The sequence below is a fragment of the Sphingomonas faeni genome (assembly GCF_024273235.1).
Taxonomy (GTDB): Bacteria; Pseudomonadota; Alphaproteobacteria; order Sphingomonadales; family Sphingomonadaceae; genus Sphingomonas; species Sphingomonas faeni_A.
This window is the reverse complement of sequence record NZ_JANBVH010000036.1, coordinates 1-46,553: the sequence shown is the minus strand read 5'-3', so window position 1 is coordinate 46,553 and position 46,553 is coordinate 1. Positions and strand designations below refer to the sequence as shown.

At 66.7% G+C, this 46,553-nt stretch carries 44 protein-coding genes, 1 pseudogene and 2 riboswitches; of the genes and pseudogenes, 11 read left to right on the top strand and 34 right to left on the bottom strand.

Annotation, left to right across the window (positions count from 1 at the left end; genetic code table 11):
• Window positions 1-359, top strand: a 359-nt coding sequence (locus NLI89_RS17095; RefSeq protein ID WP_254688135.1) for a hypothetical protein, incomplete at its 5' end; no start/stop codon positions are given.
• A gap of 266 nt (window positions 360-625) precedes the next feature.
• Here NLI89_RS17095 and NLI89_RS17090 read toward each other — a convergent pair.
• Genes NLI89_RS17090 through nadC form a run of 3 tightly spaced genes read right to left on the bottom strand, consistent with a single transcriptional unit; the run spans window position 626 to window position 2,739 of the window.
• Window positions 626-1,339 carry a ribonuclease T2 family protein gene (locus NLI89_RS17090; RefSeq protein WP_254688134.1) on the bottom strand — a complete coding sequence of 238 codons (714 nt, stop codon included), beginning with the start codon at window positions 1,337-1,339 and terminating at the stop codon, window positions 626-628.
• Window positions 1,336-1,836 (bottom strand): hypothetical protein, encoded by a 501-nt coding sequence (locus tag NLI89_RS17085; protein WP_254688133.1) that lies wholly within the window; start codon window positions 1,834-1,836, stop codon window positions 1,336-1,338. Before NLI89_RS17085 ends, NLI89_RS17090 begins: the two co-directional genes overlap by 4 nt.
• Before the next feature lie 51 nt (window positions 1,837-1,887).
• The gene (gene nadC / locus NLI89_RS17080; protein ID WP_254688132.1) at window positions 1,888-2,739 is read right to left on the bottom strand and encodes a carboxylating nicotinate-nucleotide diphosphorylase; all 852 of its coding nucleotides are present in this window, start codon (window positions 2,737-2,739) and stop codon (window positions 1,888-1,890) included.
• 165 nt (window positions 2,740-2,904) lie between these two features.
• Between nadC and NLI89_RS17075 the strand changes: the two genes are divergently transcribed.
• Window positions 2,905-3,054, top strand: coding sequence for a hypothetical protein (locus NLI89_RS17075; protein ID WP_254688131.1), 150 nt, complete (start codon window positions 2,905-2,907; stop codon window positions 3,052-3,054).
• Here the strand turns inward: NLI89_RS17075 and nadA are convergent.
• The 6 genes from nadA to NLI89_RS17045 form a co-directional block, all read right to left on the bottom strand.
• Window positions 3,041-4,039: a quinolinate synthase NadA gene (gene nadA / locus NLI89_RS17070; RefSeq protein WP_439144532.1), complete on the bottom strand. Its 999-nt coding sequence runs from the start codon at window positions 4,037-4,039 to the stop codon at window positions 3,041-3,043. The two genes, NLI89_RS17075 and nadA, sit on opposite strands and share 14 nt — an antisense overlap.
• A gap of 15 nt (window positions 4,040-4,054) precedes the next feature.
• Entirely contained in the window at window positions 4,055-4,789 is a 735-nt protein-coding gene (locus NLI89_RS17065; protein ID WP_254688129.1) for a DUF4230 domain-containing protein, read from the bottom strand.
• Window positions 4,771-5,628 (bottom strand): MBL fold metallo-hydrolase, encoded by an 858-nt coding sequence (locus NLI89_RS17060; protein WP_254688128.1) that lies wholly within the window; start codon window positions 5,626-5,628, stop codon window positions 4,771-4,773. The genes NLI89_RS17065 and NLI89_RS17060 overlap by 19 nt, the downstream gene beginning before the upstream one ends.
• Window positions 5,629-6,227: 599 nt before the next feature.
• Entirely contained in the window at window positions 6,228-6,551 is a 324-nt protein-coding gene (grxD, locus tag NLI89_RS17055; protein ID WP_254688127.1) for a Grx4 family monothiol glutaredoxin, read from the bottom strand.
• 11 nt (window positions 6,552-6,562) lie between these two features.
• Window positions 6,563-6,793 carry a BolA/IbaG family iron-sulfur metabolism protein gene (locus NLI89_RS17050; protein WP_187505125.1) on the bottom strand — a complete coding sequence of 77 codons (231 nt, stop codon included), beginning with the start codon at window positions 6,791-6,793 and terminating at the stop codon, window positions 6,563-6,565.
• Between the two features lies 1 nt (window position 6,794).
• A complete protein-coding gene (locus tag NLI89_RS17045; RefSeq protein ID WP_187505126.1) occupies window positions 6,795-7,118 on the bottom strand; it encodes a DUF1476 domain-containing protein in 324 nt (107 codons plus the stop codon).
• A gap of 163 nt (window positions 7,119-7,281) precedes the next feature.
• Here NLI89_RS17045 and NLI89_RS17040 point away from each other — a divergent pair, with 163 nt between their 5' ends.
• Window positions 7,282-7,419 carry a hypothetical protein gene (locus NLI89_RS17040; RefSeq protein WP_254688126.1) on the top strand — a complete coding sequence of 46 codons (138 nt, stop codon included), beginning with the start codon at window positions 7,282-7,284 and terminating at the stop codon, window positions 7,417-7,419.
• 57 nt (window positions 7,420-7,476) lie between these two features.
• Here the strand turns inward: NLI89_RS17040 and NLI89_RS17035 are convergent, their stop codons facing one another.
• The 9 genes from NLI89_RS17035 to NLI89_RS16995 form a co-directional block, all read right to left on the bottom strand.
• Window positions 7,477-8,475 carry an NADPH:quinone oxidoreductase family protein gene (locus tag NLI89_RS17035; RefSeq protein WP_254688125.1) on the bottom strand — a complete coding sequence of 333 codons (999 nt, stop codon included), beginning with the start codon at window positions 8,473-8,475 and terminating at the stop codon, window positions 7,477-7,479.
• On the bottom strand, window positions 8,438-9,067 hold the full coding sequence (gene leuD, locus NLI89_RS17030; RefSeq protein ID WP_254688124.1) for a 3-isopropylmalate dehydratase small subunit: 630 nt from the start codon (window positions 9,065-9,067) through the stop codon (window positions 8,438-8,440). Before leuD ends, NLI89_RS17035 begins: the two co-directional genes overlap by 38 nt.
• 97 nt (window positions 9,068-9,164) lie before the next feature.
• Window positions 9,165-10,601, bottom strand: a complete 1,437-nt coding sequence (gene leuC / locus NLI89_RS17025; RefSeq protein ID WP_302675841.1) for a 3-isopropylmalate dehydratase large subunit — start codon at window positions 10,599-10,601, stop codon at window positions 9,165-9,167.
• A 351-nt stretch (window positions 10,602-10,952) separates the two neighbouring features.
• Window positions 10,953-11,834, bottom strand: coding sequence for an alpha/beta hydrolase (locus NLI89_RS17020; RefSeq protein ID WP_254688123.1), 882 nt, complete (start codon window positions 11,832-11,834; stop codon window positions 10,953-10,955).
• Complete coding sequence (locus tag NLI89_RS17015) at window positions 11,834-12,469, bottom strand: 3-oxoacid CoA-transferase subunit B (RefSeq protein ID WP_254688122.1); 636 nt, start codon at window positions 12,467-12,469, stop codon at window positions 11,834-11,836. The genes NLI89_RS17020 and NLI89_RS17015 overlap by 1 nt, the downstream gene beginning before the upstream one ends.
• Complete coding sequence (locus tag NLI89_RS17010) at window positions 12,469-12,780, bottom strand: DUF5076 domain-containing protein (protein ID WP_254688121.1); 312 nt, start codon at window positions 12,778-12,780, stop codon at window positions 12,469-12,471. Before NLI89_RS17010 ends, NLI89_RS17015 begins: the two co-directional genes overlap by 1 nt.
• Entirely contained in the window at window positions 12,777-13,616 is an 840-nt protein-coding gene (locus NLI89_RS17005) for an HAD family acid phosphatase (protein WP_439144531.1), read from the bottom strand. Before NLI89_RS17005 ends, NLI89_RS17010 begins: the two co-directional genes overlap by 4 nt.
• A gap of 292 nt (window positions 13,617-13,908) precedes the next feature.
• A complete protein-coding gene (locus NLI89_RS17000) occupies window positions 13,909-14,619 on the bottom strand; it encodes a CoA transferase subunit A (protein WP_254688120.1) in 711 nt (236 codons plus the stop codon).
• Window positions 14,620-14,828: 209 nt separating this feature from the next.
• Window positions 14,829-15,728, bottom strand: coding sequence for an SMP-30/gluconolactonase/LRE family protein (locus tag NLI89_RS16995; protein WP_254688119.1), 900 nt, complete (start codon window positions 15,726-15,728; stop codon window positions 14,829-14,831).
• Window positions 15,729-15,819: 91 nt separating this feature from the next.
• On the opposite strand from NLI89_RS16995, the gene NLI89_RS16990 reads away from it, so the two are divergent.
• A complete protein-coding gene (locus NLI89_RS16990) occupies window positions 15,820-17,463 on the top strand; it encodes a thiamine pyrophosphate-binding protein (protein ID WP_254688118.1) in 1,644 nt (547 codons plus the stop codon).
• Window positions 17,464-17,763: 300 nt separating this feature from the next.
• On the opposite strand, the gene alaS is transcribed toward NLI89_RS16990, so the two are convergent.
• On the bottom strand, window positions 17,764-20,418 hold the full coding sequence (alaS, locus tag NLI89_RS16985) for an alanine--tRNA ligase (protein WP_254688117.1): 2,655 nt from the start codon (window positions 20,416-20,418) through the stop codon (window positions 17,764-17,766).
• Between the two features lie 317 nt (window positions 20,419-20,735).
• A complete protein-coding gene (locus tag NLI89_RS16980; RefSeq protein WP_254688116.1) occupies window positions 20,736-22,016 on the bottom strand; it encodes a M24 family metallopeptidase in 1,281 nt (426 codons plus the stop codon).
• A gap of 71 nt (window positions 22,017-22,087) precedes the next feature.
• Between NLI89_RS16980 and NLI89_RS16975 the strand changes: the two genes are divergently transcribed.
• The gene (locus NLI89_RS16975) at window positions 22,088-23,425 is read left to right on the top strand and encodes a dicarboxylate/amino acid:cation symporter (RefSeq protein ID WP_254688115.1); all 1,338 of its coding nucleotides are present in this window, start codon (window positions 22,088-22,090) and stop codon (window positions 23,423-23,425) included.
• 227 nt (window positions 23,426-23,652) lie between these two features.
• Here the strand turns inward: NLI89_RS16975 and NLI89_RS16970 are convergent, their stop codons facing one another.
• The 6 genes from NLI89_RS16970 to NLI89_RS16945 form a co-directional block, all read right to left on the bottom strand.
• Window positions 23,653-24,288, bottom strand: coding sequence for a glutathione S-transferase family protein (locus tag NLI89_RS16970; protein ID WP_254688114.1), 636 nt, complete (start codon window positions 24,286-24,288; stop codon window positions 23,653-23,655).
• Window positions 24,289-24,304: 16 nt separating this feature from the next.
• Complete coding sequence (locus tag NLI89_RS16965) at window positions 24,305-25,141, bottom strand: class I SAM-dependent methyltransferase (RefSeq protein WP_254688113.1); 837 nt, start codon at window positions 25,139-25,141, stop codon at window positions 24,305-24,307.
• A gap of 559 nt (window positions 25,142-25,700) precedes the next feature.
• Entirely contained in the window at window positions 25,701-26,774 is a 1,074-nt protein-coding gene (gene recA, locus NLI89_RS16960) for a recombinase RecA (RefSeq protein ID WP_132739051.1), read from the bottom strand.
• Between the two features lie 455 nt (window positions 26,775-27,229).
• Complete coding sequence (locus tag NLI89_RS16955) at window positions 27,230-28,192, bottom strand: 4-(cytidine 5'-diphospho)-2-C-methyl-D-erythritol kinase (protein ID WP_254688112.1); 963 nt, start codon at window positions 28,190-28,192, stop codon at window positions 27,230-27,232.
• Window positions 28,193-28,385: 193 nt separating this feature from the next.
• Complete coding sequence (locus NLI89_RS16950; RefSeq protein ID WP_254688111.1) at window positions 28,386-29,771, bottom strand: tetratricopeptide repeat protein; 1,386 nt, start codon at window positions 29,769-29,771, stop codon at window positions 28,386-28,388.
• Between the two features lie 28 nt (window positions 29,772-29,799).
• Complete coding sequence (locus NLI89_RS16945) at window positions 29,800-31,461, bottom strand: electron transfer flavoprotein-ubiquinone oxidoreductase (RefSeq protein WP_254688110.1); 1,662 nt, start codon at window positions 31,459-31,461, stop codon at window positions 29,800-29,802.
• Window positions 31,462-31,615: 154 nt separating this feature from the next.
• Here NLI89_RS16945 and NLI89_RS16940 point away from each other — a divergent pair, with 154 nt between their 5' ends.
• From NLI89_RS16940 to NLI89_RS16925, 4 genes are all read left to right on the top strand, one after another.
• Window positions 31,616-32,386, top strand: a complete 771-nt coding sequence (locus tag NLI89_RS16940) for a uracil-DNA glycosylase (RefSeq protein ID WP_254688109.1) — start codon at window positions 31,616-31,618, stop codon at window positions 32,384-32,386.
• A 65-nt stretch (window positions 32,387-32,451) separates the two neighbouring features.
• Complete coding sequence (locus NLI89_RS16935) at window positions 32,452-34,251, top strand: lytic transglycosylase domain-containing protein (protein WP_254688108.1); 1,800 nt, start codon at window positions 32,452-32,454, stop codon at window positions 34,249-34,251.
• Window positions 34,252-34,256: 5 nt separating this feature from the next.
• On the top strand, window positions 34,257-34,784 hold the full coding sequence (moaB, locus tag NLI89_RS16930; RefSeq protein WP_254688107.1) for a molybdenum cofactor biosynthesis protein B: 528 nt from the start codon (window positions 34,257-34,259) through the stop codon (window positions 34,782-34,784).
• Window positions 34,785-35,130: 346 nt separating this feature from the next.
• Window positions 35,131-35,379 carry a hypothetical protein gene (locus NLI89_RS16925; RefSeq protein ID WP_254688106.1) on the top strand — a complete coding sequence of 83 codons (249 nt, stop codon included), beginning with the start codon at window positions 35,131-35,133 and terminating at the stop codon, window positions 35,377-35,379.
• A gap of 80 nt (window positions 35,380-35,459) precedes the next feature.
• Here the strand turns inward: NLI89_RS16925 and NLI89_RS16920 are convergent, their stop codons facing one another.
• Window positions 35,460-35,657 carry a hypothetical protein gene (locus NLI89_RS16920; protein ID WP_082445022.1) on the bottom strand — a complete coding sequence of 66 codons (198 nt, stop codon included), beginning with the start codon at window positions 35,655-35,657 and terminating at the stop codon, window positions 35,460-35,462.
• Between the two features lie 174 nt (window positions 35,658-35,831).
• On the opposite strand from NLI89_RS16920, the gene NLI89_RS16915 reads away from it, so the two are divergent.
• A complete protein-coding gene (locus NLI89_RS16915; RefSeq protein ID WP_254688105.1) occupies window positions 35,832-36,902 on the top strand; it encodes a PA0069 family radical SAM protein in 1,071 nt (356 codons plus the stop codon).
• A gap of 391 nt (window positions 36,903-37,293) precedes the next feature.
• Here NLI89_RS16915 and NLI89_RS16910 read toward each other — a convergent pair whose 3' ends face one another.
• Window positions 37,294-38,829: an aminoacyl--tRNA ligase-related protein gene (locus tag NLI89_RS16910; RefSeq protein ID WP_254688104.1), complete on the bottom strand. Its 1,536-nt coding sequence runs from the start codon at window positions 38,827-38,829 to the stop codon at window positions 37,294-37,296.
• Window positions 38,830-39,118: 289 nt separating this feature from the next.
• Between NLI89_RS16910 and NLI89_RS16905 the strand changes: the two genes are divergently transcribed.
• Window positions 39,119-40,015, top strand: coding sequence for a DMT family transporter (locus NLI89_RS16905; protein ID WP_254688103.1), 897 nt, complete (start codon window positions 39,119-39,121; stop codon window positions 40,013-40,015).
• Window positions 40,016-40,170: 155 nt separating this feature from the next.
• Here the strand turns inward: NLI89_RS16905 and NLI89_RS16900 are convergent, their stop codons facing one another.
• The 6 genes and pseudogenes from NLI89_RS16900 to NLI89_RS16875 form a co-directional block, all read right to left on the bottom strand.
• Window positions 40,171-40,683: a CcdC protein domain-containing protein gene (locus NLI89_RS16900; RefSeq protein WP_254688102.1), complete on the bottom strand. Its 513-nt coding sequence runs from the start codon at window positions 40,681-40,683 to the stop codon at window positions 40,171-40,173.
• A gap of 225 nt (window positions 40,684-40,908) precedes the next feature.
• Window positions 40,909-42,588: an aminomethyl-transferring glycine dehydrogenase subunit GcvPB gene (gcvPB, locus tag NLI89_RS16895; protein WP_254688101.1), complete on the bottom strand. Its 1,680-nt coding sequence runs from the start codon at window positions 42,586-42,588 to the stop codon at window positions 40,909-40,911.
• Window positions 42,585-43,943 carry an aminomethyl-transferring glycine dehydrogenase subunit GcvPA gene (gene gcvPA / locus NLI89_RS16890; RefSeq protein ID WP_254688100.1) on the bottom strand — a complete coding sequence of 453 codons (1,359 nt, stop codon included), beginning with the start codon at window positions 43,941-43,943 and terminating at the stop codon, window positions 42,585-42,587. The genes gcvPB and gcvPA overlap by 4 nt, the downstream gene beginning before the upstream one ends.
• Window positions 43,944-44,079: 136 nt before the next feature.
• A complete protein-coding gene (gcvH, locus tag NLI89_RS16885; RefSeq protein WP_254688099.1) occupies window positions 44,080-44,451 on the bottom strand; it encodes a glycine cleavage system protein GcvH in 372 nt (123 codons plus the stop codon).
• Window position 44,452: 1 nt separating this feature from the next.
• Window positions 44,453-45,685, bottom strand: coding sequence for a glycine cleavage system aminomethyltransferase GcvT (gcvT, locus tag NLI89_RS16880; RefSeq protein ID WP_254688098.1), 1,233 nt, complete (start codon window positions 45,683-45,685; stop codon window positions 44,453-44,455).
• A 47-nt stretch (window positions 45,686-45,732) separates the two neighbouring features.
• Window positions 45,733-45,841: riboswitch (glycine riboswitch) on the bottom strand.
• Window positions 45,842-45,959, bottom strand: a riboswitch (glycine riboswitch).
• 145 nt (window positions 45,960-46,104) lie between these two features.
• Window positions 46,105-46,553, bottom strand: a pseudogene (locus NLI89_RS16875) (TonB-dependent receptor); the annotation flags it as partial.

The following is a 46,553-nucleotide window of genomic DNA, read 5'->3' as shown; positions in this document are numbered from 1 at the left end:
GGCCCGGCTCGCCCGACGCGGAACACCATGTCCGGCTCCTAGCCGGGCTTGTCGTTCCGGAACAGTATGTAACGCCGTATTTCCGCCACGTTTCGTCCGGGCGACGAATCGCTGGCGGCGCGCGGCTGGTATCCCGCCGCTCCGCGTGGCAGGACACGCCGATGGCCGACCCGACTTCCCGCGACACCCTCCCCCCCCACAAGGACCCAAGCGCCGCGGGCGGCTTCCTCGTCGCGCTCGGGATGCTGGGCGGCGCCGGCGTGGGCTTCGCGATCGGGCAGGCGACGCCGGGATTCCTGGTCGGAACCGGAGTCGGTGTGGCGGCGGCAGTGCTGGTCTGGCTGAAGGACCGCCGCTAGGCGCTCCCGCCGGGCGTTTTCCGCGGTTCGAGCGCGGCATCAAAACCAAACGGTCCTCACGATCCTCCCCCGCCAGGGGGAGGTGGCAGGCGCTTGCCTGACGGAGGGGGAGGGCACGAAACCGACGTTATCGCCCCCTCCCCCTCCGTCGCTGCGCGCCACCTCCCCCTGGCGGGGGAGGATCAGAGGGATCGTCGAACCTGAGTATCCGAGCACCGGCACCGGTCACATGTACCCACGCGTCCGGTCACGAAAGCCCCGCCTCCCTACCGGCCACCCCGCCAGATCTGCAACGGCGCCGTCGCAGCCAGTCCACCCTGGTGCACGGGGCAGCGACGATAGCGAAAACGGCGGTCCAGACAGATCCAGACCTCGTCGAGCCAGCCCTGCCTCGTCGCCGTCACGCGCATCATGTCCGGCTTCAAGCCCGGATTCGCAGCCGCCATCGCCGCCGCGAACCGGCCTGCGGTCATCGGCGTCCGCGACAATGCGTTCATATCCGGATAGCGGAGCTTGCTGTACAGTCCCGCCGACTGGTTGAAATACTTCGCCGGACGATAGCCGGGCATGCAGGTGCCGTGCTTCGCCCATTCGTGCTGGAGTAGCTGCGCGGACGGCGTCGTGCAGAGATGCGCGCGGATCACCGGGGGCGGGACGAGGCCGGCAGCGTGGCAATATTGCGGCCAGTCCTTGCCGACGCCGTCAGGCCAGAGCCCGTGCAGCGTGAAGCCGAACCGGTTGCCCGCGCCGCACTGGAACGTCGATCCCGCACGATCGCCATTGTCCCGGCAATATTGCGGCGCCCAGGTGATCGCGAGCGTGTAGCTGCCGATCGGGATGTCGCGCTTCGGCTGGCTCGCCGAGGGCAGATCGGGGCGGACGCGCTCGACCGACGCCGGCGCCGAGCATTGATAGGCCTGTGCCTGCACGACGCCCGGCAGGATCGTCGCCGTGGCGGCCAGGATCAGTCTGGAGATCATCGGACGTTTTCCTTGTCGATCACGGGATGGGTATCGGTGGGGGTATCGGTATGAGCCACGAAAGTTTCGTCGGCTTCGGCTGCGGCATCTTGGCCAAACCACGCCTTGCTGGTGGGCTTGAGCAGGTACACCGCGGCCGCGACGTACAGCGCGTTCGCGATCAGCGAGAGGATCGACGCGGTGCCGAGCGTCGCGCTGCCCGTCGCGAGCGAACCCAGCGCCTGGACCGCACCCAGCACCGCTAGCGCCGCCAAGATGACGACCACCCATTTCGCGACGACGCTCGGGGCCCGGGCGGTGAAATACCAGAGCAGCACCGTCACCGAGATGCCGATCGCCTGGAAGGTCGGCAATATCCAAGTCGCCTTGGCGAGGACCGGATACGCCGTGACGATCGCCTCGCGCTGCGTCCAGGTCATCGCGGTGACGATCGAATCCAGCGCGAACGCGGCCCAATACAGCCGCTCGTAGCGAACGATGGTATCCGGCCTGACCATGATCCTGCTCCCTGACCTGCCGGCCCGCAGCCCGCGCCGGATCTGGCGGGGCTATCCGGCGGTCGCGAAGTCCAAGCCTATATCCGCCGCGGGTGCCGACTGCGTCAAGCGACCGACCGACACATAGGTGACGCCGCTTTCGGCGATCGCGCGGATCGTGTCGAGATTGACGCCGCCCGACGCCTCGGTCGGCACGCGGCCAGCGACCAGCGTCACGGCTTCGCGCAAGGTGGTGGGCGGCATGTTGTCGAGCAGCAGGTGCGTCGCCCCGGCCGCGAGCGCGGGCTCGATCTGGTCGATCCGGTCGACCTCGACGATGATGTGCGCAATCCCTGCGGCCTTCGCGCGCCGCACCGCTTCGGCGACGCCGCCCGCGACCGCGACGTGATTGTCCTTGATCATCGCGGCGTCCCACAGCCCCATCCGGTGGTTCTGCGCGCCGCCCATCCGGGTCGCGTATTTCTCCAGCACGCGCAGGCCGGGAATGGTTTTCCGCGTATCGAGCAGGATCGCACCGGTGCCCGCCATCGCATCGACATAGCGGCGCGTCATCGTCGCGATGCCCGACAGATGCTGGACGGTGTTGAGCGCGGATCGCTCGGCGGTGAGCAGCGCCCGCCCCGCCCCTTCGAGCCGCAGCAATTCGGTGCCCGCCGCGACCTGCTCGCCGTCCTGGACGAGGCGTTCGATCCGCACGTCCGGATCAAGCGCGCGGAAGAACGCTTCGGCGAGGTCGAGCCCGGCGACGACGATCGGGTCGCGGCTGTCCATTACGCCGGTGAACCGTGCGTCCGCGGGGATCACCGCGGCCGACGTGATGTCGCCGATCGTGCCGAGATCCTCGGCCAGCGTCGCCGCGACGAACGCGGGAATGTCGAAGGTTTCGGGCAATGCTGCGTTCACGTGTCGTCTCCCAAAATCTTCACTCAGTTTTTTCCAATGGGTCATTGGAGTATTGCGAGGAAAAGCGCGTCGCCATAACGGCTTATCGGGCTGGTCTTTGGAAAGTTGCCGGCCTCGGGAACCAGTTTGACGGACCTGAGTTCCCGTTTCGATATCGAGGAATATATGATGTATGTTAAGACGATGACCGATCTCGAGCGTCTTGACGCATTGCTTGCCGAGGCACTGGCGCTGGCCGATGCGCTCGACCTGCCGATCGCGGCGATCCACATCGACCAGGCCCGGGCACAGCTCGGCGAGATCAGCCCGGGCTGAACTGCGCCGGGCCCAGATCGCCTTGGCCGACGGTGTTCGAGGCCATCCGCAACATCGCATCGAGGCTTTTCTTGGCCCGAAGGCGCAAACCCTCCTCGATCTCGATCCGCGGCGCGAGGTCACGCAGCGCGACATACAGCTTTTCCAGCGTGTTCAGCGCCATGTACGGGCATATGTTGCAGTTGCAATTTCCGTCCGCGCCCGGCGCACCTATGAAGTGCTTGTTCGGAAGAGCCTTTTCCATCTGATGGATGATGTGTGGCTCGGTCGCGACGATCAGCGTGTCGCCGGGCATCGCGAGGGCATAATCGAGGATGCCACGCGTCGAACCGACGTAATCCGCATGATCGAGGATGATCGGCGGACACTCCGGATGTGCGACGACGGGCGCGCCAGGGTGCTGTGCCTTGAGTTTCATCAACTCCGTTTCGCTGAACGCCTCATGGACGATGCAAACGCCCGGCCAAAGCAGCATGTCGCGGCCGGTTTTCCGCGCCAGATAGCCGCCGAGGTTGCGATCAGGGCCGAAGATGATCTTCTGGTCGAGCGGGATCTGCGCGAGGATCGTATCCGCCGATGAACTCGTGACGATGATGTCGGACAGCGCCTTCACCTCGGTCGAGCAGTTGATGTAGGTCAGCGCGATGTGATCGGGATGCTTGGCGCGGAAGGCGGCGAACTGCTCGGGCGGGCAGCTGTCCTCCAGGCTGCAGCCGGCGTCCATGTCCGGCAGCACGACGATCTTGTCGGGCGACAGGATCTTGGCGGTCTCGGCCATGAAGCGCACGCCACAGAACGCGATGACGTCGGCGTCGGTGGCCGCCGCCTTGCGCGACAGGTCCAGGCTGTCGCCGACGAAATCGGCGAGATCCTGAAGCTCGGGCTTCTGGTAATAATGCGCGAGGATGACGGCGTTCTTCTCCTTGCGAAGGCGCTCGATCTCGGCGCGGATGTCGATACCGGCAAAGTTCTGGTTCAATTCCATGGTCATATCCCGAGTTTAACGTGCATTCCCTAGCACGTCCTGCAGCGAGCGCGAGGTGTCCCAGCGCTCCGTATTCGCGACCGGCTCGTCGGCGAACCGCACCGCGACGGTCGCGTCGATCCCGGCGGCGCGCAGCGGCATCGCGAAACTGCGCTCCACGGCCCTGCGCGTAGCGTCGCGCGCGAGCTTGATCATGGCGGGTTCGCGCGCCTGGCGGATCAACTCGATCTGGCCGGCGCGACGGTTGGCGGCGTCGAGGCGCTTCTCGGCATCGGTGAAGGTGGTCAGCACGCCGCCCGAGCCATATTCGCGGACCGCGTTCAGATCGACCTGTGGGCCATCCGCCTCGACAGCGGGAAGGCGCACCGACAGCGTCTTGGTGGTGCCGTCCCATGCGACGTCGGCCTGGGTCAGCTTGGCCATGTCGACCTCGTAGCGGACCATGCCGGGCATGATCAACGTCTTCTCGGTGGTGAAGCCGAGTTGCGACTGTTTCGAGGTGACGACCGCAACGTAGCGCGCGGCAAACGCAGACAGGCGGTTCTGCTCGCGCAGCCCCGCCAGACTCGCGCTGGCGATCGTCGTCGGATCGGGCGTCAGGCGGTCGCTGACGTAGCGCTGCACGCCCCACAGCGCGAGCAACCCCGCAAGCACGAGTATGACGATCACGCCGACCGCCTTGGCCAGGAATGCGCTGACGCCGCCGCTACGCGCGGGGGGCGGGTCGGGACTCAGGTTTTCGTCTGCCATGTCTCGCCTTCCTCGATTACCAGTCCGCGGGTTTGCAAATCGTAGAGATGCGCCAGCACCGATCGCTCGGCGGCTGGCACGAGCCGCGGGTCGAGACCGACATACATGCGCTCGACCAGCGCCGGGATCGGCCACGCGCCATCGCGGAGCAAGCGGAGGATCTGCCCCTCGCGCTGCTTGCGGTGGCCGAGCATGCCGCGGACGAGGCGCTGCGGCTTTTCGATCGCCTCGCCGTGACCGGGATAATAGACGCGGTCGTCGCGCCCCATCAGCTTTTCGAGGCTCGCCATGTACGCCGTCATGTTGCCGTCGGGGGGCGATACGATCGTGGTCGACCAGCCCATGACGTGATCGCCAGAGAACAGCGCCTTCGTTTCGGGCAGCGCGAAGGCGAGGTGATTCGAGGTGTGACCCGGCGTTGCGATCGCCTGGAGCGTCCAGCCATCGCCATCGACGGTGTCGCCCTCGGCGAGAATGCGGTCGGGGGCATAGGCCGGGTCGAACGACGCGTCCGCCCGCGCGCCCGCGTCGTCGAGGTCGAAAGGTGCCGCACCGACGATTAGGGCGCCGGTGATCGCCTGGAGCGGACGCGTGGCGGGGCTGTGGTCGCGATGATGATGCGTAACGACGATCGCGGTGACCGGGCGGCCATCGATCGCGCGGATCAAGGATTCGATATGGGCGGGATCGTCGGGGCCGGGATCTATCACGGCAAGATCGGTGGTGCCGACGATGTGCGTCTGAGTGCCGGTATAGGTATACGGCGACGGATTGGGCGCGAGCACGCGGAGGACGAGCGGCTCGAGCTGGATCGGGATACCGGTCGGATGCTCAGCCATGGGTGCGAGATGGCGGGTCCGTGCGGCGATGGCAAGACCTGCGCGTTACAGTCGACCGTCGGCGTTCTTTACACGTCGGCCGCCGGCGAGGATGGGGTTAACTATCGAAGACCGCGCAAATTCGGCTTGCGGCCAAATTGGCATGGCGAGTGCACAGCTCACGACGTCACCGAACGCATCTGCGTTCATGCAGGGTGGGTCGACCGCTACCGTCCGGTCTCGCGTCGATCCACCCTCCCCGGCGCAATTTCCGGATATCGATCAGGCGAAAATACAGCCCAACGCGCTGCTAAACCAAGCCCGTCACCCAGACCAACCCGTCACCCAGACCAACCCGGCACCCAGACCAACCCCGTCACCCCAGCGAAAGCTGGGATATTCCTGGGCGCAGATGTCGCCCGCCTCAAGCTGATACCCCAGCTTTCGCTGGGGTGACGGACATGGAGTGACGGACGTGGGATGACGGACGTGGGATGACGGACGTGGGGTGACGGACGTGGGGTGACGGACATGGGGTGACGGACATGGGGTGACGGACGTGGGGTGACGGAACAGGCTTGAAGTGGGATGGTGCTTGAAGTCGGCCGTTGCCTGGCGCCTCAACCCGCCTTTTGCGTCTCGAACAGCTGAGCCAATTCGCCGCTTTCGTACATCTCCATCATGATGTCCGAGCCGCCGACGAATTCGCCGTCGACATAGAGCTGCGGGATGGTGGGCCAGTCCGAATAGGCCTTGATGCCCTGACGGATGCCCTGGTCCTGCAGGACGTCGACGCTCTCGAACTCGACCTCGAGATGGTTGAGGATCGCGATCGCCCGGCTCGAAAAGCCGCACTGCGGGAAGAGCGGGCTGCCCTTCATGAACAGCACGACCGGGCTGGCTTTGACCAGGGCGTCGATGCGGGCGTTGGTATCGTCGGTCATGTATTCAGTCCTCAAGAAATTGCGGTCGTAAGTTGCAGGGCGTGCAGGACGCCCCCCATCCGCCCGCCGAGCGCCGCGTAGACGGCCTGGTGCTGCTTCACGCGGCTCATCCCTGCAAAGCTCGCCGCGGTCACCTTGGCGGCATAGTGATCGCCATCGCCGGCAAGATCGGTGATCTCGACCTTGGCATCGGGGATCGCGTCGCGGATCATGGTCGCGATGTCGTCGGCAGCCATCGGCATGTCAGCGCGACTCCAGCAGCTGGCGACGGGCCTCGATCATCTGCTGCGCGAGCGCGCGGCGGACGGTCGCTTCGTCATGGTCGAGGCCGGCCGCGGTAAGATCGCCGACGAGCTTGCGCACGACATCGTCGTCGCCACCGCCCTCCATGTCCGCATGGACGAGAGCCGTCGCGTACGCGTCGGTCTCCTCGGGCGTGAGCTTCATCTCATGCGCCGCCCAGCCCCCGAGCAGGCGGTTGCGGCGCGCGGTAATCCGGAACGCCATCTCTTCCTCGCGCGCGAAATGTGCCTCGCTAGCGCGTTCGCGATCTTCGAAAATGGTCATATCGCGGGTTCCCGTTCAGTCTCGTATTCGCCCCCGAGATAGGTCGCCGACCCGCTCTGCGCAATAATCGACGAACCGCAGTAGAATCCTACTAGCGCAGGGCCATAAACATACCGATATATAAGACAGCCACGTGACAATTTGCACGGGCAGGAGAGTGATCATGATTGGTATATCGGCACCTGCACCCACCACTCCGACACGGTCGGCACCGCGCGTCGTGCATGGCCTGGCGTACGGCGTGCTGGCGTCGGTGATGATGTGGACGGCCATCGGCGCGGTCGTCTATAATTTGATCTGACGTGACGCGTCCGGCCGGGCGGGAACTCCCGGTTGGACACAAGGGAGGCCGGCTGGATCAGCCGACCTCCACCACGAGTTTACCGATGGCACCGCGTGCAGCCATCTTGGCGATCGCTTTGCCCCCGTTCTCGAACGCGAATGTCTCGGTCACGCGCGGCGCGATCTTTCCCGCCGCCCACAGATCGAACAGCGTTTCGATATGAGCCTGGTTCGCCTTCGGATCGCGCGCCGCGAATGCACCCCAGAACACGCCGCAGACGTCGCAGCTTTTGAGCAGAGTCAGGTTGAGCGGCAACTTCGGGATCCCGGCGGGGAAACCGACGACGAGATACTTGCCCTCCCACGCGATCGATCGCAGCGCGGGCTCGGCATAGTCGCCGCCGACCGGATCATAGATCACGTGTGCGCCGTCGCGACCGAGCGCCGCCTTGAACTGTTCGGCGAGCGCCTTCGACTGATCCTTGTCGAACGGCGCGCGGGCATAGATCAGCGTTTCGTCGGCGCCCGCGGACTTGGCGGCAGCCGCCTTTTCCTCCGACGACACGGCGGCGACGACCTTCGCGCCGAACGCCTTGCCGAGTTCGATCGCGGCAAGCCCTACCCCGCCGGCCGCGCCGAGGACGAGCAAGGTCTGCCCCGCCTTGATGTGGCCACGGTCGAGCAGTGCGTGGATCGTCGTGCCGTAGGTGAGGATCAGCGAGGCGCCCTCGGCGAAGCTGCGACCTTCTGGCAGGCGGTACAGCTTGGCGGGGTCGGCGATGACCTTCTCGCACAGGCCGCCATGGCCGAGCATCGCGATCACGCGGTCGCCGATCTCCCAGCCGGTGACGCCCTCGCCGATCGAATCGATCGTGCCGGCGATCTCGCCGCCCGGTGCGAACGGGCGTTGCGGCTTGAACTGATATTTGTCTTCGATGATCAGGACGTCGGGGAAGTTGATCGCGCAGGCCTTGACCGCGACGACGACCTGTCCGGGGCCAGCCACCAGATCGGGCAGCTCGACCATTTCCAGAGTTTCAGGTCCGCCGATCGCCTTCGATACCAATGCCCGCATACCCGCTCTCCACCGTCATCCAGGGGCGATTCGATGCGACCGCCTCCTCGAAATTTGAAATCTGGGTATCCCTTGCCAGTGTCAGGCCGACTTCGTCCAGCCCTTCCATGAGGCATTGGCGGCGGAATGCGTCGAGTTCGAAGGTAAAGCGGTCCTGGAACGGGGTGGTGACGGTCATCGTCTCGAGATCGACGGTGACGATCTGGTCCCTGGCGACTTCGAGCAGGCGGTCGATCGCATCCTGGGGAAGGACGACCGGGACGATGCCGTTCTTGAACGCGTTCCCTGAGAAGATGTCGGAGAAGCTCGGCGCGATCACGGCGGTGATGCCCATGTCGGCGAGCGCCCACGCGGCGTGCTCGCGGCTGGAGCCGCAGCCGAAATTGTCACCCGCGATCAGGATCGGCGCGCCGGCGTAGCGCGGGTCGTCGAAGATGTTGCCGGGCTGCGCACGCACCGTCTCGAACGCGCCACGGCCGAGGCCGGTACGCGTGATCGTCTTCAGCCAGTGCGCCGGGATGATGACGTCGGTGTCGATGTTCTTTGCGCCCCAGGGATAGGCGCGGCCCGAGACGGTCGTGACGGGGGTCATCGCTGTTCCGTGTGCTCCGGAACCACGCGCGCCGATGCGACATAGGCCGCGACGCCGCTGAGCATGGCACCAGCCGCCAACAATACGAAAACCTTCTTCATGTTCTTGCCCCCATCAACTCTCTGACGTCGCTCAGCTTGCCGGTCACCGCCGCCGCTGCCGCCATCGCGGGTGATACCAGATGCGTGCGCGCTCCGGGACCCTGTCTGCCGACGAAATTGCGGTTCGACGTGGAAGCGCAACGCTCCCCCGCAGGGACTTTGTCCGGGTTCATCGCGAGACACATCGAACAGCCCGGTTCGCGCCATTCGAAACCGGCGTCGATGAAGATCCGGTCGAGCCCTTCGGCTTCGGCCTGCCGCTTGACGAGGCCCGAACCGGGGACGACGAGCGCGCGAACACCGGTCGCGACATGGCGGCCATCGGCGATCGCCGCGGCGGCGCGGAGATCCTCGATACGGCTGTTGGTGCAGCTGCCGATGAAGACGTGCTGGATCGGCACGTCGCGCATCGCGGTGCCGGCGGTGAGGCCCATATAGTCGAGCGACTTCCGTGCGGCCGCCTGCTTGGCGGGATCGGCGAAGCTCGACGGTTCGGGGACCACGCCGGTGATCGGCACGACGTCCTCGGGACTGGTGCCCCATGTCAGGCCGGGGGCGATATCGGCGGCGTCGAGCACGACGGACTTGTCGTACTTGGCGCCGGGATCGGTCGCGAGGCTGCGCCACCAGGCGACCGCGCGATCCCAGTTCTCGCCGGTCGGGGCCATCGGGCGACCCTTGAGATAGGCGAATGTGGTGTCGTCGGGCGCGATCAGGCCGGCGCGCGCGCCCGCCTCGATCGACATGTTGGCGATCGTCAGGCGGCCCTCGATCGACATGTTGCGGATCACGCTGCCGGTAAATTCGATGACGTGGCCGGTGCCGCCCGCCGCACCGATCTTACCGATGATCGCGAGGATGACGTCCTTGGGGGAGACGCCGAAGCCGATTTCGCCGTCGACGCGGACTTCCATCGTCTTGGCTTGCGACAACAACAGCGTCTGCGTGGCGAGGACGTGCTCGACTTCGCTGGTGCCGATCCCGAACGCCAAAGCGCCGAGTGCGCCGTGCGCGGACGTGTGGCTGTCGCCGCAGACCAGCGTCGTGCCGGGGAGCGTGAAACCCTGTTCGGGGCCGACGACGTGAACGATGCCCTGCTCGACGGCCATCGCGTCGATATAGTCGATACCGAACTCGGCGGTGTTTCGGCGGAGCGCGTCGAGTTGCTGCGCGCTTTCGGGATCGGCGATCGGCAGGACGCGACCGGCGGCGTCCCTGCGCGCGGTCGTCGGGAGGTTGTGATCGGGGACGGCGAGGGTCAGGTCGGGGCGACGTACCTTGCGCCCTGCGACGCGGAGACCTTCAAAGGCCTGCGGGCTGGTGACTTCGTGGACGAGGTGACGGTCGATATAGATCAGGCAGGTGCCGTCGTCGCGGCGTTCGACGACGTGCGCCGCCCAGATCTTTTCGTACAGCGTTTGTGGAGTAGCCATGATGGGCGCGCGTTAATCGAAAAGGGGCGCAAGGTCGAGGTTCGATGTAATTTTCGGTCGTTGTGGTAGTGAGCGGTAACTCGCGTAAGATTGTTCTCCCGCGAAGGCGGGAGCCCAGTCTGGGTCCCCGCCTTCGCGGGGAAACACGGTATTGGCCGCGCCCACCCGTCCGACCCACACCCGTCATACCAGCGAAAGCTGGTATCTCCCGGTTTGGGTCGCTGCATCCGCCAACTGGGATACCCCAGCTTTCGCTGGGGTGACGGAGTACCGGGGTGACGGATTACGGGGACGACGGATTTTGCGGGTTACGGACTGCGGGGGTGACGGACTGTCAGTGAGGGGGCGAGTCTACCGCGCGGGCATCGCCTGGTTCAGGAACGCGACGCTGTCGGCCAGCACGGGGGCCTTGCTACGGAACGGTTTCGACAGCGCCATCGCGACGTTCTCGTGGCTCAAACCCGGATAGTCGATGTGCGTCACGGGGGCGCCGAGCGCTTTCAGTCGCGCGGTGAGGTTGATCGCGTTGTGCGGCTTTACCTGTGTGTCGTCGCCGGCGGTGATCAGCAGCATCGGCGGGGCATCGGCGCGGGCGAAGTGGATCGGCTGGGTCATCACCGGGTCGGCGGCGCCCTGCATTGCGTCGATCGCGCGCTTGGCGGTGAAGGGGTAGAAATCATACGGTCCGCACAGACCGACTGCGGTCTTGATGATCCGCGGGTCGACGCCTTCCGCTTTCAGCCAGCGCTGGTCGAGCGTGAGCATCGCGACGGTGTAGGCGCCGGCGGAATGGCCGGCGATGGCGATCCGGTTCGGGTCGCCGCCGGACTGTGCGATGTGGTCGCGGGTCCATTTCACCGCTTCGGCGCCGTCCTGGAGGAACGCGGGGAAGCGGACGTCGGGAACCTTGCGGTAATCGGGCATGACGACGACGTAGCCCGCCTTCGCATAGGCGCGCGCCGCGAACGCATAGGCGCCGCGCGAGCCGTGGACCCAGCCACCGCCATACCAGAAGATCAGCACCGGCAGGCCGGTCTTCGCGCCACCGGACGGCCGCCAGATGTCGAGCTTCTGCCCGTGGGTGCCGAACGGGACGCCTTCGCGGATGCGCGCGGTGCCGCGACCGCCGCCCATCACGCCGTCGAGGACGCTGAGCGTACCCGGCCCGGCCGTGAACGCCGTGCCCGCGATCAGGATCGCGATCAGCGCGATGACGATGGCGGCGCGCTTCATCAGGCGGTGTAGTGCGCCGTCGTCTTCGCCGCGATCTCGTCCGCGGTCACGCCGGGGGCGAGTTCGACGAGCTTGAACGGGCTGTCGTGGTCGGCGCGCTGGAACACCGCCAGATCGGTGACGATCATGTCGACGACGTTCTTGCCGGTCAGCGGCAGGGTGCAGGACGGGATGAACTTGGGGCTGCCGTCCTTGGCGGTGTGGTCCATCACGACGATGATCTGCTTGACGCCCGCGACAAGGTCCATCGCGCCGCCCATGCCCTTGATCATCTTGCCCGGGATCATCCAGTTGGCGATGTCGCCGCCTTCGCTGACCTCCATCGCGCCCAGCACCGTCAGGTCGATATGGCCGCCGCGGATCATCGCGAAGCTGTCCGACGAGCTGAAATAGACCGACGAGGGGAGTTCGCTGATCGTCTGCTTGCCGGCGTTGATGAGGTCGGCGTCCTCCTCGCCAGCATAGGGGAACGGGCCGATCCCGAGCATGCCGTTCTCCGACTGGAGCGTGACGGTCATGCCCTCGGGGATGTTGTTCGCGACCAGCGTCGGAATGCCGATGCCGAGGTTGACGTAATAGCCGTCCTTGAGTTCCTTGGCGGCGCGCGCGGCCATCTGGTTACGGTCCCAGGGCATCAGTTGATCGTTCCTTCCTGGAGGGTGGTGATGGTCGTGAATTGCTCGCGGAGCTCGGTGCCGACGCCGTCGACGATCGCCTGCAACGCGGCGTCCTCGGCGAGGCCCCAGGTGCCCGCATAGGCGCGCGCGGCGTGGCGGATCGTGTCGGCGATCAGGTAGCCGAACACGGTCGGGTCCTCGAGGATGCCGGCGTCAATCAGCACGTTGCTGCCGGCGCCGTTGGTGATCCAGATCCGCGCAACCTCGACCGATTCGCGCGTCAATTGCGCGCCCTTGTCGAGCGCGATCGCGTTGGGGTGGTCGGTCATTGCTTGACGCCTCCGGTCGGGGCCCAGCGCAATGCCGGCGGGAACACCTCGTCGCGGCTGCCCTTCAGCGCGGTGCCGTAGACCGGGTTGGGCAGCACGAACCACCCTGCGCCCCATTTCGCGGCGATCGCGGGCGACTGGACGGCGGCGCGCCGGGCGGCTGGGGTCTGGCCGGCGTTGAACAGGTCGCTGAAATCGCCGAGCTGGTCGCCGCCCATCGCGACGACGCAGTATCGGGCGGCGATCGTCGCGCGGCGGCCGTCCTTCTTCGAGCCGGTCGCGTCGTCGCCGGCGAGGAACAGTGTGTCACCGTGGCGGGCGGGGCCGAGGCCGGCGCCTTCGATCGCGGCTTGCGTCTGTGCGGCGTTGGCGGCGGAGCGGTTGGTGTTGAAGATCACGGTTACGCCCATTGCGCGGAGTGCGGTTAGCGCGGCGAGGGCGCCGGGAACGGGGGCGACCTGCTTGACGCCGGTGCGTTCCCAATCCTGCCAGCGGGAGTCGGACCAGGTTTGGCCGGACGCCGCGTCATATTCGAAGCCGAGGTTGAGGAGTACCGTCTCGTCGACATCGAACACGGCGGCTTTCGGCTTGGTGCCGCAGGTCGTCCAGGTGGGGGCCGCGAGCGAGGCGCCTTGGGCGAGGACGACGGAGCTTGGCGTGCGTTGCATGCGGACGTAGCCGACGAGGGCGTTCCACGCCTGGATGCTGACGGCGGCGGCTTCGCCCGAGGCATAGAGATACTGCATGCCGGCCGGGACGCCGTCGACGGTTACGGGGGCGGAGACGGTCGGCGTTATCGAGGTCGGCGCGGATACGCTGACGCAACCTTGGAGCACCAGTGCCCCTGCGAACGCAGGGGTGCAGGATACCAGCCGGAACACCCGTGACCCTGGGCTCCTGCGTTCGCAGGAGAACGGGCTGTGCTTGCGATACACCATCAGGCCTCCGTCATGCCGGGCTCGTTCCGGCATCCACGGTGCCGCACAATCGAGAGAATTTGATTTGCGGGACCGTGGCCCCCGGAACGCGTCCGGGGTGACGGAGCGATTTTGGCGCGGTCGCGACCCGGAAGCGCTGGCTGCCGGTCCATACCAGGCTCAAGCCTTTCGCAGGATAACCGCAGCGGTTTCATGCCGTCGCGCGCTCGCGGACGGTGCGGAATTCGATTTTCTTGTCGTAGGGGGCGCCGACGATCATCCGCTTCACGTAGATGCCCGGCAGGTGGATCGTGTCGGGGTCGAGGCTCCCCACGGGTACGATCTCCTCGACCTCGGCGACGCAGATCTTGCCAGCAGTCGCCATCGGCTGGTTGAAGTTGCGGGCGGTCTTGCGGAAGATGAGGTTGCCGCTTTCGTCCGCCTTCCAGCCCTTGATGATCGCGAGATCGGCGCGGATGCCGCGTTCGAGGATATACTCCTGGCCGTCGAAGACCTTGACCTCCTTGCCCTCGGCGACCTGCGTGCCGACGCCGGTCTTCGTGTAGAAGCCGGGGATGCCCGCGCCCCCTGCCCGGCAGCGTTCGGCGAGCGTCCCCTGCGGACAGAACTCGACCTCGAGTTCACCGCTGAGATACTGGCGCTCGAATTCCTTGTTCTCGCCGACATAGGACGAGATCATCTTCTTCACCTGGCGCGAGCGGAGCAGTTTGCCGAGGCCCTGCCCGTCGATGCCGGCATTGTTGCTGGCGATCGTCAGGTCCTTCACCCCGGACGCCTCGATCGCGTCGATCAGCCGCTCGGGAATGCCGCACAACCCGAACCCGCCCGCGCAGATCGTCATGCCGTCGAACAGCACGCCTTCGAGTGCCGTTGCCGCATCGGTGTAGCGCTTGTTCGCCATGCATCCTCCTCAGGTATTTTGCCTCGCATAAGCCGGTGGTTGGCACTCGGCAACGTAGACTAGATCGGTTTCTCACGATCCTCCCCCGCCAGGGGGAGGTGGCGCCGAAGGTGACGGAGGGGGAGGACACGGAACAGACGTTTCCTTTCCTCCCCCTCCGTCTGGCAAGTGCCAGCCACCTCCCCCTGGCGGGGGAGGATACAGTAGCTTCAATACACCAGCTTCAAGCCGGGGCGCTTCCACCGCGTCTTCACCAGCCGGCCGTTGCCGGAACAGGTTATGTACGCGTCCATGCCGTCCGCGCCGCCCCAGCAGATGTTGGTGGTGAACACGTCGTCGGTCGCGACGAACTCGACCAGCGCTCCGGCGGGCGAGATCACGCTGATCCCGCACTCGCCAATCGTCGCGACGCAGATGTTGCCGCTGGCCTCGACGCCGAGCGAATCGAAGAATTTGTAGCCGGCGGGGCGGTAGAGCGGCGTGCCCGCGGCGCTGGCGACCTTGCCGGGCGCGACGATGTCGAACGCCATCAGGCGGCAGGTGTAGGTTTCCGCCGCATACAGCGTGTTGCCGTCTGGCGAGAGGCCGATGCCGTTGGGGTTTTCGCTCGGGAAGATCACTTCTTCGAGCTGGGTCCCGTCGGCTTTCGCGTAGAAGATGCCGGTGATGTCGCGTTCGCGGTCGCGCGATTTGCCGTGGTCGGTGAACCAGAAGCCGCCGTGCGAATCGAACACGATGTCGTTGGGGCCGCGCAGCGCGCAGCCGAAATCGCCGTCCTTGTAGAGGGTCTCGACCGCGCCGGTGGCGATGTCGATCCGCTCGATACGGCCGCCTGAATAGTCGTCCGGCTGGCCGTGGGGGGTGAGGAAGCCGTTCGTCTCGCGCCATGCGAAGCCGCCATTGTTGCAGCAATACAGCTTGCCGTCGGGGCCGAGCGCGAGGCCGTTGGGGCCGCCGCCGGGTGCGGCGACCGTCGACCTAGTACCGTCGGCGGCGATCCGGGTGATCCGGCCGGCGGCGATCTCGACGAGGATGACGCTGCCGTCGGGCATCGCGACGGGACCTTCGGGAAAGCGCAGGCCGTCGGCGACGGTGGTGAAGTCTGTCATGATCCTCTCCGGGCGAGTCGGGTTGGTCCCGGCTTCGACGCCAGCGTAACCGTTTCTCGACTTCGCGCACAACGGACGGCAGGATGCACCGATGATCACACCACGCACCGGCGGCCGTATCCTGGTCGACCAACTCGTCGCACAGGGCTGCGACCGGATCTTCACCGTGCCTGGGGAGAGCTTCCTCGCCGTGCTCGATGCGTTGCACGATACGCCAGCGATCGATCTTGTGGTGTGTCGGCAGGAGGGCGGCGTCGGGTTCATGGCGTGCGCGGACGGGGCGCTGACGCACCGGCCGGGGGTGGCGTTCGTGACCCGCGGGCCGGGCGCGACCAATGCGTCGATCGGGGTTCACGTCGCGATGCAGGATTCTCAGCCGATGATCCTGTTCGTGGGCGATATCGACCGCGGCACGCGCGACCGCGAGGCGTTCCAGGAGATCGATTTTCAGGCGATGTTTGCCCCCATCGCGAAATGGGCAGCGCGGATCGACGATGCGCGGCGGATACCGGAATATGTCGCGCGCGCCTATGCGACGGCGATGTCGGGGCGGCCGGGGCCGGTGGTGCTGGCGTTGCCTGAGGACATGTTGCTGGATGTGGTCGAGGCGGTCGATCGGCCGCGCGTCGAGCGGGTGGCGCAGGCTTGCGATGCCGATACGATGGATTTGCTGGCGGATCTGCTGACGACTGCGGAGCGGCCGGTGGCGATCGTCGGGGGCGCGGGCTGGGATGTCGCGGCGTCGGGGGCGTTCTCGACCTGGGCGGATCGCAACGGCGTGCCGGTAGCGGCGGCGTTTCGGCGGCAGGATGCGATTCCGAACGACTGTCCGGTTTGGGCGGGAAACCTGGGATACGGGCCCAATCCGAAGCTGGTCGAGCGGGTGAAGGCGGCGGATTTGTTGCTCGTCGTGGGCCCTCGGATGGGAGAGGCGACGACCGACGGCTATGCGCTGGTCACGCCCGATCATCCGGGGCAGCGACTGATCCATGTGCATCCCGATCCGGACGAACTGCACCGGGCGTACCGCGCGGATGTCGCGGTGTGCGCGGGGATGGCGGAGTTTGCGGAGGCGCTGCTGTTGGTCGACCTGCCGCCGCGGACTGCTGGGCAAGAGGCGCATGCGGAGTGGCTGGCTTGGTCGACGCCTAGCCCGCGCGATCTGGTCATGGACCTTGGGCCCTGCGTGGCGGCGATGCGCGAGCGGCTGCCGGCGGACGCGATCATCTGCAACGGCGCGGGGAATTACTCGGGCTGGTGGCATCGGTACTGGGCGTATGCCGGGCCGGGGACTCAGCTTGCGCCGACTGCCGGGGCGATGGGATATGGTGTGCCGGCGGCGGTCGCGGCGTCGTTGCGGCATGCCGAGCGGACGGTCGTGGCGCTGGCGGGGGACGGGTGTTTCCTGATGAACGGGCAGGAACTGGCGACGGCGGTTGCACATGATGCGGACATGCTGGTGGTGGTCGTCGACAATGGTGGGTACGGGACTATTCGCATGCACCAAGAGCGGGAGTATCCGGGGCGGGTTTCGGGGACCGGGTTGCGGAACCCGGACTTTGCCGCGCTGGGGCGGGCTTATGGCTGCTGGGCCGAGACTGTTTCCCGGACCGAGGATTTTGCGGGAGCGTTGGACCGTGCGATGTCGCGCAGCGGGGTGCGGGTGTTGCATCTGGTGACGGATATCGAGGCGATTACGGCGGGGACTACGCTGGCGAAGGTGCGTGGGGGCTGAGCTCCAGCACCGATGCCACCCGATGAGATGCCACCCGATCAGAAACACCACCCCGGCGAAGGCCGGGGCCCAAATTGGGGGACGATGGTAACTGAGCGCGGTCTTTCGTTACCTCGGACGTGCCAATTGGGCCCCGGCCTTCGCCGGGGTGGAGGTAGTTGTAGCGGGTGACTTCATTAGCGCAGCCTGTTCCCCCGCGAAGGCGGGGGTCCAGGAGCCAAGGCAGCTGACGGTATTTAGCTGGGCCCCCGCGTCCGCGGGGGAACACTGCTCGGGGTTGGCGTGAGACGGCGGCGAGTTTCAGGCGCCCGCCGCCTCCAGCGCCGCCCGCACCGCGGCAACCGCCTCCGCGGCCTTGTCACCTTCAGGTCCACCGCCCTGCGCCATGTCGGGACGGCCGCCGCCGCCCTGCCCGCCGAGCGTCGCCACCGCGATCTTGAGCAGGTCGACCGCGTTGTGGCTCGCTACAAGGTCCGCCGTGACGCCGACCGCGACCGAGGCGCGGCCGTCGTTGATCGCGACCATCACCGCGATACCCGAGCCGAGCCGCTGCTTGGCCTCGTCGACCGCGCCGCGCAGGCCCTTGGCTTCGAAGTCGTTCAGTACCTGGCCGATGAAGGCGACGCCGCCGACCTGCTCCGGGCCAGCCGCTTCGCCCGAACCACCGCCGCCGAGCGCAAGCGCCTTCTTCGCGTCGGCGAGTTCGCGTTCGAGGCGGCGGCGGTCTTCGAGCAGCGACGCGACGCGGGCCGGGACCTCGTCGGGGGTCGACTTCAACACCGCCGCAGCCTCGCGGAGGCGGTCGTCGCGGCTGGTCAGATATGCGCGCGCCGCTTCGCCGGTGAGCGCTTCGACACGGCGGATGCCGCTGGAGACCGCGCCTTCGCCGACGACTTTGAACAGGCCGATATCGCCGAGCGCGGTGACGTGCGTGCCGCCGCAGAGTTCGATCGAATAGGTCTTGCCGTCGTCCTGCGCACCCATCGACACGACGCGCACCTCGTCGCCGTATTTCTCGCCGAACAGCGCCATCGCGCCCATCGCGATCGCGTCGTCGGGGGTCATCAGCAGCGTCGTCACCGCGCCGTTGCCGCGGACCTGCGCGTTCACGTCGGCCTCGACCTGCGCGATGTCGGCGGGGGTCATCGCGACCGGCTGCGAGAAGTCGAAGCGCAGGCGGTCGGGCGCAACAAGGCTCCCCTTCTGCGCGACGTGCGTGCCGAGGCGTTCGCGGAGAGCCTCGTGGAGCAGGTGCGTCGCCGAGTGGTTGGCGCGGATCTGCGCGCGGCGCGCGACGTCGATCTGGAGCTTGACCGGATCCCCGACCTTGATCTCGCCGGCGTCGACGATTGCGTGATGGACGAACACGCGGCCGAGCTGCTTCGAGGTCTCGGTCACGTTAGCGCGCAGGCCGGTATCGTTGGAGATATGGCCCGCATCGCCGACCTGGCCGCCACTCTCGGCGTAGAACGGCGTCTGGTTGACGACGATCGCGACCGTATCACCGGTCGTGACGTGGTCTACGCGCGCGCCGTCCTTGACCAGTGCAACAACCTCGCCCTCGCCCGTATCGGACGCGTAGCCGAGGAACTCCGTACCGCCGGTCTGCTCGACGATATCGAACCAGATGTCGTCGGAGGCCTTCGCGCCCGAGCCCTTCCAGGCGGCGCGGGCGGCGCGCTTCTGCTCCGCCATCGCGGTGTCGAAGCCTGCGCGATCGACCGCGATGTGGCGTTCGCGCAGTGCGTCCTCGGTCAGGTCGTACGGGAAGCCGTAGGTGTCGTAGAGCTTGAACGCGACGTCGCCGGCGAGCGTGCCGTCGGTCATCCCGGTGGTCGCTTCGTCGAGCAGCTTCAGCCCCTTGTCGAGCGTCTGGCGGAAGCGCGTCTCCTCCTGCTGCAACGTCGCCTCGATCAGCGGGCGCGCGCGCGACAGTTCGGGATAGGCGGCGCCCATTTCGGTGACGAGCGCAGGGACCAGCCGGTGCATCAGCGGCTGCTTCGCGCCGAGGATGTGCGCGTGGCGCATCGCGCGGCGCATGATCCGGCGCAGGACGTAGCCGCGGCCCTCGCTCGCGGGCAGCACGCCGTCCGCGATCAGGAAGCCGGCGGTGCGCAGGTGATCGGCGATCACGCGGTGGCTGGCGGTGTTGGCACCGTCGGTCGCGGTATGCGTCAGCGCGCCCGATGCCGCGATCAGCGCCTTGAACGTGTCGGTGTCGTAATTGTCGGTGACGCCCTGCATGACTGCGGCGATACGCTCGAGCCCCATGCCGGTGTCGATCGACGGTTTCGGCAGGTTGCCGACGATCTCGGCATTTTCCTGCTCATATTGCATGAACACGAGGTTCCAGATCTCGACGAAGCGATCGCCGTCCTCGTCTGGGCTGCCGGGAGGGCCACCGGGGATGTGGTCGCCGTGGTCGTAGAAGATCTCCGAGCACGGCCCGCACGGCCCGTTGTCGCCCATCGACCAGAAATTGTCCTTGGTCGGGATGCGGATGATACGGTGATCGGGGAGGCCGGCGATCTTCTTCCAGAGATCGAACGCCTCGTCGTCGGTGTGGTAGACCGTTGCCGTCAATTTATCGGGCGACAGGCCCCATTCGCGCGTGAGCAGCGTCCAGGCGTGGACGATCGCCTGTTCCTTGAAATAATCGCCGAACGAGAAATTGCCGAGCATTTCGAAGAAGGTGTGGTGGCGTGCGGTGTAGCCGACATTGTCGAGATCATTGTGCTTGCCGCCGGCGCGGACGCATTTCTGCGACGAGGTCGCGGTGGTGTAGGGGCGCGATTCGAGGCCGGTGAAGACGTTCTTGAACGGCACCATGCCGGCGTTGACGAACATCAGCGTCGGGTCGTTCTGCGGCACGAGCGGTGCGCTGGGCACGATCTGGTGTCCCTGCGATCCGAAATAGTCGAGGAAGCCGCGGCGGATGTCGTTCGTCGATGTCATGCGCGGGGACTTAGGCGAGCGGGGCGGTTCGCTCAAGTGAGGTGTGTGAGGGGTGTGGTTGAGACATATCCCGTTGAACCGAGGCAGCATGTTTCCCCGCGAAGGCGGGGATCCAGTCTGGCCTCCCGCCTTCGCGGGAGAACAAGGAAGCGGGGGCTGCGCTTCGCTACGAGCCATCACCAAACCAACGATACCACCCCGGCGGAGGCCGGGGCCCATTTGGGGGACGGCGATAACGAAGCGCCACCTTCCATTATTCCCACCTTTCCAACTGGGCCCCGGCCTCCGCCGGGGTGGTGTTGAATGTGGTAAGCTCCCTACCCCAACGGCGCGTCGATCGACTTGGGCGGTTCGCTGAACCATGTCGGGCCGGCCGCGGTCATGTGAAAACAGTCCTCGATCCGCACGCCGTATCTGCCGGGAATGTAGATCCCCGGTTCGTCGGAGAAGCACATCCCCGCCGCCAGCTTCGTCGTCTCGCCACGAACGAGGTTGACGGGTTCGTGGCCATCCATGCCGATGCCGTGGCCGGTGCGGTGCGACAGGCCGGGGAGCTTGTACCCCGGCCCGTAGCCGAGCGTATCGTAATAGCGGCGGACCGCATCGTCGACGCTTCCCGCAGGTGCGCCGATCTTTGCGGCGGCGAACGCGATCTGTTGCCCGCGGGCGACCTGGTCCCACGTCTTGCGCTGGTCGGCGGTTGCCGCACCGTGGACCCAGGTGCGCGAGATGTCGGACTGATAGCCCTGCACGGTGCAGCCGCAGTCCATCAGCACGACCTGCCCCTCGGCGACGCGGTGGATCTCGCGGCTGCCGTGCGGATAGGCGGACGCTTCGCCGATCAGCGCCAGCGCGAATTCGGGGGCGCCGCCGAGCTTGCGGGTTGCGGCGTTCATCAGCGCGCCGATCTCCGGGCCGGTCATGCCCTTCTCGACCCGCGCGTACGTCCAGCGATAGGCGGCGAGCGTGACCTCGGTCGCGGCCTGCATCAGCGCGATCTCGGCGGGGGTCTTGATCATCCGGCAGGCGCGGACGACGGGGTCGGCGGACACGATCTTCGCATCCGGCAACACGCGCGCGAGCCCTGCATAGGCGAAATACCGCACCTCCGCCTCCAGCCCGATCGGCCGCGCGGCGAGCTTCCGGTCGCGCAGGAACCCGGCGGCAACCGCGAGCGGGTTCTCGTCTTCCTGCCAGACGCGCACCTCGGCGGGGACGGCGAGCGTCTCTCGCACCGACGGCTCCTCGAAGAACGGCGTGACGATGCACGGCTCGCCCTCGACCGGGAGGATCGCCAGCGTCAGCCGCTCGCTCGTGTGCCAGCGGACGCCGGTGAAGTAGATCATCGACGATCCCGGCTCGATCAGCACTGCGCCGACGCCCGCCGCCTTCATCAGCGATTGCGCACGGACCAGCCTCGCGGCGCGTTCGGCGGCATCGATCGGCCTGGTCGTGCCGGTTATGTCGGACAGCGCCGACAGATCGGGTTCGGCCGCGCGGAGGATCGCGGTGGTCGACAGCAACGGCGCTGCGATCGCGAGGCTCAGCAGGTCGCGGCGCGAGGGGCTGAAGACGGATTTACGGGGTGTGGTCGACATCGCCGAACGATAGGGTCCTTGACCCGGGCGCCGCAATCCCCTTCCCTGTCCGCACTTCTCGGGAGCGATTAATGGCCAAGCGGCTAACCTATTACATCTTGTTCGGCCTCGTCGCGGGGATGGTCGTCGGCTGGATCCTGAACGCGTCGATCGACAACGGCACGCCCGAGTCCGCCGCGCAGTTGAAGGACATCGCCGGCTATTTCTCGATCGTGACGTCGCTGTTCCTGCGGCTGATCAAGATGATCATCGCGCCGCTGGTCTTCTCGACGCTGGTCGTGGGCATCGCGCATATGGGCGACACCGGCGCGCTCGGACGGGTCGGATTGCGCAGCCTCGGCTGGTTCATCTGCGCGAGCCTGTTGTCGCTGACGCTGGGCATGATCCTGGTCAACGTGTTGCAGCCGGGCGTCGGCCTCGAACTCGCGATCCCGCCCGCGACCGCGTCGAGCGGGGTCGATGCCGCGGCGTTCGACCTCGCCAAGTTCATCTCGCATATCGTGCCCGATTCGATGATCGCGGCGATGGCGAGCAACGAAATCCTGCAGATCGTCGTGTTCTCGGTGTTCGTCGGCGTCGCGATCACTGCGGTCGGCGAGAAGGCCGCGCCGCTGGTCAAGGCGATCGAGGCGCTCGTCGCGGTCATGCTCCAGATCACCAATTACGTGATGCGGTTCGCGCCGTTCGCGGTGTTCGCAGCGGTGACGGCAACGCTTGCCGAGCGGGGGCCGACCATCCTCGGCCAGCTCGGCTATTTCATGCTGAGCTTCTATATCGGGCTCGCGTTGCTGTGGCTGATGCTGATCGGGATCGCGTTCGTGCTGATCGGGCCGCGGACGCGGTTGCTGGTGCGGTATATCCGCGATCCGTTGATCCTCGCGTTCTCGGCGGCTTCGTCGGAGGCGGCGTACCCGCGGACGCTGGAGGCGCTCGATCGGTTCGGCGTGCCGCCGCGGATCGCGAGCTTCGTGCTGCCGCTGGGCTATTCGTTCAATCTCGACGGATCGATGATGTACATGACGTTCGCGTCGCTGTTCATCGCGCAGGCGTATGGCATCCACATGCCGATCGGACAGCAGATCGCGATGCTGCTGGTGCTGATGGTCACGTCGAAGGGAATTGCCGGCGTGCCGCGCGCGTCGCTGGTGGTGATCGCGGGGACGCTGTCGATGTTCAAGATCCCGGAGGCGGGGATCTTGTTGATCCTGGCGGTGGATCATTTCCTCGACATGGGGCGGTCGGCCACGAACGTGATCGGCAATGCGGTGGCGGCGACCGTGGTGGCGAAATGGGAGGGCGGGCTCGACGAGCGCGAGCCGGCGGATCGTGATTTCCCACATGCACCGACGGGGCATGGGCCGAAGGTGAATGTGGACAGCTATGAGAAGATCGGACCGGGGCAGGTTTGAGTTTGGACGGCGAAGTTGAACCGATGACGTCTCAAGGATGCCCTTCCACGCTGGCGGACCACTGAACAAATACCACCCCGGCGAAGGCCGGGGTCCAGTTGGGCGACGCTGATGGTGACCGCCGCGCCTCGTTACTCCAACCTTTCCAACTGGGCCCCGGCCTTCGCCGGGGTGGCGTTTAGGGAGGGTCGCGCTATCAGCCTCGACGCGGTCCCTGATCTGCAGCCTCAGGCGTAGGCGTAGGGCCCGCCTTTCTTGAGGCCCGCCTGATACGCTGGCCGCGCGTGGACCTTGGCTAGCCACGCGATCGTCGCGGGGCGGGACTCGTCGAGACCGCCGCGGCTGCGCGCGGCTTCGAGCGGGAAGCTCATCATGATGTCGGCGGCGGTCATCTGGTCGCCGGCGAACCAGGGGCGCTGCGACAGTTCGGATTCGACATAGTCGAGATGGACGTCGATCATCGGCTGGATCTTCTTGACCGCGACCTTGCCCATGATCGGGATGCGCGCGAGGACGAGCTTCAGTAGCAGCGGCGGCATCATCGAGCCCTCCGCATAATGGAGCCAGAAGCGGTAGCGGAGTGCGTCGGCGCGGTTGGCGGGAGCACCGAGCTTGCCGTCGGCCTTGTCGACCAGATACTCGACGATTGCGCCGGTTTCGGCGACGACCTGGCCACCCTGAACATCGGCATCCTCGATCACGGGCGACTTGCCGAGCGGGTGGACCCGCTTGAGTTCGGGCGGGGCGAGCATGGTCTGCTTGTTCCGCTCGTAGCGCTTGATCTGGTAGGGGAGGCCGAGTTCCTCGAGCATCCACAGGATACGCTGCGATCGCGAGTTTTCGAGGTGGTGGACGATGATCATGCTGAACCCCCTGGTTTTAGTTGGCTGATTTGCGCGCGGTCCAGATCCAGGCGACCGCGGGAAATTCCACCGTATCGCCGTCGCTGTGACGTGCGCAGATGTCTGTGAGACGCGCGATGTGGCGCTCGCGTTCCTCGGGGGCGGCGTCGCGGATGGCGGAGGCGGCGGGACCTATGCGGCGGAAATAGTCGACGGCATCGGCTACTGGATCGGCGCCCTCGCCTGCTCGGTAGGCGAAATTCAGGCGCTGGGGCGGGGCGGCATTCCAGCCTGCGGTTGCGAGGATTTCGGCGACATAGGTCGGATCGGCGAACGCGAAGGGGCCGGGTGCGGTGCTGGCAGGGGCGTCGGGATCGCCGCCGGTCGCGGCGACGGTTTCGGTGGCCCAGACATTGGCGGCGCGTTCGGCGAAGCACGAGAAGACGAGCGACGCGTCGGGGGCGGCCGCTTCGGCGAGTATGGCGAAGGCGGCGGTGGGATCGGCGAAGAACATGACGCCGTGGCGCGAGACGTAGAGGTGTGTCGGGGCGTGGTTCGGGGCGGCGACGGCGATGTCGGCGCATTCGAAGCGGGCGTTGGACTGGGTTTCGGCGCGGTGTCTGGCGATCTCGATCAGGGTCGGGGAGAGATCTATGCCGGTTACGGTCGCGCCGGGGAGGGCTTGGGCGGTGGCGAGCGAGGTTGCGCCGGCGCCGCAGCCTATGTCGATGATCATGCTAGTTTCGGGCGAGGTGGCGGCCAGGATCGCTGCGTTCAGGTGCGGGGTCAGGTTGGTGAAGCTGCGGTCGGTTCGGCGCCATTCTTCGGCCCAGACGTCGCCTATTCTGCCGGTCCAGTCGTAGGCGGTGGTCATGGGTTGGGGTGCCTCATGGTCGGATCAGGGGGCCGCGGTTTCGAGTGAAGTATAGGAAGTATAGACGCTCGCGTGGGTTTGGCGCTTAGGTATTTGGAGGATTTCGCCGAGGCCGTTGCGCTGATTTTCGCGGACGTCTGCGTCTCCTTGTTTCCCCGCGAAGGCGGGGATCCAGACTGGGCTCCCGCCTTCGCGGGAGAACAAGGGGGCGGGGGGTGTTGATCGTTAGGAGCAATCACCCCGGCGGAGGCCGGGGTTCAGTTGGGGTATGATCGTAACGAAAGATCGCGCTTCGTTATTGCCACCTTTCCAATTGGGCCCCGGCCTTCGCCGGGGTGGAGTGTTGGGGTGGTGCGGTGCGGTGCGATCCAATGCCGATGTAGGTGCTACCCAATGCTGGTGTCGGTACAAAGCCGATGCCGATGCCGATGCCGACGATGGTGCAAAGCCAATCCCGTTGCCGCCACGCCACCCCGCACCATCAGCCGCGTGCCCTCACCCTCCCATTGCGAGGGCAATGGGCCCCTCCCTCTCCCCTTAGGGAGAGGGAAGAGGAGCCTTATACGTCGTCTTCGGCGTCGGGGCCGGCCATCATTTCCTCGGCGACCTTGTCGGTGCGGGCGCGGATCTGCTTTTCGAGGCGGTCGGCGGTTTCGGGGTTGTCCTTGAGGAACGTCTTCGAGTTCTCGCGGCCCTGGCCGAGGCGGACGCTGTCGTAGCTGAACCATGCGCCCGACTTCTCGACGAGCCCCGCCTTCACGCCGAGATCGAGGATCTCGCCGAGCTTGGAGACGCCCTGCCCGTACATGATGTCGAACTCGACCTGCTTGAACGGCGGGGCGACCTTGTTCTTGACGACTTTCACGCGGGTCTGGTTGCCGGTCACCTCCTCGCCGGCCTTGATCGCGCCGATGCGGCGGATGTCGAGGCGGACCGAGGCGTAGAACTTCAGCGCGTTGCCGCCCGTCGTCGTCTCGGGGTTGCCGTACATGACGCCGATCTTCATGCGGAGCTGGTTGATGAAGATCACCATGCAGCGCGAGCGACTGATCGAGCCGGTGAGCTTGCGCAAGCTCTGCGACATGAGACGCGCCTGGAGGCCGACATGGCTGTCGCCCATCTCGCCTTCGATTTCGGCGCGCGGCACGAGGGCTGCGACCGAGTCGACCACGAGCACGTCGATCGCGTTCGAGCGGACCAGCGTGTCGACGATCTCGAGCGCCTGCTCGCCGGTGTCGGGCTGCGAGACGATCAGCTCGTCGATGTTGACGCCGAGCTTCTTGGCGTAGACCGGGTCGAGCGCGTGCTCGGCATCGACGAACGCCGCGGTGCCGCCGCCCTTCTGCGCTTCGGCGATGACGTGGAGCGCGAGCGTGGTCTTGCCCGAGCTTTCTGGCCCGTAAATCTCGATCACGCGGCCGCGCGGCAGGCCGCCGACGCCGAGCGCGATGTCGAGCCCGAGCGAGCCGGTCGAGATGACCTCGACCTGCATGGTTTCCTTGGAGCCCAGGCGCATTGCCGAGCCCTTGCCGAACGCGCGGTCGATCTGCGCGAGCGCGGCGTCGAGCGCCTTCTGGCGGTCGTTGGTTGCGGTTGCCATGCCGGTGTCGATCACTTTCAGATTAGCGGCCATTGATAAGCTCCCATCGCTAAAGCAAGCGCGCATGCCATTCAACGCGTCAAACCGATGTATTCTATTTGTTCTGGTGGAACAAGTGGAGAACGGTGGGTTTGCGTGGAAAGATTGGTTTGTCTGGTGCCAGCCGCGGTCGAGTGCCCCTGCCCCCTTCTGCCGTCATGCCGGGCTCGTTCCGGCTTCTACCGGCCCGCATGCTCAGAGACCGCGGATTTGCGGCACGGTGGATCCCGGAACAGGCCCGGGATGACGAGTTGGCTGGGCAGAGTTTGGTCGAGAACGGATCGGGTTACTCGCGCTTGGGCTTGGCGGTGGTCGGCCCATCAGCGGCCTTGAGATGGCGAATTGCGGGCGGTTTCATTCATGGCTCTGCGTCCTGACTTTCGTCAGGATGACGGAGGTGGTGTGATCGCGTGACCGCGCAATCGCGTCATCGCTGGTGGCACTTTTCGTTAGGCCATGGTCGTTGCGAGGGTCCACCAGCGGCGGGCTCGCGCGGCGGTGGCGGCGGCGTCTCGGGCCTGGGGGGTTTCGAACAGGGCGAAGCAGGTGGCGCCGGAGCCGGACATTCTGGACAGGAGGACGCCGCGCGCAGCGTCGAGGAGCGCGCGAACCTGCGCGATCTCGGGGGCCAGCGCCAGCGCGGGGGGTTCGAGGTCGTTGCGGCCGGCTATGGCGCGGTCGAGGAGAGTGCCTTCGGGGATCGGGCCCCGGTCCTGGCCGTCCCAGGTCTTGAACACGGCGGCAGTGGAGACGGCGACGCCCGGGTTTACGAGGAGCAGTGGCGTGCCGGACAGGCCTTCGAGGTCGGTAAGCGTGTCGCCTTTGCCGGTGCCGAGCGTGGTGCGGTTGGCGAGGCAGGCGGGGACGTCTGCGCCCAGCTTCGCGGCGATTTCGTGGAGGCGGGGGTCGGTTTTTGGGACCTGGTGGAGGCGGGCCAGCGCGCGGAGGGTGGCGGCGGCGTCGGCGGAGCCTCCGCCTATGCCTGAGGCGATCGGCAGGTGCTTTTCGAGGGTTATCGCGTGGTGGGCGTTGGGGGTGAAGGCGGCCGTGAAGGCGTCGGCTGCGGCGGTTACCAGGTTGCCGGTCCAGGGGGCGGTGCCTCGGGTGGCGTTGGCCGAGCGGGGTGCTTCGTCATTGGCCGTTCCCAATTGGGCCCCGGCCTTCGCCGGGGGGGTGTCGGGGGCCGAGGTGGTGTCGGGGGATGGGGCCGTGTCGGGGGGCGGCAGGAGTGCTGCTGCGAAGGGGCCGGTTATGGTGAAAGTATTAGCCTCGGCGGCTTCTACCGTGATCATGTCGCCGTCGGTGGCGAAGGCGAAGAGGGTTTCGAGGTCGTGATAGCCGTCGGGGCGGCGACGGCGGACGTGGAGCGCGAGATTGATCTTGGCGGGGGCGGGTTCGGTGATGGCGGGCATTGGTGGTCTCGGGGTTTGGTTTCGGGTCGGTCGTTTTCCGGGGCTTAGCCAACATGTGCCCGTCATCCCAGCGCACGCTGGGATCTCATCGTGAGGCGAGCGTTGCGTGCCTCGTGGGATACCCCAGCTTTCGCTGGGGTGACGGTTTTTTGGGTCGTACGGGCCCCTTCCCTCTTCCGGTGGGAAAGAGCGATCAGCGGCGGGCGTTAATGGGGAGGCCGTTGGCGATCTTGGCGGTCAGGCGTGCGGTTTCGCTGGGTTCGGCGGTCAGGAGCGCGGCGCGCCAGGCGTAGCGCGCTTCGTATTGGCGGCCGACCGTCCAATAGGCGTCGCCGAGATGATCGCCGATCTCGGTGTTGGCGGGTTCGCCCTGTGCGGCGCGTTCGAGCAATGGGAGCGCGCGCGCCGTGTCGCCCGACAGATGATACGCCCAGCCCAGCGAGTCGGTGATCGAGGCGTTGGTCGGGTCGAGGCGGCTGGCGCGTTCCAAAAGCTTTATCGAGGCGGGGATGTCGTCGCCGTGCTCGACCTGCGCGAAGCCGAGATAGTTGAGCGCCAACGGTTGCGCGGGGCCGCGGGCGACGGCTTTTTCGAGCGCATCGCGCGCTTCGGGCCAGCGGCCGGCCTGGTCGAGCGCGCCGCCATATTGCAGCCACGCGCCCCAGCTTCCGCCGGTCTTGGCATCGGCGTCGAGGATGCGACGGTACCAGGTCGCGGCTTCGGCGGCGTTGCCGGTGGTCAGGAGCAGGTCGGCATAGCGTTGCCAGTCGGCAGCGTCCGCGCCCGACTGGTCGACGCGGTTCTTGGCGGCGGCGAGCGCTTCGCCGTCGCGGTCGGCATTGGCGAGGATGTCGATCCGTTCGGCGGCCGCGGCCACCGCGAACGGGCTCTTCGGCCCCACCTGATCGAGAACGACGAGCGCGCGATCGACCAGTGCGTTGCGGGCCAGCGCATGGGCAAGGAGGATGCGGGCGCGATCATAACCGGGATCGGCGCGCAGCGATGCCTGAGCCAGCGCGATCGACAGCGGCGAGGGTTCGCCGAGCGCGAGGTCGCTGGCGAGGTGCGCGAGCAGGCGCGAGACGCCGATCGCGAGCGGCTGCCGAGCGGGCGCCTTGGCGATCAGGTCGCGGGTTTCGGTGGCGAAGCGGTTGGCGACCGGGTCCTTCGCGGCGGTGGCGAGCGCGGGGCCGGGATCGCGGCCTTCGGCGTGCGCGACCCAGGCGTAGAGCGAGGGCGCGAGCACCACCAGCGGCCCGGTGGCAAGCGTGCCGATCGCGGCGTCGGCAGCCCTGGTATCGTTCGCGTGGGCGGCATCGGCGAGTGGCAGAAGCGCGGCGTCGGCGGGCGCCACGCCGGCTTTGTTCAGCACGGCGACGGCGCGGGTGGCGAGCGGCATGTCGCCGGCCTCCAGCGCCTCGCGGTAGGCGCGGATCGCGACGACGGGATCGTCGGGCGATGCCGCCAGCACCTGCGCGTAGCTGGCGGCGGCGAGGTCCGGCCTGCCCGCGGCGTCGGCGGCGCGGGCCTTGAGATAGGCGGAGAGATCACCCATCCCCGCCGTGGCGGGAGCCGCCACGGCGAGACCTAGAACGAGAAACAGACGCTTACATGTTGGGATAATTGGGGCCTCCGCCGCCCTCGGGTACGACCCAGTTGATGTTCTGGGTGGGGTCCTTGATGTCGCAGGTCTTGCAGTGGACGCAGTTCTGCGCGTTGATGACGAACTTCGGGTCGCCGGTTTCCTCGCCGACCACCTCGTAAACGCCGGCCGGGCAATAGCGTTGCGCGGGCTCGTCGTACATCGGCAGGTTGTAGGCAATCGGCACCGCCGGGTCCTTGAGCGTCAGGTGGACCGGCTGGTCCTCCTCGTGGTTGGTGTTCGAGATGAACACCGACGAGAGGCGGTCGAACGTCAGCACGCCATCGGCCTTCGGATAGGCGATCGGCTTGACGAGGTCCTTGCGCCACAGGCTCTCATGGTCGGGATGGTGGTGCATCGTGAAGGGGACCTTGATCCCCAGATGCTCGAGCCACATCGTGATACCGGCGAGCCCCGAGCCGACCAGGTCGCCGAACTTCTTGACCAGCGGCACGACGTTGCGGACGACCGACAGCTCCTTCTTCACCCACGACCGCTCGAACGCCTCGGGATAGGCGGCGAGTTCGTCATGGCCGCGCTGCGAGACGATCGCCTCGACCGCGGCCTCGGCGGCCATCATGCCGGACTTCATCGCGGTATGCGTACCCTTGATCCGCGGCACGTTGAGGAAACCGGCGCTGTCGCCGATCAGCGCTGCGCCGGGCATGACCAGCTTGGGGATCGACTGCAAACCGCCGTCGCTGATCGCGCGCGCGCCGTAGCTGACGCGCTTGGCGCCCTTCAGCAGCGCGGCGATCTCGGGATGCGTCTTCCAGCGCTGCATCTCGTGGAACGGCGAGAGATGCGGGTTGGTGTAGTTCAGCCACGTGACGAAGCCGATCGAGACCTGGCCGCTCGCCTGGTGGTAGATCCAGCCGCCGCCGTTCGAGCCTTCGGTTTCGGACAGCGGCCAGCCCTGCGTATGGATCACGCGACCGGGGACGTGGAGTTCGGGATCGATGTCCCAGAGTTCCTTGATGCCGAGGCCGTAGACCTGCGGATCGCTGTCCTTGTCGAGCGCGAACTTGCCGATCAGTTGCTTGGTCAGGTGCCCGCGGCAACCCTCGGAGAAGAAGGTGTACTTGGCGTGGAGTTCGAGCCCCGGCGTATAGTCGCCCTTGTGCGTGCCGTCGCGCGCGACGCCCATGTCGCCGGTCGCGACGCCCATCACCGATCCGTCGTCGTTGAACAGGATCTCGGCGGCGGCGAACCCCGGGAAGATCTCGACGCCGAGTTCCTCCGCTTTGCCCGCCAGCCAGCGGCAGAGGTTGCCGAGCGAGCCCGTGTACGTGCCCTTGTTATGCAGGAACGAGGGTGTGACGAAGTGCGGCATCTCGCTCTTCTTCGTCTTGCTCAGGATCCAGTGATGGTTCTCGGTGACCGGAACCTCGGCGAGCGGGCAGCCGTCCTCGCGCCAGTTCGGCAGGAGTTCGTCGAGCGACTTCGGGTCGATGACCGCGCCGGAGAGGATGTGCGCGCCGACTTCGGAGCCCTTTTCGAGCACGCAGACGCTGATCTCGGCGTCCTTCTCGGCCGCCAGTTGTTTGAGACGGATCGCTGCCGAGAGCCCCGCCGGACCTGCGCCGACGATCACAACGTCATAGGGCATCGATTCACGTGTCGTCATCATCGTCTCCCGGGGGATGTCCCCTTATTGCCCAGCTTCATGGCCAAGCGCTTGATGCCCCACCCTTCGTTCGGGCTCGGGCCGGCACCATCTTGTCCAATATGGCGATTGCGCGAGTTGACCGCCACGTCAACCGTGCAGCATAGGTTACCCTGTGGGGGCGGATCAAACCATCGATTGGCGAAACGCCGCGGCGAGTGCGCTCGACTGGTGGCACGAGGCCGGCGTCGACACGCTGGTCGACGACGTTCCGCGCGACTGGTTCGCGGCGCCTGAGCCGCTTGTCGCGCCCGCCGCGGCACCGGTTGCGCCGGTTGCCGCACCGTCCGCGATGCCGCTTTCGCTCGCCGATTTTCTCAACTGGCGAAGCGGTGCGGAGGTTCCCGAGGCGGACTGGAGCGGGGTTTCGCTGGCGGCTTCGGGCCCGGCTGACGCTACGGTCATGGTGCTTGTCGATTGTCCCGACCGCGATGACGGAGATGCAGGCGCGTTGTTGAGTGGCGCGTCGGGACGGTTGCTCGACAAGATGCTCGCGGCGATCGGGCTCACGCGCGACGAGGTGCACCTCGCCGCGGTCTGTGCGAAGCGGCCGACGGCGGGGCGGATCCAGAGCGAGGTCGAGGCGCGCCTCTCTGAAATCGCCAAGCATCACATCGGCCTGGTCGCGCCTAAGCGGTTGCTGCTACTTGGCAATGCGGCGAGCCGTGCGATCCTCGGGACGGAATTACAGGCGGCGCGCGGGCGTTTACATGGGTTTAACCATAAGACCGCACAAACGGGGGTCGGTGACGCGTCGCATATGACGAGCGTGGTCGCGAGCTTTCATCCGCGGTTTCTGATCGAGAAGCCAGCGGCCAAGGCCGAGGCCTGGAAGGATTTGCAGATGCTGATGCGCGAACAGATATCGCAAGAGGGCGTGAGATGATTCGGACCCGATCTGTTTCCTGGGCGGCCATCGCTCTGGGGCTAAGCGCCCTCCCCCTTCCGGCCATGGCGGCGACCGGTGCGGGCGAGCCGGCTGGCGATACGCGGCTCGGTTCGACGCAGCTGGTCGGTGCCCCGACGCTGGAGCAGATCCCGGACCAGCTCGATGCGGGCCAGCGCGAGGCGTACAAGACGGTGTTCGCGGCGATCCGCGACGGCAAGTGGACCGACGCGCAGATCCAGCTCGACACGATGAAGCCCGGCCCGCTGCACGCGATCGCGCGCGCCGAGATGTATACGGCGAAGGGCTCGCCCAGGATCGAGATGGAGCCGCTCGTCGCGCTGCTCAACGAAGCGCCCGAACTGCCCGAGGCCGAACAGATCTCGCGGCTGGCCAAGATGCGCGGGGCGGTCGACCTGCCCCCCCTGCCCGCCGCGCAGCGACTGATCTGGCAGGACGGCGCGCCGCGTCGCGTGCGGGCCAAGAGCCTGCAGGGCGACCTGATCGCCGCCGATCTCGCGCTGAAGATGCAGCCCTACGTCAAGGCGGACATGGGCCGCGAGGCGCAGTCGCTGCTCGAGAGCACGCCCGGGCTCACCCCCGAGGCGCTGACCGAATGGCAGCAGAAGATCGCGTGGATCTATTTCCTCCAGGGCGACGATGCGAACGCGCGCGTGATGGCGGCGAAGGCGCAGGACGGCGTCGGCGACTGGGCGGTCCAGGGCCGCTGGGTCGGCGCGCTGTCGGCGTGGCGTCAGAATGATTGTGCGAATGCCGAATCCGGGTTCGAGGGTGTCGCGGCGCGGGCCGGCGACGTCGATCTTCGCGCGGCGGCTTTGTACTGGGCGTCGCGCGCCGACATGGTGTGCTCGCGCCCCGACAAGATCGAGGGCCGGTTGAAGGCGGCGGCGCAGTTCGGCGAGAGCTTCTACGGCCAGCTCGCGCGCCAGCAACTGGCGATGAAGGACAAGGGAACGTCGGTCGGCGGGCTCGTGGCCAGCGACTGGAAGGTCGTCGGCAAGCGTCCGAACGTCCGTGTCGCAGCGGCACTGGTCGAGGTCGGCGAGACCGACCTGGCCGATACGGTGATCCGCCAGCAGGCGAAGATCGGCGATCCGCGCGAGTTCGCCAACCTGGTCCGCGTGGCGGAAGCGTTGAGCCTGCCGGCGACGACCGTGTGGCTCGCACATAATTGCCCGCAGGGTGTGACGTCGACCGCGGAGGCGCGCTATCCGACGCCGAACTGGACGCCGGACAGCGGCTGGCACATCGACAAGGCGCTGGTCTACGCGCACACGCTTGAAGAGTCCCGGTTCCGCAACACCGTGAAGAGCCCGGCCGGCGCGTATGGCCTGATGCAGATCATGCCCGCCGCCGCGACCGACTTCGCGCGCGAGCGTGGTACGTCGATCGACATGAAGGCGCTGACCAAGCCGTCGACCAACATGGATATCGGCCAGCGCCATCTGGAGCGGTTGCGCGACATGGCGGGCGTCACCGGCGGGCTGCTGCCGAAGGTGATCGCTGCCTATAATGCCGGGCCGCGTCCGGTCGGCGACTGGAACGCGATCGTCCGCGATAATGGCGATCCGCTGCTGTATATCGAGAGCATTCCGTATTGGGAGACGCGTGGCTATGTGACCACCGTGCTGCGCAATTACTGGATGTACGAGGCGCAGGGCGGCAAGAAGGCGTCGGTCAGCCGCAATGCACTGGCGCAGGGCATGTGGCCGCGCTTCCCCGGCCTGCCGGGTGCGACCGCGGTGCGGATGAACGCCCGGCCGAATGCACGGGCAAGCGCGAGCACGGTTGCGGTGAACGCCAGCGTCGGGCCGCAGTCCTCGACCATCACGCGCGCGGATTGAGTTTCATGCCGATCGACGAGAGCCGGATTTTCCTGCCGGTGCGGATTGCCGTGCTGACGGTGTCGGACACGCGTGGGCTGGCGGAGGATCGCTCGGGCGACACGCTCGTCGCGCGGCTGACCGAGGCTGGCCACGTGCTCGCCGATCGCCGGATCGAGAAGGACGATGTCGAGACGATCGTCTCGCGGCTGCATGCGTGGATCGGCGATCCGGCGGTCGACTGCATCATCACCACCGGCGGCACCGGCGTGACGGGGCGCGATGTTACGCCCGAGGCGGTCGAGCAGGTCGCCGAGAAGATGATCCCGGGCTTCGGCGAGCTCTTCCGCATGCTGAGCTACCAGACGATCGGGACGTCGACGGTGCAGTCGCGTGCGTGTGCGTGCGTGTCGAAGGGTACGTATATCTTCGCGCTGCCGGGCTCGACCGGGGCGGTGAAGGATGGCTGGGATGGGATCCTGCGCGACCAGCTCGACAGCCGCCATCGTCCCTGCAATTTCGTCGAGCTCATGCCGCGGTTGCTGGAGCGCTGAGGCTTTTCCGCGAGGTGAGTTGGCTTCGCCTGCTTTCTAGGTCGCGTGCCCTCACCCTTCCCACGGCCAAGTGGCCGCGGGCCCCTTCCCTCTCCCCGATGGGAGAGGGAGAGACGTTACACGCAGCGTGACGATGGCTCACACTACTTCTCTGCGGTTTTCGCCAGATTGTGGCGTGTCTTGCGATCCCGGATTCGCATGTCCAGCTTAGCCATTCGGCGAAAAATCCTGCCTGTTCGAACATGTTAGTCGCTGTGTAGCACTGTATTACTTAACTGGCACGCCAGGTGCATTGGTCGAGATGCCGCCCCACCGGGCGCCTCATACCAACATAAGGATGCCTGCCATGACCCCGATCTTTCTGAAGAGCCTCGTTGCCGTCGCTGCCCTTGCGATCAGCGTTCCGGCCTTCGCTGCTCCTTCGACTTCGACGCAAACGACGGTCCTGAAGTACGATGCCAAGACGCAGAAATATTGCACGGTCGAGCTGGCGATGACCGGCTCGCGGATCGATCGGACGATCTGCAAGACGTCCGCCGAATGGTCCGCTGCCGGACTGAACATGCCAAAGGCGGTGATGCTGGCGCAGAAGTGAGGCTGCACGGTTCGGTCGGACGAGCGCGCTTGTCTCGACCGGACCGCCGCCGCGTCAGGCCGCCGTGTCAGGCCGCCGCGTCAGGCCAGCGCGGACCCGCCGCGCGCCGCGTGGATCAGGTCGACGAGCTGCTTGTTGATCGACGCACCGTGAAGATGGAGGTGGACCGCGTCATACCCCTCACGCCGCAACCGCTGGCGCAGCGCGTTGACCGACTCGCACTCGCCCGAGCGTGCCAGTTCGAAAGCCCGTTCCACCGTGGTGATCTGTCCCGTCATCGCTTCGCCCTACGCGCAATCGCCGCACGCGGCGAGCGCTCATTCGTACCACCGGCAAGTCGCTAGAAACTCACCATTATTTCTCTAATGTAGATCAAGATCCTGCCGGGACAACCGCGCGGCGCGGGGAATTATGTTCTATATTTGTTCTGGCATCGCGCGTATCGTCTGCCGATGAAGACCACTCGACCAGTTCGCGGGGCGACGCGCAACGACGAGAGCCGGCGGTTCAACCTGCCGCAGACCGAGGCCGACGGCGACTGGCTCGACATGCGCGAGGGGATCGACGGCATCGCGCCGAAGCTGCGGACGACGGTGACCGTCGAGACGCCGCGGACGATCATCAGCCGCAACGCGTCGCCCGACGTGCCGTTCGATCGCTCGATCAATCCATACCGGGGCTGCGAGCATGGCTGCATCTATTGTTTCGCGCGGCCGAGCCATGCGTTTCACGACCTGTCACCGGGGCTCGATTTCGAGAGCAAGCTGTTCGCGAAGCCTTCCGCCGCGGCGCTGCTGCGCGCCGAACTGTCGAAGCCGGGCTATGCGGTCGCGCCGATGGCGCTCGGGACGAACACCGATCCGTACCAGCCGATCGAGAGCGACTGGCGGATCACGCGCGGCATCATCGAGGTGCTGCACGAGACGGATCATCCGCTGACGATCACCACCAAGTCGGACCGGGTGGTGCGAGATCTCGACCTGCTGGCGCCGATGGCGGCGAAGGGGCTGGCTGCGGTGGCGATGTCGATCACGTCCTTGGATCCCAAGGTGGCGTCGACGGTCGAACCGCGCGCGCCGCATCCCGAGCGGCGGCTGGCGGCGGTGCGGAGGCTCGCCGATGCGGGGGTGCCGGTGTATGTTTCGATCGCGCCGGTGATCCCGGCGATCACCGATCACGAGATCGAGCATCTGATCGCGCGCGCGGCGGAGGCCGGGGCGACGCGGGCTTTCTTTATCCCGGTCAGGTTGCCGCATGAGGTGGCGCCGCTGTTCCGGGCCTGGCTCGACGAGCATTTTCCGGATCGCGCGGGCAAGGTGATGGCGACGATCGCGTCGCTGCGCGGGGGTAGGGATAACGATCCGAACTTCTTCACGCGGATGCAGGGGCAAGGGCCCTGGGCGGAATTGCTGGGGACTCGGTTCCGGATTGCGTGCGCGAAGCACGGGTTGAACCGGGAGCGGGTTGCTCTGCGGAGCGACCTGTTCCGGGTGCCGAGGGGGCCTCAGGGGGAGTTGTTTTGAGGGGGGGCTTGGCGGATGGTGCCGCGGATTACTCAACCGGCGATCCCTGCCCCTATACGAGCCAGACCTGCCCTTCTGCTCCCCTCCCTGGAAGGGAGGGGTTGGGGGTGGGTCGGCTTCCGCCCATCCGAACCGTCGTGGCTCAAATGGGCCGACCCACCCCCGGCCCCTCCCTTTCAGGGAGGGGTGCAAGTGCTGGCGTAGGGCTTGGTGCAATTCCGGACACCCTCCCACGGACTGCGGCCACTCGTCAGACCAAACTTAGGCGCGTCGTCATCATGCAGCATCCTCGGGCTGCCAGAGTTCGATCGGGATGCCTTCCGGATCCTGAATGCGGGCGAAGCGGCCGAAACCGGGCATGTCCGACGCCGGCCACAGCCGATCGGCGCGCCTAGTAGGCGCGGCCGATCAGGATGCGTTCCACCGCGGGTTCGCCGGTGAAGATGCACGCGCCGTCGTCGCAGCCGGTCTGCCCCATCGGCGCGTTGCGGATGGTGAGCTTTAGCGCCTTCAGCCGCTCCACGACCTTGTCGAGCGCGGCGCCGGTCGGCTTCGACCAGCGGACATCGACCCAGCCGGGGTTCTTCACGCCGTCCGCGAAATGCGCTTCGAGCGCGGCGAAGTCTGCGGCGGGGACGATGTTGCCCTTAACGCGGTTCATCGATTCGACGTGGAGCGTCGCCTGCACGTCGTGCAGCATCCCCGACACCTCGCCGACGAACCCGTCGCGCGGCGTGGCGACGCTGTCGAGCTTGCCATCCTCGCGGTAGAGGCGATCGCGGCGGATCACCGTGACGTTGCCGCCGGCCACGTCGCGGCCGCCGACCTCGATCACGATCGGCGCGCCCTTCTTGACCCAGCCCCAGCGCTTGGTCGCGGCCTTGGCGGGCTTGAGGTCGAGCAGCGCGCGGACCGGCTCGCCGAGCGCGGACTGCTTCGCCAATTCCGCCTGAAGCGACTTGCAATAGTCGACGATCGCCGCGTCCTCGGGCACGTCGCGCAGCATCGGCACGATCACGACCTGCCACGGGGCGATCATCGGCGGCACGCGCAGGCCGTCGTCGTCGCCGTGGACCATGATTACCGCGCCGATCATCCGCGTCGACACGCCCCAGCTGGTGGTGTTGCACAGCTCGAACTCGCCGCCCGCATTCTGGAAGCGGATGTTCTGCGCCGAGGCGAAATTGGTGCCAAGGAAGTGCGAGGTGCCCGCCTGGAGCGCCTTGCCGTCCTGCATCATCGCCTCGATCGAATAGGTCGCGACGGCGCCGGGGAAGCGCTCGTTCTCGGGCTTCTCGCCAGCGATGACGTGGACGCCAAGGCATTCCTCCGCGAAATCGCGATAGACTTCGAGCATCTTCAGCGTCTCGTCGCGCGCTTCGTCAGCGGTGGCGTGCGCGGTGTGGCCTTCCTGCCAGAGGAACTCGCTGGTGCGCAGGAACATGCGCGTGCGCATTTCCCAGCGGACGACGTTGGCCCATTGGTTGATCAGCACGGGCAGGTCGCGCCACGACTGGACCCAGCGCGCGAACGCCGCGCCGATCACCATTTCGGAGGTCGGGCGGACGACGAGCGGTTCTTCGAGCTTGGCCTCGGGATCGGGGATCAGGCGGCCATAGCCGTCGGCCTTGAGGCGGTGGTGCGTGACCACGGCCATTTCCTTGGCGAACCCGTCGACGTGCTCGGCCTCCTTCTCGAAATACGAGAGCGGGATGAAGAGCGGGAAATAGCAGTTCTCGTGGCCGGTCGCCTTGATCCGGTCGTCGAGCAGGCGCTGGATACGCTCCCAGATGCCATAGCCCCAGGGGCGGATGACCATGCAGCCGCGGACGCCGGATTCCTCGGCGAGGTCGGCCTCGGAGATGACGGCCTGGTACCAGGCGGAGAAATCCGCCTCGCGGGTGACGGGGAGTGCGCGCTTTATCATGGGGTGCGGATAGCGGGTGCGCGGGGGTTCGTCACGTGTGAGTTGCGGGTGTGTCGTGTTCGCGGTGGCGCGCCGGTTTGACGATCAGCGGCTCCCCAGCCTACCGATACACTCCCCTCGATCCGCCGCGCTCCACGCCCGTCATCCCAGCGAAAGCTGGGATCTTTCGCGGCCAGGACGGAACGTTCCCCAACCAGATCCCAGCTTTCGCTGGGATGACGGCCTTTAAGCTGGACGACCGTCGAGGTGCAGAGGGTGACGCGGGGGAGCGCGTTGGCTACTAGGCCCTATGCCAACCGACCGCATCCTTCCCGCCATCGGCATGCGGTTGCTCTCCGTCGTGATCTTCGCGCTGATGAATACCGCGATCAAGCTGGCCGAGCGGCACGGTGCGAGCGTGGCGGAGATCCTGTTCTTCCGGCAGTTCGGCGCGTGTCTTCTCGTGTCGGGCGTGATCCTCGCCGGACCAGGTCTGCCTTCGATCGCCACCAAGCGGTTGCCGGCGCATGTCGTGCGCGCGATCGTCGGGCTGTCGGCGATGGCGTTCACGTTCAACGGGATTGTCGCGTTGCCGCTCGCCGAGGCGACGACGATCGGGTTCACCGTGCCGATCTTCGCGACGATCCTGGGGGCGCTGGTGTTGCGCGAGCCGACCGGGTGGCACCGCTGGGGTGCCGTCGCAGCCGGGTTCGCGGGTGTGCTGATCGTCGCACAGCCCGGGAGCGGCGATCACTTTCCGTTATGGGGCGCGGGGTGTGCGCTGGCGGGGGCGTTCGGAACGGCCAGCGTGTCGATCCTGTTGCGGCAGATCGGCAAGACCGAGAGTGCGCTGACCACGGTGTTCTGGTTCTCGGCGTTGTCGCTGATCCCGCTGTCGGTGTTCTATGCGCAGGCGGCGCAAGCGCACGATCTGGTGGCCTGGGTGTGTCTGGCGAGCGTCGGGATCTTCGGTGGGCTGGCGCAGATCGCGATGACGACGTCGTTGCGGCTCGGTCCGGTGTCGGTGGTGGTGCCGATGGATTATTCCAGCCTGCTGTGGGCGACCTTGCTGGGCTGGCTGGTGTTCGACACGTTGCCGGCGGAGGCGACCTGGCTCGGGGCGCCGGTGATCGTGGCGAGCGGGCTGTATATCGTCTGGCGCGAGCATGTCCGGCGGCGGGAAGAGACTGCGCAAGCGATTGCGTGATGCGAACTCTCGATCCTCCCCCGCCAGGGGGAGGTGTCGCCGAAGGTGACGGAGGGGGAGGATACGGAACGGAGGTTGCCCTTTCCTCCCCCTTCCGTCTGGCAAGGGCCAGCCACCTCCCCCTTGCGGGGGAGGATCAGCACGTAGCGTGCGCGCTACCTGAGCCGTGCCGTCTCCAGCATCCGCTTCGCGCGCAGGTACATCTCGATGCGCTGGGTGGTGAACAAGCCGAGCGCCAAGGCAACCAGCATGTCGGTGATCGCGACGGCATCGAGGTGCAGCGCGTGGCCGTCTCCGACGACGGCGCGCGCGCCGGTGCGGACGGCGACGATCGCGACCAGGAACAGGACCGCGGCGGGCGACGACGTCGTGTTGAGCGCGTGGGTGTCGGGGTGAATCGTGATCCGCATCATCTTGCCGCGCTGCCAGCCGAGCGCGGCGCCCATCACGAGGGCGAACGCGCAGAACAGCCAGGCGAGGCCGTGTGGCGGGTACATCACGAACATGTAGAGCGCGGCTGCGGCGTAGAGGGCGGGGAATATCCAGAGGCGTTCGAGTTTCAGCGGCTTCACCACGCTCATGCGACGCCAGCGGACCGCGAAGACGATGCCGATGATGACGGCCGTGACCGCGTAGCTGATCCAGCCTTGTGCGTCTTGCGCCTGCATTGCGTCCCCCACGCTATCCGACCGTGGTGTAGTATGGCAGCAATACAGCCTACGTAAAGGGGGGCGGCATATTTGAACTGCCACCCCGGCGGAGGCCGGGGCCCAATTGGAAAGGTGGCAATAACGACATGCCGCCATCCGTTAGCAGCGTTACCCAATTGGACCCCGGCCTTCGCCGGGGCGGTATCCTTCTTCAGGTGTAAGCGTCACACCACATCTGTTCCCCTACTCCGCGGCTTGCGCCAGCGGAGCCGGGTCCTTCCAGACTAGCACCGGCTTCCGTGCCGCGAGCGTCTCGTCGAGGCGGGCGCGGGGGGCAAAATGGGGGGCGGTCTTTAGGCTTGGGTCGCCGGCTTTTGCGCGTTCCGCGACCGAGCGGAGGGCCGCGATGAACTGGTCGAGGGCGGCCTTCGATTCGGTCTCGGTCGGCTCGACCAACATCGCGCCGTGCACGACGAGCGGGAAATACATCGTCATCGGGTGGAAGCCCTCGTCGATCAGGCCCTTCGCGATGTCGATCGTCGAGAACCCCGCGGCGAGCCCCGAATCCGAGAACAACGCCTCGTGCATGCACGGACCCGAGGGGCCGAACGGTGCGTCGAGCGTGTCGTCGAGGCTGCGCAGGATGTAGTTCGCGTTGAGCACCGCGTCCTCGGACACCTGGCGCAGGCCGTCCGCGCCGTGGCTGAGGATGTAGGTGAGCGCGCGCGTGAACATGCCCATCTGGCCGTGGAACGCGACCATGCGGCCGAAGCTGCCGGCGTGGTGTTCGCCTGCGGTTTCCTCCTCGACGAGGACGAACTGGCCGTCCCGGTTCTCGACGAACGGGAGCGGTGCGTACGGGGTCAAAGCCTCCGAGAACACGACCGGACCCGAACCAGGGCCGCCGCCGCCATGCGGGGTGGAGAAGGTCTTGTGCAGGTTGATGTGCATCGCGTCGATGCCGAGATCGCCCGGCCGGACGCGACCGACGATCGCGTTGAAGTTCGCGCCGTCGCAATAGACGAAGCCGCCCGCCGCGTGCACCGCGTCGGAAATCTCGCGCATGTCGCGCTCGAACAGGCCACAGGTGTTGGGGTTGGTGATCATCACGCCGGCGACGTCCGGGCCGAGCCGGGCCTTCAGCGCGGCGGTGTCGACGCGGCCTTCGGCGGTGGCGGGAATGTCCTCGACGCTATAGCCGGCGAACGCGGCGGTGGCGGGGTTGGTGCCGTGCGCGCTCTCGGGGACGAGGATGATCTTTCGCGCGCCTTCGCCCTTGGCTTCGAGTGCGGCGCGGATCGCGAGGATGCCGCAGAGTTCGCCGTGTGCGCCCGCCTTGGGGCTCATCGCGACCGAGGTCATGCCGGTGAGCGTGACGAGCCAGTGCGCGAGCTGGTGGATGACTTCCAATGCGCCCTGCACGGTGTCGACCGGCTGGAGCGGGTGGACGTCGGAGAAGCCGGGGAGACGCGCCATCTTCTCGTTGAGGCGCGGGTTGTGCTTCATCGTGCAACTGCCGAGCGGGAAGAAGCCCAGGTCGATGCCGTAGTTCTGGCGCGAGAGGCGGGTGTAGTGGCGGACGGTTTCGGGCTCGGAGAGACCGGGGAGGCCGATCGGCGCGGTGCGCGACAAGCCGGCTAACCGATCCTCCCCGGCACGGGGAGGGGGACCAGCGCAGCTGGTGGAGGGGGGCTTGCCAAGCACGGCTCGCTCGCGGACAGCCCCCTCCACCATCCTGCGGATGGTCCCCCTCCCCGTGCCGGGGAGGAATTCGAAATCTACGCCGGTGGTGTGGGTGTCGCCGATCTCGAAGATCAGGGCTTCTTCCAGCATCAGGGCCTTGTTGCCGGTTACCGATGCGGGCACGCCGCCCGTATTCGCCTCAGGCGCGGTCGGGCGCCAGCCGCTCTGGTTGATGCTCATGCCAGTATCTCCTGGAGTGCGGACGCAAGCGTTTCGACATCCTCCGCGGTGGTCGTTTCCGTCACCGCGACGACGAGGCCGTTCGCGAGGGCATCCTCCCCGGGGTAAAGACGGCCGAGCGACACGCCGGCAAGGATACCGCGGTCGGCGAGCGTGCGGACGACGGGGCGGGCTTCGGTCGGGAGCTTCAACGTGAACTCGTTGAAAAAGCTGTCGTTGACCAGCTCTACGCCGGGGATCTGCGAGAGGCGTTGGGCCGCCGAGACCGCGCCGGCGTGATTCACTTCCGCCAGTTGGCGCAGACCAGCTTCACCCAGCAACGTCATGTGGATCGAGAACGCCAGCGCGCAGAGGCCGGAGTTGGTGCAAATGTTCGACGTCGCCTTCTCGCGGCGAATATGCTGCTCGCGGGTCGACAGCGTGAGGACGAAACCGCGGCGGCCGTCCGCGTCGACGGTCTCGCCGCAGAGGCGGCCGGGCATCTGGCGGACGTATTTGTCCTTGCAGCCGAACAGGCCCACATACGGTCCGCCGAACTGGAGGCCGACGCCGAGCGACTGGCCTTCGCCGACGACGATGTCTGCGTCCATCTCGCCGGGCGAGGTGATTGCGCCGAGCGCGACCGGCTCGGTGACGACGGCGATCAGCAGCGCCTTCTTCGCATGGCACGCGTCTGCGAGGGGACGTAGATCGGCGATGCGACCGAGGATATCGGGGTATTGGACGACCACGCACGACGTATCGTCGTCGATCTTCGCGATCAGCTGGTCGAGGTCCATGTCGGCGACCAGTTCGGGCGCGGTCGTGTCGAGCACGTCGCCGGTGAACTTGGCCATCGTGTTCGCGACCGAGACGTAATGCGGGTGGAGGCCCGACGACAGGATCGCCTTGCCCCGCTTGGTGATCCGCCTGGCCATCACGATCGCTTCCCAGCACGCGGTCGAGCCGTCGTACATCGAGGCGTTGGCGACATCGGTACCGAGCAGCCGCGCGACCTGGGTCTGGAACTCGAACAGCATCTGCAGCGTGCCCTGCGCTATTTCCGGCTGGTACGGCGTGTAGGCGGTGAGGAACTCGCCGCGCTGGATCAGGTGATCGACCGACGCGGGGACGTGATGCTTGTACGCGCCGCAGCCGAGGAAGAACGGCGCTTCGCCGGCGGTCAGGTTTTTCTTGGCGAGCGCCGACATGTGGCGTTCGACCGCCATTTCGGAGGCGTGCATCGGGAGTTCGCGGACCGGGCCGTCGAGGCGGGCGGCTTCGGGGACGTCGACGAAGAGGTCGTCGATGGTCGCGGCGCCGATGACGGCGAGCATCGCCTCGCGGTCGGGCTGGGTCATGGGAAGGTAGCGCATGATGCTGGACCTCTCCCCTCCCTGGAAGGGAGGGGTTGGGGGTGGGTAGGCTGCTTGGGGTTCGTGTCGTCAGCCAACCGGCCGACCCACCCCCGGCCCCTCCCTTCCAGGGAGGGGTGCAGTTAATTTCGTTAGCTCACAGCCCTTCGACGAAGGTCGCGTAGGCGGCTTCGTCCATCAGGCTGTCGAGTTCGCTCGGGTCGCTGAGCGTCAGCTTGAAGAACCAGCCGGCGGCTTCGGCGTCCGAGTTCACCAGGCTGGAATCCTCGGTCAAAGCCGCGTTGCCCTCGATCACGGTGCCCGAGACGGGGGAGTAGACGTCGGACGCGGCCTTGACCGACTCGACGACCGCGGCTTCGTCGCCCTTGCTCAGCGTCTTGCCGGCTTCGGGGACGTCGACGAACACCACGTCGCCGAGCTGGCTCTGCGCGTATTCCGAAATGCCGACCGTGCCGACGTCGCCGTCGACATCGACCCATTCATGATCTTGGGTGAAGAAACGGCTCATATCACTTGGCTCCTGCGCGGACGTAGCGGTGGGGAATGAAGGGCATCGCGGTGACGGTGGCGGTGTGGACCTTGCCGCGTTGCGCGATTTCGATGCGGGTGCCGGGCGCGGCGAGCGCGAGCGGCACATAGGCCATCGCGATCGGCTTCCCGAGCGTCGGTGCGAAGCCGCCGCTGGTGAGCCGGCCGATCGTCGCGCCGGTATCGTCGATCACTTCGGCACCTTCGCGGGCGGGCTGGCGGCCCTCGACGATCAGGCCGACGCGCTTGGTGGCGGGGCCGTGCTCGCGCTCGGTGAGGATGCGCTCGGCGCCGGGAAAATCGGCGGCTTCGCGGCGACGCTTCGACAGCGCGAAGCCGAGGTCTGCCATAACCGGCGTGATCTCGGGATCGAGGTCGTGGCCGTAGAGCGGCAGGCCCGCTTCGAGGCGCAACGAGTCACGTGCGCCGAGGCCGATCGGCTTGATCTCGGGGAGCGCGAGCAGCGCGTCGGCGAACGCGACGGCGTGTTCGGCAGGGAGCGAAATCTCGACGCCGTCCTCGCCGGTGTAACCCGAGCGGCTGATCCAGAGCGGCACGTCGTTCCAATGGAACGCACCGGCAGTCATGAACACGAGGCCGTCGATACCGGGGACGATCCGCGCGACCGCTTCGACCGCCTTGGGGCCCTGCACTGCGAGAAGCGCCTGGTCTTCGAGGATGTTGATCGTGACGTCGTCCGGCAGGTGCTCGATCAGATAGCTGACGTCGTCATACTTGGTCGCGCCGTTGACGACGACGTAGAAGCTGCCGCTCGCAGTAGGCGACGGGTGGAGCGGGTCGTACGCTTCTGGCTCGACGTCCTGCGCCGAGAACGGCGACGGCTGGTCGTCGGGGAGGCGCGTGGCCATCAGGTCGTCGAGGATGCCGCCGTCCTGCGCGAGCAGCAGCGAATAGCGCATCTTGCCTTCGCCCAAGCCCGCGATGTCGCCCGGCAGGACGGTTTCGAGCGCGTGCGCGACGCCTTCGCCGGAGAAGACAAGCTGGCCCATGTGGCTGACGTCGAACAGGCCGGCCGAGTCGCGCGTCCAGGCGTGCTCTCCCATGATGCCTTCATACTGGATCGGCATCTCGTAGCCGGCGAACTCGACCATCCGCGCGCCGTGCGCCCGATGCCATGCGTCGAGCGGCAAGGGCAGGATCTCCGGCTCGACGTAATCGTCGGCCTGATCGATGATGCTGGCGTAATCGCTCATGCTCGTCTCCGTCGAAGGGGCGCGCGGCACCCGGTGGTGCTGCGATCCGAACCCCCTCTGTCACGGGACCTGAGAGCTTTCGCGCCGGACTTGTCCAGCGCTTACCCCTTCGGTGGCCCTCGGCGCGAACGCCAGGACGCTTTCCAGAGTGTCGATCAGCCTCGCGCGGTCTCTGGTGCCTGAGAGATTCCGGGGTGGTTGCTCCTTCGGCGGTTCCGTGCCCAGTCAAGGGCCAGCCCTGAAAGGACCGGAAACGCTCTCCCGCGCGGTGCCATGCCGGTTGCCCGACATCGACGCCGCGAGTTGTGACGCGGCGCACAATCATAGTCAATCGAGCGTTGCTGGCGCAGGAAAGAAATCAGCAAAGGGCCGGCCCGCACCGAAGTGCGGACCGGCCTTCCCTCACACGTCCCGAAAGATCAGAAGCGGGTGCGGAGCGTCAGGCCGTAGGTGCGTGGTTCGGCCAGATACGAGGTGAAGATCTGGTTGGCCGTCGTGCCGAACGCCTGGGTCTGGGCCTGGCTGCCCGCCCCCTGGAACGGCGCGTTGAACGCGACCTGCTGGTAGTTCGTGTCGAGCAGGTTCTGCGCCCAGACTTCCAGCGCCCACTTCTGCTCCGGCCCGCGGAGACCGACGCGGGCGTTCATCAGGAAGAAGCCGTCCTGCGCCTTTTCGGGGAACAGGTCGGAGCCGGTGTTATAGTCGCTGGTCATGCGGCCATCGACGTAGAACAGCGCGGTCATGCCCGACGAGCCGATATCCGGCGTCCATGCGGTCGACGCGGTCACGGTGTGCTTCGGCGCATTAGACAGGTTGCTGCCCGACAGCAGGAACAAGGCCGGATCGAGTGGCTGGCCGTCCTCGCTGC

Bases quoted from the DNA above. Each gene is read 5' to 3' on its own strand.
- gcvH (WP_254688099.1), bottom strand. From the start codon at position 44,451: ATGAGCCGTTTCTTCACCCAAGATCATGAATGGGTCGATGTCGACGGC.
- NLI89_RS16990 (WP_254688118.1), top strand. From the start codon at position 15,820: ATGATCACACCACGCACCGGCGGCCGTATCCTGGTCGACCAACTCGTC.
- NLI89_RS16995 (WP_254688119.1), bottom strand. From the start codon at position 15,728: ATGACAGACTTCACCACCGTCGCCGACGGCCTGCGCTTTCCCGAAGGT.
- alaS (WP_254688117.1), bottom strand. From the start codon at position 20,418: ATGACATCGACGAACGACATCCGCCGCGGCTTCCTCGACTATTTCGGA.
- NLI89_RS16915 (WP_254688105.1), top strand. From the start codon at position 35,832: ATGAAGACCACTCGACCAGTTCGCGGGGCGACGCGCAACGACGAGAGC.
- NLI89_RS17045 (WP_187505126.1), bottom strand. From the start codon at position 7,118: ATGACCATTTTCGAAGATCGCGAACGCGCTAGCGAGGCACATTTCGCG.
- NLI89_RS16975 (WP_254688115.1), top strand. From the start codon at position 22,088: ATGGCCAAGCGGCTAACCTATTACATCTTGTTCGGCCTCGTCGCGGGG.
- NLI89_RS17035 (WP_254688125.1), bottom strand. From the start codon at position 8,475: ATGCGGGCATTGGTATCGAAGGCGATCGGCGGACCTGAAACTCTGGAA.
- gcvPB (WP_254688101.1), bottom strand. From the start codon at position 42,588: ATGAGCATCAACCAGAGCGGCTGGCGCCCGACCGCGCCTGAGGCGAAT.
- NLI89_RS16965 (WP_254688113.1), bottom strand. From the start codon at position 25,141: ATGACCACCGCCTACGACTGGACCGGCAGAATAGGCGACGTCTGGGCC.
- moaB (WP_254688107.1), top strand. From the start codon at position 34,257: ATGCCGATCGACGAGAGCCGGATTTTCCTGCCGGTGCGGATTGCCGTG.
- NLI89_RS16935 (WP_254688108.1), top strand. From the start codon at position 32,452: ATGGCGGCGACCGGTGCGGGCGAGCCGGCTGGCGATACGCGGCTCGGT.
- NLI89_RS17065 (WP_254688129.1), bottom strand. From the start codon at position 4,789: ATGGCAGACGAAAACCTGAGTCCCGACCCGCCCCCCGCGCGTAGCGGC.
- NLI89_RS17060 (WP_254688128.1), bottom strand. From the start codon at position 5,628: ATGGCTGAGCATCCGACCGGTATCCCGATCCAGCTCGAGCCGCTCGTC.
- NLI89_RS17050 (WP_187505125.1), bottom strand. From the start codon at position 6,793: ATGCCGATGGCTGCCGACGACATCGCGACCATGATCCGCGACGCGATC.
- NLI89_RS16970 (WP_254688114.1), bottom strand. From the start codon at position 24,288: ATGATCATCGTCCACCACCTCGAAAACTCGCGATCGCAGCGTATCCTG.
- NLI89_RS17040 (WP_254688126.1), top strand. From the start codon at position 7,282: ATGATTGGTATATCGGCACCTGCACCCACCACTCCGACACGGTCGGCA.
- NLI89_RS17000 (WP_254688120.1), bottom strand. From the start codon at position 14,619: ATGGCGAACAAGCGCTACACCGATGCGGCAACGGCACTCGAAGGCGTG.
- NLI89_RS16925 (WP_254688106.1), top strand. From the start codon at position 35,131: ATGACCCCGATCTTTCTGAAGAGCCTCGTTGCCGTCGCTGCCCTTGCG.
- NLI89_RS17075 (WP_254688131.1), top strand. From the start codon at position 2,905: ATGATGTATGTTAAGACGATGACCGATCTCGAGCGTCTTGACGCATTG.
- grxD (WP_254688127.1), bottom strand. From the start codon at position 6,551: ATGACCGACGATACCAACGCCCGCATCGACGCCCTGGTCAAAGCCAGC.
- NLI89_RS16945 (WP_254688110.1), bottom strand. From the start codon at position 31,461: ATGACGACACGTGAATCGATGCCCTATGACGTTGTGATCGTCGGCGCA.
- NLI89_RS17010 (WP_254688121.1), bottom strand. From the start codon at position 12,780: ATGACCGACCACCCCAACGCGATCGCGCTCGACAAGGGCGCGCAATTG.
- leuC (WP_302675841.1), bottom strand. From the start codon at position 10,601: ATGGCTACTCCACAAACGCTGTACGAAAAGATCTGGGCGGCGCACGTC.
- recA (WP_132739051.1), bottom strand. From the start codon at position 26,774: ATGGCCGCTAATCTGAAAGTGATCGACACCGGCATGGCAACCGCAACC.
- NLI89_RS16910 (WP_254688104.1), bottom strand. From the start codon at position 38,829: ATGATAAAGCGCGCACTCCCCGTCACCCGCGAGGCGGATTTCTCCGCC.
- leuD (WP_254688124.1), bottom strand. From the start codon at position 9,067: ATGACCCCCGTCACGACCGTCTCGGGCCGCGCCTATCCCTGGGGCGCA.
- gcvT (WP_254688098.1), bottom strand. From the start codon at position 45,685: ATGAGCGATTACGCCAGCATCATCGATCAGGCCGACGATTACGTCGAG.
- nadA (WP_439144532.1), bottom strand. From the start codon at position 4,039: ATGGAATTGAACCAGAACTTTGCCGGTATCGACATCCGCGCCGAGATC.
- NLI89_RS16955 (WP_254688112.1), bottom strand. From the start codon at position 28,192: ATGCCCGCCATCACCGAACCCGCCCCCGCCAAGATCAATCTCGCGCTC.
- NLI89_RS16980 (WP_254688116.1), bottom strand. From the start codon at position 22,016: ATGTCGACCACACCCCGTAAATCCGTCTTCAGCCCCTCGCGCCGCGAC.
- NLI89_RS16900 (WP_254688102.1), bottom strand. From the start codon at position 40,683: ATGCAGGCGCAAGACGCACAAGGCTGGATCAGCTACGCGGTCACGGCC.
- NLI89_RS16905 (WP_254688103.1), top strand. From the start codon at position 39,119: ATGCCAACCGACCGCATCCTTCCCGCCATCGGCATGCGGTTGCTCTCC.
- NLI89_RS17020 (WP_254688123.1), bottom strand. From the start codon at position 11,834: ATGAAGCGCGCCGCCATCGTCATCGCGCTGATCGCGATCCTGATCGCG.
- NLI89_RS17090 (WP_254688134.1), bottom strand. From the start codon at position 1,339: ATGATCTCCAGACTGATCCTGGCCGCCACGGCGACGATCCTGCCGGGC.
- NLI89_RS17015 (WP_254688122.1), bottom strand. From the start codon at position 12,469: ATGCCCTGGGACCGTAACCAGATGGCCGCGCGCGCCGCCAAGGAACTC.
- NLI89_RS16920 (WP_082445022.1), bottom strand. From the start codon at position 35,657: ATGACGGGACAGATCACCACGGTGGAACGGGCTTTCGAACTGGCACGC.
- gcvPA (WP_254688100.1), bottom strand. From the start codon at position 43,943: ATGCGCTACCTTCCCATGACCCAGCCCGACCGCGAGGCGATGCTCGCC.
- NLI89_RS17085 (WP_254688133.1), bottom strand. From the start codon at position 1,836: ATGGTCAGGCCGGATACCATCGTTCGCTACGAGCGGCTGTATTGGGCC.